Source organism: Microbacterium sp. NPDC089189 (assembly GCF_040685095.1).
Classification (GTDB): Bacteria; Actinomycetota; Actinomycetes; order Actinomycetales; family Microbacteriaceae; genus Microbacterium.
In genome coordinates this window covers 1-57,671 of the sequence record NZ_JBFBHG010000006.1, presented here as the reverse complement: position 1 = coordinate 57,671, position 57,671 = coordinate 1, and the positions used below count along the sequence as shown (strand labels likewise).

General features: G+C 71.2%; 46 protein-coding genes, 1 tRNA gene and 1 pseudogene (1 of these 48 running past the window's edge). 17 read left to right on the top strand and 31 right to left on the bottom strand.

Annotated features, from left to right (window positions below; all coding sequences use genetic code 11):
- Window positions 1-1,089: pseudogene (locus AB0N73_RS05020) on the top strand (APC family permease) (it extends 34 nt beyond the left edge of the window).
- Here the strand turns inward: AB0N73_RS05020 and hisS are convergent.
- The 3 genes from hisS to AB0N73_RS05005 are packed head-to-tail and all read right to left on the bottom strand — an operon-like array spanning window position 1,082 to window position 4,171.
- Window positions 1,082-2,332: a histidine--tRNA ligase gene (gene hisS / locus AB0N73_RS05015; RefSeq protein ID WP_363561181.1), complete on the bottom strand. Its 1,251-nt coding sequence runs from the start codon at window positions 2,330-2,332 to the stop codon at window positions 1,082-1,084. The pseudogene AB0N73_RS05020 and the gene hisS overlap by 8 nt on opposite strands.
- A 34-nt stretch (window positions 2,333-2,366) precedes the next feature.
- Window positions 2,367-3,020, bottom strand: a complete 654-nt coding sequence (locus AB0N73_RS05010; protein ID WP_363561001.1) for a MazG family protein — start codon at window positions 3,018-3,020, stop codon at window positions 2,367-2,369.
- Window positions 3,017-4,171, bottom strand: coding sequence for a Na+/H+ antiporter NhaA (locus AB0N73_RS05005; protein WP_363560999.1), 1,155 nt, complete (start codon window positions 4,169-4,171; stop codon window positions 3,017-3,019). Before AB0N73_RS05005 ends, AB0N73_RS05010 begins: the two co-directional genes overlap by 4 nt.
- A gap of 166 nt (window positions 4,172-4,337) precedes the next feature.
- Between AB0N73_RS05005 and AB0N73_RS05000 the strand changes: the two genes are divergently transcribed.
- Window positions 4,338-7,010 (top strand): phosphoenolpyruvate carboxylase, encoded by a 2,673-nt coding sequence (locus AB0N73_RS05000; RefSeq protein ID WP_363560997.1) that lies wholly within the window; start codon window positions 4,338-4,340, stop codon window positions 7,008-7,010.
- A 747-nt stretch (window positions 7,011-7,757) separates the two neighbouring features.
- Here AB0N73_RS05000 and mfd read toward each other — a convergent pair.
- The 3 genes from mfd to AB0N73_RS04985 form a co-directional block, all read right to left on the bottom strand.
- Window positions 7,758-11,354: a transcription-repair coupling factor gene (gene mfd, locus AB0N73_RS04995; protein WP_363560995.1), complete on the bottom strand. Its 3,597-nt coding sequence runs from the start codon at window positions 11,352-11,354 to the stop codon at window positions 7,758-7,760.
- A 64-nt stretch (window positions 11,355-11,418) separates the two neighbouring features.
- Window positions 11,419-12,003 carry an aminoacyl-tRNA hydrolase gene (gene pth, locus AB0N73_RS04990; protein WP_363560993.1) on the bottom strand — a complete coding sequence of 195 codons (585 nt, stop codon included), beginning with the start codon at window positions 12,001-12,003 and terminating at the stop codon, window positions 11,419-11,421.
- A gap of 126 nt (window positions 12,004-12,129) precedes the next feature.
- Entirely contained in the window at window positions 12,130-12,756 is a 627-nt protein-coding gene (locus AB0N73_RS04985) for a 50S ribosomal protein L25/general stress protein Ctc (protein ID WP_363560991.1), read from the bottom strand.
- A 207-nt stretch (window positions 12,757-12,963) separates the two neighbouring features.
- Between AB0N73_RS04985 and AB0N73_RS04980 the strand changes: the two genes are divergently transcribed.
- Entirely contained in the window at window positions 12,964-13,086 is a 123-nt protein-coding gene (locus AB0N73_RS04980) for a hypothetical protein (protein WP_363560989.1), read from the top strand.
- Window positions 13,087-13,169: 83 nt separating this feature from the next.
- Window positions 13,170-14,618, top strand: coding sequence for an NADP-dependent phosphogluconate dehydrogenase (gndA, locus tag AB0N73_RS04975; RefSeq protein WP_363560987.1), 1,449 nt, complete (start codon window positions 13,170-13,172; stop codon window positions 14,616-14,618).
- Window positions 14,619-14,693: 75 nt separating this feature from the next.
- Here gndA and AB0N73_RS04970 read toward each other — a convergent pair whose 3' ends face one another.
- Together AB0N73_RS04970 and AB0N73_RS04965 are read right to left on the bottom strand one after the other, a co-directional pair.
- Entirely contained in the window at window positions 14,694-15,416 is a 723-nt protein-coding gene (locus AB0N73_RS04970) for an ABC transporter ATP-binding protein (RefSeq protein WP_363560985.1), read from the bottom strand.
- Between the two features lie 31 nt (window positions 15,417-15,447).
- Complete coding sequence (locus AB0N73_RS04965) at window positions 15,448-16,899, bottom strand: ABC transporter permease (protein ID WP_363560983.1); 1,452 nt, start codon at window positions 16,897-16,899, stop codon at window positions 15,448-15,450.
- A gap of 190 nt (window positions 16,900-17,089) precedes the next feature.
- Between AB0N73_RS04965 and AB0N73_RS04960 the strand changes: the two genes are divergently transcribed.
- From AB0N73_RS04960 to pgi, 3 genes are read left to right on the top strand one after another with little or no spacing between them, the layout of a single operon-like run.
- Window positions 17,090-17,824 (top strand): response regulator transcription factor, encoded by a 735-nt coding sequence (locus AB0N73_RS04960; RefSeq protein WP_363560981.1) that lies wholly within the window; start codon window positions 17,090-17,092, stop codon window positions 17,822-17,824.
- On the top strand, window positions 17,824-19,293 hold the full coding sequence (locus AB0N73_RS04955) for an ATP-binding protein (protein WP_363560979.1): 1,470 nt from the start codon (window positions 17,824-17,826) through the stop codon (window positions 19,291-19,293). Before AB0N73_RS04960 ends, AB0N73_RS04955 begins: the two co-directional genes overlap by 1 nt.
- Before the next feature lie 9 nt (window positions 19,294-19,302).
- On the top strand, window positions 19,303-20,982 hold the full coding sequence (gene pgi / locus AB0N73_RS04950; RefSeq protein ID WP_363560977.1) for a glucose-6-phosphate isomerase: 1,680 nt from the start codon (window positions 19,303-19,305) through the stop codon (window positions 20,980-20,982).
- 19 nt (window positions 20,983-21,001) lie between these two features.
- On the opposite strand, the gene AB0N73_RS04945 is transcribed toward pgi, so the two are convergent.
- From AB0N73_RS04945 to AB0N73_RS04900, 10 genes are all read right to left on the bottom strand, one after another.
- Window positions 21,002-21,607, bottom strand: coding sequence for a response regulator transcription factor (locus AB0N73_RS04945; protein ID WP_363560975.1), 606 nt, complete (start codon window positions 21,605-21,607; stop codon window positions 21,002-21,004).
- The gene (locus tag AB0N73_RS04940; protein WP_363561179.1) at window positions 21,604-22,692 is read right to left on the bottom strand and encodes a sensor histidine kinase; all 1,089 of its coding nucleotides are present in this window, start codon (window positions 22,690-22,692) and stop codon (window positions 21,604-21,606) included. Before AB0N73_RS04940 ends, AB0N73_RS04945 begins: the two co-directional genes overlap by 4 nt.
- A 26-nt stretch (window positions 22,693-22,718) precedes the next feature.
- On the bottom strand, window positions 22,719-23,474 hold the full coding sequence (locus AB0N73_RS04935; RefSeq protein ID WP_363560973.1) for an ABC transporter permease: 756 nt from the start codon (window positions 23,472-23,474) through the stop codon (window positions 22,719-22,721).
- A gap of 8 nt (window positions 23,475-23,482) precedes the next feature.
- Window positions 23,483-24,388 carry an ABC transporter ATP-binding protein gene (locus AB0N73_RS04930; RefSeq protein ID WP_363561177.1) on the bottom strand — a complete coding sequence of 302 codons (906 nt, stop codon included), beginning with the start codon at window positions 24,386-24,388 and terminating at the stop codon, window positions 23,483-23,485.
- Window positions 24,389-24,474: 86 nt separating this feature from the next.
- Window positions 24,475-26,043 carry a flavodoxin reductase gene (locus tag AB0N73_RS04925; RefSeq protein WP_363560971.1) on the bottom strand — a complete coding sequence of 523 codons (1,569 nt, stop codon included), beginning with the start codon at window positions 26,041-26,043 and terminating at the stop codon, window positions 24,475-24,477.
- A complete protein-coding gene (locus AB0N73_RS04920; RefSeq protein WP_363560969.1) occupies window positions 26,040-26,897 on the bottom strand; it encodes an FAD:protein FMN transferase in 858 nt (285 codons plus the stop codon). Before AB0N73_RS04920 ends, AB0N73_RS04925 begins: the two co-directional genes overlap by 4 nt.
- Window positions 26,897-27,385: an FMN-binding protein gene (locus AB0N73_RS04915; RefSeq protein WP_363560967.1), complete on the bottom strand. Its 489-nt coding sequence runs from the start codon at window positions 27,383-27,385 to the stop codon at window positions 26,897-26,899. Before AB0N73_RS04915 ends, AB0N73_RS04920 begins: the two co-directional genes overlap by 1 nt.
- Before the next feature lie 227 nt (window positions 27,386-27,612).
- Window positions 27,613-28,647 (bottom strand): ribose-phosphate diphosphokinase, encoded by a 1,035-nt coding sequence (locus tag AB0N73_RS04910; protein WP_363560965.1) that lies wholly within the window; start codon window positions 28,645-28,647, stop codon window positions 27,613-27,615.
- Entirely contained in the window at window positions 28,622-30,091 is a 1,470-nt protein-coding gene (gene glmU, locus AB0N73_RS04905) for a bifunctional UDP-N-acetylglucosamine diphosphorylase/glucosamine-1-phosphate N-acetyltransferase GlmU (protein WP_363560963.1), read from the bottom strand. Before glmU ends, AB0N73_RS04910 begins: the two co-directional genes overlap by 26 nt.
- A 1-nt stretch (window position 30,092) precedes the next feature.
- Window positions 30,093-30,164: transfer RNA gene (locus tag AB0N73_RS04900), tRNA-Gln, on the bottom strand.
- 87 nt (window positions 30,165-30,251) lie between these two features.
- Between AB0N73_RS04900 and AB0N73_RS04895 the strand changes: the two genes are divergently transcribed.
- From AB0N73_RS04895 to AB0N73_RS04885, 3 genes are read left to right on the top strand one after another with little or no spacing between them, the layout of a single operon-like run.
- Window positions 30,252-30,749 carry a MarR family transcriptional regulator gene (locus tag AB0N73_RS04895; RefSeq protein ID WP_363560961.1) on the top strand — a complete coding sequence of 166 codons (498 nt, stop codon included), beginning with the start codon at window positions 30,252-30,254 and terminating at the stop codon, window positions 30,747-30,749.
- A complete protein-coding gene (locus AB0N73_RS04890) occupies window positions 30,746-31,288 on the top strand; it encodes a hypothetical protein (protein WP_363560959.1) in 543 nt (180 codons plus the stop codon). Before AB0N73_RS04895 ends, AB0N73_RS04890 begins: the two co-directional genes overlap by 4 nt.
- Window positions 31,289-31,331: 43 nt before the next feature.
- Window positions 31,332-33,131 carry an ABC-F family ATP-binding cassette domain-containing protein gene (locus AB0N73_RS04885; RefSeq protein WP_363560957.1) on the top strand — a complete coding sequence of 600 codons (1,800 nt, stop codon included), beginning with the start codon at window positions 31,332-31,334 and terminating at the stop codon, window positions 33,129-33,131.
- A gap of 105 nt (window positions 33,132-33,236) precedes the next feature.
- Here AB0N73_RS04885 and AB0N73_RS04880 read toward each other — a convergent pair whose 3' ends face one another.
- From AB0N73_RS04880 to AB0N73_RS04845, 8 genes are all read right to left on the bottom strand, one after another.
- Window positions 33,237-34,154, bottom strand: a complete 918-nt coding sequence (locus tag AB0N73_RS04880) for an ABC transporter substrate-binding protein (RefSeq protein WP_363560955.1) — start codon at window positions 34,152-34,154, stop codon at window positions 33,237-33,239.
- Window positions 34,155-34,187: 33 nt separating this feature from the next.
- Window positions 34,188-34,934: an ABC transporter permease gene (locus tag AB0N73_RS04875; RefSeq protein ID WP_363560953.1), complete on the bottom strand. Its 747-nt coding sequence runs from the start codon at window positions 34,932-34,934 to the stop codon at window positions 34,188-34,190.
- Entirely contained in the window at window positions 34,931-35,623 is a 693-nt protein-coding gene (locus AB0N73_RS04870) for an ABC transporter permease subunit (protein ID WP_363560951.1), read from the bottom strand. The genes AB0N73_RS04875 and AB0N73_RS04870 overlap by 4 nt, the downstream gene beginning before the upstream one ends.
- Window positions 35,620-36,444 (bottom strand): ATP-binding cassette domain-containing protein, encoded by an 825-nt coding sequence (locus tag AB0N73_RS04865; protein ID WP_363560949.1) that lies wholly within the window; start codon window positions 36,442-36,444, stop codon window positions 35,620-35,622. The genes AB0N73_RS04870 and AB0N73_RS04865 overlap by 4 nt, the downstream gene beginning before the upstream one ends.
- Window positions 36,445-36,463: 19 nt before the next feature.
- Complete coding sequence (locus AB0N73_RS04860) at window positions 36,464-36,766, bottom strand: DUF427 domain-containing protein (protein WP_363560947.1); 303 nt, start codon at window positions 36,764-36,766, stop codon at window positions 36,464-36,466.
- A 130-nt stretch (window positions 36,767-36,896) separates the two neighbouring features.
- Window positions 36,897-38,213, bottom strand: coding sequence for a GNAT family N-acetyltransferase (locus AB0N73_RS04855; RefSeq protein ID WP_363560945.1), 1,317 nt, complete (start codon window positions 38,211-38,213; stop codon window positions 36,897-36,899).
- A gap of 33 nt (window positions 38,214-38,246) precedes the next feature.
- A complete protein-coding gene (locus AB0N73_RS04850) occupies window positions 38,247-39,179 on the bottom strand; it encodes a 4-(cytidine 5'-diphospho)-2-C-methyl-D-erythritol kinase (RefSeq protein WP_363560943.1) in 933 nt (310 codons plus the stop codon).
- Entirely contained in the window at window positions 39,176-40,240 is a 1,065-nt protein-coding gene (locus AB0N73_RS04845; protein WP_363560941.1) for an aldo/keto reductase, read from the bottom strand. Before AB0N73_RS04845 ends, AB0N73_RS04850 begins: the two co-directional genes overlap by 4 nt.
- An 82-nt stretch (window positions 40,241-40,322) precedes the next feature.
- Between AB0N73_RS04845 and AB0N73_RS04840 the strand changes: the two genes are divergently transcribed.
- Complete coding sequence (locus AB0N73_RS04840) at window positions 40,323-41,900, top strand: stealth conserved region 3 domain-containing protein (protein WP_363560939.1); 1,578 nt, start codon at window positions 40,323-40,325, stop codon at window positions 41,898-41,900.
- Here the strand turns inward: AB0N73_RS04840 and AB0N73_RS04835 are convergent.
- Both AB0N73_RS04835 and rsmA read right to left on the bottom strand, forming a co-directional pair.
- On the bottom strand, window positions 41,851-42,768 hold the full coding sequence (locus AB0N73_RS04835) for a phosphodiesterase (RefSeq protein WP_363560937.1): 918 nt from the start codon (window positions 42,766-42,768) through the stop codon (window positions 41,851-41,853). The two genes, AB0N73_RS04840 and AB0N73_RS04835, sit on opposite strands and share 50 nt — an antisense overlap.
- Window positions 42,769-42,915: 147 nt before the next feature.
- Window positions 42,916-43,758: a 16S rRNA (adenine(1518)-N(6)/adenine(1519)-N(6))-dimethyltransferase RsmA gene (rsmA, locus tag AB0N73_RS04830; protein ID WP_363560935.1), complete on the bottom strand. Its 843-nt coding sequence runs from the start codon at window positions 43,756-43,758 to the stop codon at window positions 42,916-42,918.
- Window positions 43,759-43,828: 70 nt separating this feature from the next.
- Here rsmA and AB0N73_RS04825 point away from each other — a divergent pair, with 70 nt between their 5' ends.
- Window positions 43,829-45,283 carry a sugar porter family MFS transporter gene (locus tag AB0N73_RS04825; RefSeq protein ID WP_363560933.1) on the top strand — a complete coding sequence of 485 codons (1,455 nt, stop codon included), beginning with the start codon at window positions 43,829-43,831 and terminating at the stop codon, window positions 45,281-45,283.
- A 238-nt stretch (window positions 45,284-45,521) separates the two neighbouring features.
- On the opposite strand, the gene AB0N73_RS04820 is transcribed toward AB0N73_RS04825, so the two are convergent.
- The 3 genes from AB0N73_RS04820 to AB0N73_RS04810 all read right to left on the bottom strand — a co-directional run bounded on the left by AB0N73_RS04820 (window position 45,522) and on the right by AB0N73_RS04810 (window position 49,069).
- Window positions 45,522-46,400: a TatD family hydrolase gene (locus AB0N73_RS04820; RefSeq protein WP_363560931.1), complete on the bottom strand. Its 879-nt coding sequence runs from the start codon at window positions 46,398-46,400 to the stop codon at window positions 45,522-45,524.
- A gap of 14 nt (window positions 46,401-46,414) precedes the next feature.
- Complete coding sequence (gene metG, locus AB0N73_RS04815; RefSeq protein ID WP_363560929.1) at window positions 46,415-47,989, bottom strand: methionine--tRNA ligase; 1,575 nt, start codon at window positions 47,987-47,989, stop codon at window positions 46,415-46,417.
- Between the two features lie 63 nt (window positions 47,990-48,052).
- Window positions 48,053-49,069: a LacI family DNA-binding transcriptional regulator gene (locus AB0N73_RS04810; protein WP_363560927.1), complete on the bottom strand. Its 1,017-nt coding sequence runs from the start codon at window positions 49,067-49,069 to the stop codon at window positions 48,053-48,055.
- A 180-nt stretch (window positions 49,070-49,249) separates the two neighbouring features.
- Between AB0N73_RS04810 and AB0N73_RS04805 the strand changes: the two genes are divergently transcribed.
- From AB0N73_RS04805 to AB0N73_RS04785, 5 genes are all read left to right on the top strand, one after another.
- On the top strand, window positions 49,250-51,271 hold the full coding sequence (locus AB0N73_RS04805; protein ID WP_363560925.1) for a beta-galactosidase: 2,022 nt from the start codon (window positions 49,250-49,252) through the stop codon (window positions 51,269-51,271).
- 125 nt (window positions 51,272-51,396) lie between these two features.
- Window positions 51,397-52,614, top strand: a complete 1,218-nt coding sequence (locus AB0N73_RS04800; protein ID WP_363560923.1) for a maltose ABC transporter substrate-binding protein — start codon at window positions 51,397-51,399, stop codon at window positions 52,612-52,614.
- Between the two features lie 62 nt (window positions 52,615-52,676).
- Window positions 52,677-54,290 (top strand): ABC transporter permease subunit, encoded by a 1,614-nt coding sequence (locus tag AB0N73_RS04795; RefSeq protein WP_363560921.1) that lies wholly within the window; start codon window positions 52,677-52,679, stop codon window positions 54,288-54,290.
- The gene (locus AB0N73_RS04790) at window positions 54,290-55,159 is read left to right on the top strand and encodes a sugar ABC transporter permease (RefSeq protein WP_363560919.1); all 870 of its coding nucleotides are present in this window, start codon (window positions 54,290-54,292) and stop codon (window positions 55,157-55,159) included. Before AB0N73_RS04795 ends, AB0N73_RS04790 begins: the two co-directional genes overlap by 1 nt.
- Window positions 55,160-55,193: 34 nt before the next feature.
- On the top strand, window positions 55,194-57,572 hold the full coding sequence (locus AB0N73_RS04785) for a glycosyl hydrolase 53 family protein (RefSeq protein WP_363560917.1): 2,379 nt from the start codon (window positions 55,194-55,196) through the stop codon (window positions 57,570-57,572).
- The last annotated feature ends 99 nt before the right edge of the window (window positions 57,573-57,671 follow it).

The window sequence follows — 57,671 nt, the reverse complement described above, 5'->3', positions numbered from 1 at the left end:
TCGGGGATGCGGTGGCGATCGGTCTCGGATCGATGATCGGCGCCGGGGTGTTCTCGGCGTTCGCCCCCGCCGCCCAGGCAGCCGGCGCGGGGCTGCTCCTCGGTCTCGTGATCGCCGCCGCCGTCGCCTTCGCGAACGCGACCTCGACGGCGCAGCTGGCCGCCGCCCACCCGGTCGCCGGCGGTGTCTACGCCTACGGCTCGGCCGAGCTCGGACCGCGGTGGGGATTCGCCGCGGGGTGGGCGTTCGTGGTGGGCAAGATCGCCAGCTGCGCCGCGATGGCCCTCACGTTCGCGGCGTACGCCGCTCCTGCCGGATGGGAGCGGGTCGTGGCGATCGCCGCTGTCGTGCTGGTGGTCGCGGTGAATCTCGGGGGCGTCACCCGGACCGCGCGCGTGACGAAGGTCATCGTCGTCATCGTGCTGCTGTCTCTGGCCGTCGTCACAGCCGCCGGCGGGGTCGCGGGCGGTGCGCTCCCCGCGATCGGCGACCTCTGGGGCGAGCCGTACGGCATTCTGCAGTCCGCCGGCATCCTGTTCTTCGCGTTCGCCGGCTACGCCCGCATCGCGACGCTCGGCGAGGAGGTGCGCGATCCCGCCAGGACCATCCCCCGCGCGATCGTCGGCGCGTTCCTCGGTGCGCTCACGGTCTACGGCGTGATCGCGGTCGTGACGCTCACGACCCTGGGCGCCGATGCCCTCGCCGCATCCACGGCGCCGCTCGACGAGGTGGTGCGCGCGACCGGGTGGGACGCCGCGTCTCCCGTCGTGCGTATCGGCGCCGCGGCCGCATCCCTCGGCGCCCTGCTCGCTCTCATCGCGGGCATCGGGCGCACCGGGTTCGCCATGGCGCGCGGCGGCGATCGGCTTCTCGTCGTTCGGGGTGCTCGTGTACTACCTGATCGCCCACGTCGCGGCGCTCCGTCAGGGTGCGCAGGCGCGGCGGTATCCCCGCGCGCTGGCCGCGTTCGGCATGCTCGGCTGCGCCGTGCTGGCCGTCACCCTGCCGTGGCCGGGCGTCGTGGCGGGCGCGGTCGTGCTGGCAGCGGGCCTCGCCGTCCGCGGACTGCGCCCGCGCCGGATCAGCTGAGCGGCTTGGTCTCCAGCGATCCGACCGGTGCCCCCGCCGACACGGTCGCGAACGCGGTGTAGCCGTCGGTGGCCGCCCGCTCGAGCAGGAGCTTGAGGTTCTTGGTGCGCTGTTCGAGCCGCACCCGCGAGCCGGCCGCGACGAGCGCCGCCTTGTGCGCGATCAGCTCGGCCAGCGGCACGTCCCGGTCGTGCACGATGACGACGGCGGATGCGGCCGCATCCTCGCCGTCCGCGACGAGGTCGACGATCCGCTCGAAGCCGATCGAGAAGCCGACCGCCGGAACGTCCTGACCGAGGAAACGCCCGATCATGCCGTCGTACCGGCCGCCGCCGCCCAGCGAGTACGGCACCGAGGAGTGCGCCAGCTCGAAGATCGTGCCGGTGTAGTAGCCCATGCCGCGCACGAGGAACGGGTCGAACACGAGCGGGGCGGTGCCGCCGGTGGCGGCGCTCACGGCCTCGCCGACGCCGACGAGGTGCGCGACGATCTCGTCGTCGATGCCTTCCGGCAGCGCGGCACGGATCTGCGCCTCGCCGAACGCCGTCTCATCGCCGCCCGGGCGCGCGAGGAACGCGGCGAACGCGGTCACCGCGGCGTCGCTCGCGCCGCGGTCGCGGAGCTCCTTCTCGACGCCCTCGGGCCCGATCTTGTCGAGCTTGTCGATCGTGATGAGCACACCGGGGCGCTCGTCCGCGGCGAAGCCGAAGACCTCCAGCATCCCGTCGAGGGCGCGGCGATCGTTGATCCGCACCGTCGCGCCCTCGAGGCCGAGGGCTCCGAGGGTGTCGAGGGTGGCGGAGATCAGCTCCGCCTCGGCGCGCGCGCTCGCATCGCCGATGACGTCGATGTCGCACTGCACGAACTGGCGGTAGCGGCCCTTCTGCGGGCGTTCCGCGCGCCACACGGGCGCGATCTGCACCGAACGGAAGACGGAGGGCAGCTCACCGCGGTGCGACGCGTAGAAGCGCGCGAGCGGCACCGTGAGGTCGAAGCGGAGCCCCAGGTCGCTGAGGGCGGCGGGATCGTCGGCCGCCGCGCGCACCGCATCCGCGTCGAGTCCGCGCTTGAGCACCGTGAACGCGAGCTTCTCGTTGTCGCCGCCGACGCCGGAGTGGAGTCGGGCGTAGTCCTCCATGACGGGAGTCTCGATCTCGTCGAATCCGTGCGCCCGGTAGCGGTCGCGGATGACGGCGAGCACGCGCTCGCGGCGGGCCTTGTCGGCGGGGAGGAAGTCGCGCATGCCGCGCGGGGGGTTCACTGCTGGCACGAGACCATCATTCCAGGCCGGGCTCGGCGGCGCGGACCTCGTCCTCGAGCGCGCGCACCCGCGCGCGCAGCGCCCGCTCCGCATCCCATCCCTCGTCGCGCGCCCGCGCCACCAGGGCGAGGAGGGCGTCGCCCAGATCGTCCTCGGTCGTGATCTCGAGCGGCCGGGCCGGCACCGCGTCGCCGCGCACGGCGGCCGCGCGCCCCAGCACCTTCTGCGCGCGCGCGAGGGCGGGCATGCTCGTGGGGATGCCGTCGAGGACGCTGCGCCGTGCGCGCTTCTCGGCGGCCTTCGCCGCGTTCCAGTGCACGAGCACCTCGGCGGGCGTCGTGGCGACGGCGTCGCCGAACACATGCGGATGACGGCGCACCATCTTGTCGCCGAGGTCACGGGCCACATCGTCGATGTCGAAGGGTGTCTCGGGATCGCGCGAGGCGATCTCGGCGTGGAACAGCACCTGCCAGAGCAGATCGCCGAGTTCCTCGCGGAGCTCGGCACGATCGCCGGACTCGACGGCGTCGATGACCTCCGCGCTCTCCTCGACCAGGTAGGGCACGAGCGCACGGTGATCGATCTGCTGCGACCAGACGCAGCGCTCGCGCACCGCGTGCATCACGTCGGCTGCGCGTCGCAGCTGGTCGCCCCGGTCCTGCTCGCTCATGCGGTGCGCTCCTCGCTCAGGCGGCGGTAGTGCCGTGCCCGCCATGCTACGAGGGCACCGGCGAGCACGAGCGAGACGGCGGACCCCGCCAGCACGCCCAGGGTCGCCTCATCCCGCAGCAGCGGGACGTCCGCGAAGGCGAGTTCGGAGAGCAGCAGCGACACCGTGAAGCCGATGCCGCCCAGCGCGCCCGCCGCCAGCAGATCCGCGATCGGCAGGCGCGGGGCGCCGGGGACGGATGCCGCACGCTGCGCGATCCAGCCGAACACGGTGATGCCGACGATCTTGCCGACCGGCAACGCGACCAGCACACCCCAGAAGGCGGGCTGCAGCTCGGCGAGCCCGACCTGCGGGATCGTCACGAGCGCCGCGGACAGCGCGAACAGCGGCAGCACGAGCGCGTTGACCCACGGCTCGAGCGCGTGCCGGACGCGGAGCGCGGCCGACGGTGCCATGACCAGGCCCAGCGCGACACCGGCGATGGTCGCGTGCACGCCGGACTCGTACACGAGCACCCACACCGTGAGGGCGACGACGACCAGCACGACGCCGCGCAGCACGCGCAGGCGCACGCCCCCCATTCGGCTCACGACGGCGAACACGGCGAGCAGGATCACGGCCCCGCCGAGCATGACGACATCCACCCCCTCGGTGAACAGCACCGCGATGAAGACGATGCCGACGATGTCGTCGAGGATCGCCAGCGCCAGCAGGAAGATCCGAAGGCCGGGCGGGAGCCCCCGCCCGAACACCGCGAGCACACCGAGCGCGAACGCGATGTCGGTCGCCGTCGGGATCGGCCAGCCGGATGCCGACGGCGTACCGGCCGCGAAGAACGCGAAGACGACGATCGGCACGATCACGCCGCCCGCCGCGGCGATGGCCGGCTGCACCGCCGCCCGCAGGGTGTTGAGCTGACCGCGGGTGAGCTCGAACTGCAGTTCGACGGCCACGACGAAGAAGAACACCGCCAGCAGGCCGTCTTGGATCCAGTGCCCCACCGACATCTCGACGACGCCGGGGATGCCCAGGTACGTGTCCTTGAGGGCGGCGACGGTGCTCTGCAGCGGCGAGTTGGCCAGGAGGAGACCGAGGGCGGCCGCCGCGAGCAGGACGACGGCGGGGAAGCGGGCGGAGCGCAGCAGGGTCATGGACATTCCTCGAAGGGTCGGCGCGATGATTCCGCCGCAGGACGACGGGCCGACCAGACTTCCCGGCACTCCGTCATCCAGGGTACCGGGCGCAGACCCGCCGAGCGGGACGTCACCGGCGTCGGCCGTGACAAAGGCACCGCTCCGCGACCAGTAGCGTTGTCCCATGCGCGAACCCACCCCCACCGAAGCCATCGACCTCGTCGGCCGGTACGAGGCCGGCCAGGAGATTCCGGAGCAGATGCGCGCGGATGTGCGCCTGCTCGGCTCGCTGCTGGGGCGCGTGCTACGCGAGAGCGGCTCGGCCGGACTGTACGAGGACGTCGAGCGTCTGCGCGTCGCCACGATCGCGGCGTACACCGACGAGAGCGACGAGGCCTTCGCCCGCGCGGCGGAGATCGCCGATTCCTTCACGGTCGAGCGCGCGGATGAGGTTGCCCGCGCGTTCACCGTCTACTTCCACCTCGTGAACCTCTCCGAGGAGCACCAGCGGGTGCGTGCGCTCCGCGAGCGCGACGGGCTCTCCGAGGCCGGCACCCGAGGCGACTCGGTGAGCGCCGCGTTCCGCCTGCTCTCGGCCGAGGTCGGCGAGGAGACAGCCCTCGAGCGCCTCCAGGCCCTCCGCTTCCACCCCGTCTTCACGGCGCACCCCACCGAGGCGCGTCGCCGCGCGATCTCCACCGGCATCCGTCGGCTGTCGGAGCTGCTCGACGCGTTCGACGCCGCGACCCCCGACGGGTTCGACCAGCGTCGCGCGCACCGGCGCATGCTCGAGGAGATCGACACGCTGTGGCGCACCGCGCCGCTGCGCCCCGAGAAGCCGTCGCCCACCGACGAGGTGCGCGCCGTCATGGCCGTGTTCGACGACACGCTGTTCACGACTGTGCCCCGCGTGTACCGCCGCGTCGACTCGGTGCTGCAGGGCGAGGAGAACGGCAATCGCGCTCCGCTCGTGCGCCCCTTCATCCGCGTCGGCACGTGGGTCGGCGGCGACCGCGACGGAAACCCGTTCGTCACCGCCAAGGTGACCCGCAAGGCCGCAGCGATCGCCAGCGAGCACGTGCTGCACGGGCTCGAGCGCACCGCCACCCGCATCGGCCGGACGCTGACCCTGGATGCCGTCTCCACGCCGCCGAGCGAGGCCCTGCAGGCGCTCTGGAAGCGCCTGCGCACCGCGGACGAAGAGGCCGCGACCGACATCGCGCAGCGCTCGCCGAACGAACCGCATCGCCGCATCCTGCTGCTCATCTCGCGGCGCATCGCCGCGACGCGCGTGCGGGACGCGGACCTGTCGTACGACGACCCCGAAGACCTGCTCGCCGACCTCCGCGTCGTGCAGTCCTCGCTCGTCGAGGCGGGCGCCAGCCGCCAGGCGTACGGCTCGCTGCAGCGCCTGATCTGGCAGGTCGAGACGTTCGGCTTCCACCTGGCCGAGCTCGAGGTGCGCCAGCACTCCGCCGTGCACGCGAAGGTGCTCGCCGAGCTCGAGGCGGGCGGGGAGCGCAGCGAGCAGACCGAAGAGGTGCTCGAGGTCTTCCGCGCCGTCGCGTTCGTGCAGAAGCGGTTCGGACCCCGCGCCGCCGGCCGGTACATCGTCTCGTTCACGCAGTCCGCCGAGGACCTGGCGAACGTGCACCGCCTCGCCCGCTACGCCGTCGGCGAGGGCGAGCGCGCGCCGGTGCTCGACGTCATCCCGCTCTTCGAGACCTTCGCCGACCTGCAGGCGGCCCCCGGCATCCTCGCCGAGATCCAGCACCACCCCGAGTTCGCGGCGCGCCTGGATGCCACGGGCCGGCGCATGGAGGTCATGCTCGGCTACTCCGACTCCTCGAAGGACGTCGGCCCGGTCGCCGCCAATCTCGCGCTCTACGAGGCCCAGGCCGACATTTCGGCGTGGGCGCAGGAGAACCGGATCGAGCTGACCCTGTTCCACGGCCGAGGCGGTGCTCTCGGCCGCGGCGGCGGACCGGCCAACAGCGCCATCCTGGCGCAGCCGCCGCACTCGGTGGACGGTCGCTTCAAGCTCACCGAGCAGGGCGAGGTCATCTTCGCGCGCTACGGCGACCCCGCGATCGCGATGCGTCACATCGATCAGGTGGCCGGCGCCATCCTCATGGCATCCGCGCCGTCGAACGAGGAGACCAACCGGCGCGCCGCCGAGGCGTACGCCGACGTCGCGCAGGTCATGGAGGACGCCTCCCGCGAGCGCTTCTTCTCGCTCGTCAAGGCCCCCGGGTTCGCGCCGTGGTTCGCCACCGTCACCCCGATGGAGGAGGTCGGCATGCTGGCCCTCGGCTCCCGGCCGGCCCGCCGAGGCCTGTCGGTCGAGTCGCTCGAGGACCTCCGCGCCATCCCGTGGGTGTTCGCCTGGTCGCAGGCCCGTATCAACCTCGCCGGATGGTTCGGCCTCGGCACGGCCCTCGAGGCCGTCGGCGACGCCGAACGTCTCGTCGAGGCGTACGCGCAGTGGCCGCTGTTCCGGGCCATGATCGACAACGTCGCGATGAGCCTCGCGAAGGCCGACGACCGCATCGCCCGCGAGTATCTGGCGCTCGGCGACCGGGCAGACCTCGCGGAGCTCGTCATGGCCGAGATGACGCTCACCCGCGACTGGGTCGTGCGCATCGCCGGCGGCGACGGCCTGCTCGCCAACAAGGCGGTGCTGCAGCGCGCGGTCAAGCTGCGGAGCCCCTACGTCGACGCCCTCTCGCTGCTGCAGCTGCGCGCCCTCCGCGCGCTCCGCGCCACGGCGCCCGACGGCCCCGTCGACACCGGCCATCAGCGCCTTCTGCTCCTCTCCGTCTCCGGCGTCGCCGCCGGCCTCCAGAACACCGGCTGATCCCTCCGGCGTGGCGCTGGCGCGTGCTGGCGCCGGGGCCTGGCGCTCGCGCGGGTGCTGACGCTCCGCGTGCTGGCGTTCGGGGTGCTGGTGCTGGCGCTGACGTACACCCGCTCCGCAGGAGCTGTCGCATCCGCCAGCCCACCGTCACTCGTCGCGAATGCCGCGTCGCCGAAACGCGCACGCCGCATTCGCGACGAGCGAATACGGATGACGCACACGGATGGGGCGCGCACGGCTCGAGCAGAGCCTCCCCGCCCCAGCCACCCCAGCCACCCGGTTCATTCGTCGCGAAAGCGGGGTCGCCGACGCGCGAACCCTGCTTTCGCGACGAGTGAGCACGTGAAGGAGCGACGCCGCGCCCGCGCAGCACCGACGACACAGGGGTCGCGCCAGCGGCGACACAGCTCGCGCAGCACATCGCGGGACACCACGGCATTGGTGTTGAGGCGCGGGCACCATCCCAGCGCCACCGCTATGCCATCACGAGGATGTCGGGGCGCAGCGCTGTCGCGGCCCCATCCCCGAGTTCATTCGTCGCGAAAGCGGGGTCGCCGACGCGCGAACCCTGCTTTCGCGACGAGTGAGCAAGGGTGACGCGACGCAGCGCCCGCACCCGCGTCCGGCCCCACGGCAGCATCGCATCACCGCGGCCCCACCCCGCAGCAGCACCAGCGCCGCAGCACCGCGGCGCACCAGCACCCCGCATCACCCCTGCACCACAGCGCAGCGGCGCAGCGGCGGGGGTCAGCCCTGGAGGGGGGCGGGGGCGGCGGGCTCGGGGACGGGGAAGATCGCGTCGAGGAGCTGAGTCGTCCACGCGATCAGGTCGGTGTCGGACAGCGGCTCGCCGTCGGCGGTGGGCAGCGGCACGACGACCGCCTCCCCCGACGCTACGAGCTTGGACTTCGGGTACAGGCGCTGCAGGCGCACGCGCAGCGAGTCGGGCAGGTTCGCCGGGGCGACCCGCAGGTTCGGGCCCATCGCCACCACATCCGCGAGCCCGGAGCGGGCCGCGCGACGCCGCAACCGGGCCACGGCGACCAGGCCCTCGACCTCGGGAGGCGGCGTGCCGTAGCGGTCGGTGAGCTCGTCGACGACGAGGTCGATCATGTCGTCCTTCGCCGTCGCCGCGGCCGCCGCCGATAGCTTCTGGTAGGCCTCCAGGCGCAACCGCTCGCTGTCGATGTACGTCTCGGGCAGCCGCGCCTGCACCGGCAGCTCGAGCCGCAGCTCGGTGGGCCCCTCGGTCTCCTCCCCGCGGAAGGTGGCCACGGCCTCGCCGATCATGCGCAGGTACAGGTCGAAACCCACCCCCGCGATGTGCCCGGCCTGCTCGGCGCCCAGCATGTTGCCGGCACCGCGCAGCTCGAGGTCCTTCAGCGCCACCTGCATGCCCGAGCCCAGATCGTTGTTCACCGCGATGGTCTCGAGCCGATCGGCCGCCGTCTCGCTGAGCGGCTTCATCTCGTCGTACATGAAGTACGCGTAGGCGCGCTCACGCGCACGCCCCACGCGCCCGCGCAGCTGGTGCAGCTGGCTGAGTCCGTACTTGTCGGCGCGGTCGATGATGATCGTGTTGGCGTTCGAGATGTCGAGGCCGGTCTCGATGATGGTGGTCGACACGAGCACGTCGGCGCGGCGCTCCCAGAAGTCGTCGACGACCTGCTCGAGGGCGTGCTCCCCCATCTGCCCGTGCGCGACGGCGATCCGTGCCTCGGGCACGAGCTCGGCGAGATCGGCGGCCACGCGCTGGATCGACTGCACGCGGTTGTGCACGTAGAAGACCTGTCCTTCGCGCAGCAGCTCGCGCCGGATGGCGGCGGCGATCTGCTTGTCGTTGCGCGGCCCCACGTACGAGAGGATCGGATGCCGGTCCTCGGGCGGCGTCTGCAGCGTCGACATCTCGCGGATGCCGGTGACCGCCATCTCGAGCGTGCGCGGGATGGGGGTGGCGCTCATCGCCAGGATGTCGACGTTGGTCTTGAGCTTCTTGAGCGCGTCCTTGTGCTCGACGCCGAACCGCTGCTCCTCGTCGATGATCATCAACCCGAGGTCTTTGAACACGACCTTCTCGGTGAGGATGCGGTGGGTTCCGATGACCATGTCGACCGTGCCGTCGGTGAGGCCGGCGAGCACCTCGCGCGCCTCCTTGTCGGACTGGAAGCGCGACAGCGGGCGCACCTTCACCGGGAACCCGGCGAAGCGCTCGGCGAACGTGTCGAGGTGCTGCTTGACCAGCAGCGTCGTCGGCACGAGCATCGCGACCTGCTTGCCGTCCTGGATCGCCTTGAACGCCGCCCGCACCGCGACCTCGGTCTTGCCGAAGCCGACGTCGCCCGACAGCAGGCGATCCATCGGGATGGGGCGCTCCATGTCGGCCTTGATCTCGTCGATCGTCTGCAGCTGATCGGGCGTCTCGGCGAACGGGAACGCCTCTTCGAGCTCGCGCTGCCACGGGGTGTCGGGGCCGAACGCGTACCCCTTGGCCGACATCCGTGCGGAGTACAGCTTCACGAGCTCGACGGCGATGTCGCGCACCGCGCGGCGCGCCTTGCCCTTGGCCGCGGCCCAGTCGCTGCCGCCCATCTTCGAGAGGGTGGGCGCCTCTCCGCCGACGTACCGCGAGAGCAGGTCGAGCTGGTCGGTGGGGACGAACAGCTTGTCGCCCGGATGGCCGCGCTTGGAGGGCGCGTACTCCAGCACCAGGTACTCGCGGGTGCTCTTGACGGGCTTGCGCCCTCCGGAGGACACCTCGCGCTGCACGAGTTCGACGAACTTGCCGATGCCGTGCGTGGAGTGCACGACGAAGTCGCCCGGCTTCAGCTGCAACGGGTCGACGACGTTGCGACGACGCGAGGCGAGCTTCTTGACCGCCCGGTTGTCGCTCGAGATCGTGCGCCCGTAGAACTCGGACTCGGTGAGCACGGCCACCTTGGCGTCGGCCACCTGGAAGCCGCGTTCGAGCGTGCACGCGACGATCGTGACGATCCCCGCCTCGGGGGCCTCGCTGAGCGTGTCGACGCGGCGCGCGGCGACGCCGTGCTCGGCGAGCACGTCGCGCGCGCGGTCGGCGAGCCCGGCGCCCGCGGCGGTCACCACCACGGTCCAGCCGTCCTTCACGAGGCCGCCGACGTGCGCGATCGCACCGTCGACGTTGCCCGAGAACGAGGGGACGCCGCTCGCCGCCACGCGCGTGACGCCGCCCGCGGCCACCAGGCCCTCGGCGGCGGCATCCGCGTCGCCCGAGTCGAACGGCGAGAGCTCCCACCAGACGTCGCCGCGCTCGGCCGCGACCTCGCGCAGGCGCGGCAGGCTGACGAAGTCGCCCGCCCCGAGATCGACGGGGGTCTCGGCGCCCGCCACGGCGGCGCTCCACGCGGCATCGAGGAACTCGTGGTTCGTGTCCGAGAGCGTCACGGCGCGGGCGGTGGCCCGCTCGGGGTCGACGAGGGCAACCGCCGCGGCGCGCGGCAGGTAGTCGATGAGGGTGACGATGCCGTCGACGAGCGCGGGCGTCAGCGACTCCATGCCCTCGACGGGGATGCCCTCCGACATCTTCTCGAGCATGCCGTGGAGCGACGGGAACGACGGCGCGAGGTCGATCGCGCGCTCGCGCACCTCGTCGGTCAGCAGCAGCTCGCGGCTCGGCAGCAAGCCGATGCTCGGGATGTCGCCGGGGAGCGACCGCTGGTCGGCCACCGAGAAGGCGCGGATCTGGTCGACCTCGTCGCCGAAGAACTCGACCCGCAGCGGGTGGTCCGCCGTCGGCGGGAAGACGTCGAGGATGCCGCCGCGCACCGCGAACTCGCCGCGTCGCGACACCATGTCGACCCGGTGGTAGGCGTACTCGACCAGCCGCAGCACGATCTCGGCGAGGTCGTGGCCGCGCTCCCCCACCACGAGGCGGATGGGCGAGGCCAGATCCAGGCCGGGCGCGATGGGCTGGATGGCGCCGCGCACGGACGCGGTCACCACCAGCGGCGCCGCTCCGTCGTGCTGGGCGATCTCGTGCAGCACCTGCAGGCGGCGCCCGACGGTCTCGGCGCTGGGGCTCAGCCGCTCGTGCGGCAGGGTCTCCCAGGCCGGGAAATGGCGGACGGCGGCGCCGGGAAGCAGCGCCTCGATCGCGGGGCCGATGGCCTCGGCGCGGCGGCCGGTGGGCGCGACGATGAGCAGGATGCCGGGCTTGCCCGCCTCACGGCGACGCTCGAGCAGGGCGGCGAGCAGCGGCGCGTCGAGCCCGTCGATGACCGAGAAATCGGCATCGGCGGCGGAGGCGGCCACCGCGTTCCCGAACGATTCTGAGCGTGCGAGGGCGCGAACGATCCCGGGAACTGTCACCGGACGATTCTACGGCGGGTCGCCGACACCCGGCTCCCGCGGCCGCCCCGGGCGCGCGAGCGCGTCAGGCGCGCGGAGCGTGCCAGCGCTGCTGCGCGGCGAGCAGGCCGTCGGTGACCAGCAGCTCCGCCGCATCCGCCGCGTCCGCGATCAGGATGGGGAGCGTCGGTCGCTCGGCCGCGCCGAACGGGTCGAGCACCCAGTCGGCGGGATCCTGCCGGCCCGGCGGACGACCGATGCCGACGCGGACGCGCGGGAACTCGGGGGTGCCGAGCGCCTTGGCGATGTCGCGCACCCCGTTGTGGCCGCCGTGACCGCCGCCGGTCTTGAGCTTGAGGGTGTCGTAGGGGATGTCGAGCTCGTCGTGGATGACGATCACCCGCTCGGGCGGCAGCGAGTAGAACTTCGCCAGGTTCGCCACGGGTCCGCCCGACACGTTCATGAAGGTGTTCGGCTTGGCGAGGACGAGCTTGTCGGCGCCCGGACGCACCCAGGCCTCGGCGACGCGCGCGTTCGCCTTGTGCACACGGAAGCTCTCGCTCCGGCGGGCCGCGATCTCGTCCACGACCATCTGCCCGACGTTGTGCCGGGTCGCCTCGTAGCGCGGGCCCGGATTGCCGAGCCCCACGATGAGCCACGTCTGCGCCATGCGTCTCTCCTCACCTCCGCCGAAACGGGCCTCACCTCCCCGCCGAAACGGGAGAAATCCCGAGAGCGGACGATCGCCGGGGCGCGTCCTGTTCTCGGGATTTCTCCTGTGACGAAGCGGCAGGTCTTACTCTGCGGCCTCGGCGGACTCTTCGGACTGCTCGGCGGCGACCTCGGCGTCGGCCTCGGCGATCTCGTCCTCGGCGGCCAGCGTGGCGGCGGGCACCGAGATGGCGACGATCAGGACCTCGGGGTCGGTGACCAGCGTCGCGCCCTTGGGCAGCGTCAGGTCGGCCGCGGTGATGTGCGTGCCGTCCTCGAGGCCGTCGACGTCGACCTCGACGTTCTGCGGGATGTGGGTGGCCTCGACCTCGAGCGACACGGTGGTGGCGTCGAGGTTCGCGATCGTGCCCGGGAAGGGCTCGCCCACGACGACGATCGGGATGTCGACGTTGAGCTTCTCACCCTTCTTCACGACCAGGAGGTCGACGTGCTCGATGATCTGACGCACGGGGTCCTTCTGGACATCCTTGACGAGCGCCAGCTGGCCCTTGCCGTCGATCGAGAGCTCGAGCAGCGCGTTGGCGCGACGCAGGATGAGCAGCATCTGGTGGCCGGGCAGGGCCAGGTGCACCGGGTCGGTGCCGTGGCCGTAGAGCACGGCGGGGATCTGGCCGGCGGCGCGCATGCGGCGCGCGAAGCCCTTGCCGAACTGGGTGCGGGTTTCCGCGATGACCTTGTTGTCTTCCGACATGTTTCTTCTCCTTGCGGGCCCACGGGCCCCGATGGGGGTTCGACTCGAACGCGAGCGCGTGAGGAAAGCCGTCGGCCTGCACACCCTCGTCGATAACGGATGCGATGCCGCATCCCTCGCCGAAGTTCGCTCCGAGTGTATCAGCGTGCGCGCTAGCATGAGAAAGCGCGTGCCATCGGTGCGCGAGCACCCGACGAAAGGACCCCCGTGGACGCTCAGCTCGCTTCCGACATCCTCCTCGGAGTCATCGGACTGCTCGCGGCGCTGTCGGCGATCGGCATCGTGGGGGCCTTCTGGTCGCTCGGCCGCTCGAACCACCGACAGGGCTGACCTCCGCACGCTCTCGGGTGCGGGCCGTCGCCCCTGCGCCCGATCACCACGAAGGCGACGTTCCCTTTTCTAGAGGAGTATTCGTGACCGAGGCAGCAGCCAACATCGGAGTCGTCGGACTCGCCGTCATGGGGTCGAACCTGGCCCGCAACCTCGCTTCGCGCGAGGGCAACACGGTGGCGGTGTACAACCGCAGCCACGACAAGACCGAGCACCTGGTCACCGAGCACCCCGAGGCCGGCTTCGTGCCGACCGCCTCGTACGCGGAGTTCGCCGCGTCGCTGCAGAAGCCGCGCACCGCGATCATCATGGTCAAGGCCGGCGGCCCCACCGACGCCGTCATCAACGACCTCGTCGAGGTGTTCGAGCCGGGCGACATCATCGTGGACGGCGGCAACTCGCTGTTCACCGACACCATCCGCCGCGAGAAGGCCGTCCGCGCGACCGGCATCAACTTCGTCGGCATGGGCGTCTCCGGCGGCGAAGAGGGCGCGCTGCTCGGCCCCTCGCTCATGCCCGGCGGCTCGGACGAGTCGTGGACCACGCTCGGCCCCATCCTGCGCTCGATCGCGGCGATCGCCGAGGGCGAGCCCTGCGTGACGCACGTCGGCCACGACGGCGCCGGCCACTTCGTGAAGATGGTGCACAACGGCATCGAGTACGCCGACATGCAGCTCATCGCCGAGGCCTACGACCTCATCCGCCGCGGCACCGGCAAGTCGCCCGCCGAGATCGCGGACGTCTTCGCCGAGTGGAACCGCGGCGAGCTCGAGTCCTACCTGATCGAGATCACCGCCGAGGTGCTGCGCCAGGTCGACGCCGAGACCGGCAAGCCGCTCGTCGACATCATCCTCGACCAGGCCGGCGCCAAGGGCACCGGCGCCTGGACGGTGCAGACCGCACTCGACCTGGGCGTGCCCGTGTCGGGCATCGCCGAGGCGACCTTCGCCCGGTCGCTCTCGAGCCACCCCGAGCAGCGCGAGACCGCGGGCGCCCTGCCCGGACCCGCCGAGGGCTTCACCGCCGAGGACGCCGACGCGTTCATCGAGAAGGTGCGCCTGGCGCTGTACGCCTCGAAGATCGTCGCGTACTCGCAGGGCTTCGACGAGATCCGCGCCGGTGCCGCCCAGTACGGCTGGAACATCGACCTGGGCGCGATCGCCTCGATCTGGCGCGGCGGCTGCATCATCCGCGCACAGTTCCTCAACCGCATCACCGACGCGTACGTCGAGACGCCGGAGCTCCCCGTCCTCATGACGGCGCCGTACTTCGTGGACGTCTTCACGCGGGCGCAGGACGCCTGGCGCGAGATCGTCGCCACCGCGGCGGCCACCGGCATCCCCGCCCCCGCGTTCTCGTCGTCGCTGGCGTACTACGACGGGCTGCGCGCCGAGCGCCTGCCCGCCGCCCTCATCCAGGGCCAGCGCGACTTCTTTGGTGCGCACACCTACAAGCGCATCGACAAGCCGGGCACCTTCCACACCCTGTGGTCGGGCGACCGCACCGAGGTCGAAGCGGTCGACACCCACTGACGATCCCCGTCGACGCCACGAGGGCGGCACCCCATCCGGGTGCCGCCCTCGTGCGTGCGACGGGTGCCCGCCCGGTCAGCGGGTGATGTCGCGCACCGTCCCCCGCTCCAGACGCAGTCGCCGAGTGGCCCGCCGCGCGACGGCCGAGTCGTGGGTGACGACGACGAGGGTGAGCCCGTCGTCGTTCAGCCCCTGCAGGAGCGTCAGGATCTCATCGCGCATGCGCTCGTCCAGGTTCCCGGTCGGCTCGTCGGCCAGCAGCACGCGCGGACGCTTGGCGATCGCGCGGGCGATGGCCACCCGCTGCTGCTGACCGCCCGAGAGCTCACCCGGCCGATGGTCGCCCCGCTCGGCGAGCCCGACGTGCGCGAGGGCCTCGACGACCCGCGCGTCACGGTCCACCCGCGGGATGCCGAGCGGCTCGAGCCCCATGTCGACGTTCTCGGCGGCCGTCAGGGTGGGGATGAGGTTGAAGCCCTGGAACACGAACCCGATCTCGTGCGCCCGCAGGGCACCGAGCCGGGCGTTCGACGCCGTCGCGATGTCGGTGCCGCCCAGCATCACCCGACCGGCGGTCGGACGCTCGAGCGCGCCCAGCACCTGGAGGAACGTGGACTTGCCCCCGCCCGTCGACCCTTGGATCGTGACGAACTCGCCCTGGGCGATGTCGATGTCCACCCCGGTCAGCGCGGTCACCTCCCGCCCCTTCTGACGGTAGGTCTTGGTCACGCCGCTGAGGCGGTAGGCGAGGTCGGCGGTGCCGGCGGCATCCGCGGTCTGCGTGTCGGTGATGGTCATGGCGATGCTCCTGTCGTGGGGATGGATGGGGTCAGCCGATGGCACGGAGCGCCTCGGCGGGGCTGAGCCGGGCGGCACGCCACCCGCCGAACGCGCCGGAGACGAGCCCCGCCAGCACGGCGAGCGCGACGGCGGCGAGGACGATCGTGAGCGAGACGGGTGCGCTCAGCACCACATCGGTCGTCTCCGCCACCGCGGCGAACCCGCCGCCCATGCCGCCGGGGCCGCCCTGCTCGGGTCCCGTCGATTCCGCGGCGCTCGAGATCGTCGGCGACGCGATGTTGATGGCGAGCACGGCGACGAGTCCCAGGGCGACGCCGACGACCCCGCCGATCAGGCTCTGGACGAGCGACTCGCCCGCGACCTGGCCGATGACACGGCGGTTCGACCAGCCGATGGCCTTGAGCGTGCCGAACTCGCGCGTACGCCGCGACACCCCGGAGATCGTGAAGAGCACGGCGAGCGCCACCGCGACCAGGAGGACGAGCACCGACAGCCAGGTGCCGAGGCTCGTGATGAGCGACGACGCGCTGGAGAGCGAACCCGACACGGTCGAGGCGAGGTCGGACTGCGAGCTCACGGTGGCCTCGGGCAGCTCGGCCTGGAGCGCCGCCTGCACCGAGGTGATGGCGTCGGCGGACTCGGCCTGCACGTAGACGGTGGACACGACATCCCCCACGCCCGCGAGGGTCTGCGCGACGTCGAGCGGGATGTAGACGTTCGCCGCGGTGTCCGCGTCGCTCGATGCGGACGCGACGATGCCGACGATCTGCATCTCGGTGCCGCCGACGTCGATGACGCCGCCGACCGACAGCTCGCTCGAGGCCGCGTAGGTGGCGTCGATGACGGCGACGTTCTGCCCGGCATCGTCGGCGCTCAGCTGACGCCCCTCCGAGACCGTCACCGCGGAGAGCGGGCCGACGGTCGCGTCGGCGCTGCTGACGCCGAGCACGGTGAAGGAATCGAGATCGAACGATCCGCCGCCGAAACCGCCGCCACCGCCGCCACCGGACGGCGGCGCCTGCCCCTCGCCGGTCGCGCCGTCGGTCGTGCTGGGCGCCTCGGGCAGCGCGCCCGAGAAGGTGGAGTTGGTGAGCGAGAGCGCGCCGGATGCGGCGGCCACACCGTCGACGCCCGCGATCGTGTCGACCGTCGCCGCGTCGAGCGTGCCGCGCATGAAGTCCGTCATCAGCCGCGACTGGCTCAGCGATGTCGTGCCGTCGTCGGCGGTCTGGCCGGCGTCCTCGTCGAAGTCGAAGCTCGGCCCTCCGCCCTGTCCGGGTTCGGCGGCGGCGCCCGAGACCGTCAGGTCGGTGCCTACCCCGTAGACGGACTCCAGAGCCTGGGCCTGCGCGTCGCGGACACCCGCGGCGAGTGCGTTCACGACGATCACGAGGGCGATCGCGATCGCCAGCCCCGCGGCGACGATGATGGTCTGTTTCTTGCGGCCGGCCAGTTCCCGGCGCAGGTACGTGCTGTACATGGGTCTCCTCTCGGCCCGGAAGAGCCGTCATCCGGAACGTTAGAAATGACGCCGATGCGAACGGCATGGCACGGATATGAGGGCTCTATGGGAGCATGTGACGCATCCGGTGCCGCACCGGCGCGCACTCACAGGTGACGCATAGCCGACGCCATAGAAAGCGCATAGGAACCCGACGCAGAATCGAGGCATGACTTCGATGGCACCCTCACCCGCATTGCACCGCGCGGACGGCACCGCTCCCCGCGTGCTGGTCGTCGACGACGAGCAGATGCTCACCGACCTGCTCTCGATGGCGTTGCGGATGGAGGGCTGGGACGTGCAGACGGCCTCGTCCGGCTTCCAGGCGCTGCAGGCCGCGCGCGATTTCGCGCCCGACGCCATGGTGCTCGACATCATGATGCCGGACCTCGACGGCATGGCCGTGCTGCAGCGTCTGCGCCAGTCGGGCAACGACGTGCCGGTGCTGTTCCTCACCGCGAAGGACGCCGTGGCCGATCGCGTCGCGGGGCTGACCGCGGGGGGTGACGACTACGTGACGAAGCCGTTCAGCCTCGAAGAGGTCGTCGCACGACTGCGCGGGCTCATGCGCCGCGCCGGCACGGCTCAGGCCGGCGACTCCGAGCCGATCCTTCGGGTGGGCGACCTGAGCCTCAACGAGGATAGCCACGAGGTCGACCGGGCGGGCGAGAACATCGAACTGACCGCCACCGAGTTCGAGCTCCTCCGCTACCTCATGCGCAACCAGCGCCGGGTCGTGTCGAAGGCGCAGATCCTCGATCGCGTGTGGAACTACGACTTCGGCGGCCGCTCCAGCGTCGTCGAGCTGTACATCTCCTACCTCCGCAAGAAGATCGATCAGGGGCGCGAGCCGCTCATCCACACCGTGCGCGGCGTCGGATACATGATCAAAGCCCCGCAGTGATGCGCGTCGCCTCCCCCCGCCGGCTCACGCTCCAGGCGCGGCTGATGGTGGCCGTCATCGGCATGGTGGCGGTGATCCTCGGGATCGTGGGTCTGGCGACCGGCACGATCCTCACCTCGATCATGCGCGACAACCTGGACGCGAAGGTGTCGGAGGCCGTCTCGCAGCTGCGCGGGTATCCGACCGACACCGCCGAGGACATCCTCATCGGCGGACGTCAGGAGAGCGGCACCCTCGTGGTGCTGCGCTCGCAGTTCGGCACCGCCTCGGGCGCGTTCGTGGCCGCGGACGAGTCGATCCAGACCCTGACGGATGCGCAGATCACGAGCATCGTCGCCGAGGTCGACCACGTCACGGGCCGTGCGACCGTCACGATTGACGGGCTCGGCGAGTACCGCGCCATCATGAGCGGCAGCTCCAGCGGGCCGTTCGTGCTGGTGGGCCTGCCCACCTCCGAGGTCGCGACGACGCTCGGGCAGATCCTCACCACCGTCGGCTTCGTCACCGTGGGAGGGCTCCTCCTGCTCGGTGTCGTCCTCGCCGTCATCATCCGGCGGAGTCTGCAGCCGCTGCGCGCGGTCGCGGCGACCGCGGAACGCGTGGCGCGCCAGCCGCTGTCCGCCGGCGAGGTCACCATCAGCGAGCGGGTGCCCGCATCCGAGGCCGATGAACGCACCGAGATCGGCCGGGTGGGAGCGGCGCTCAACACCCTGCTCGACCACGTGGGCACCTCTCTCGAGGCACGCCAGCGCAACGAAGAGCGGATGCGGCGCTTCGTGGCCGACGCCAGCCACGAACTGCGCACCCCGCTGGCCTCGATCCGCGGATACTCCGAGCTGTCGCTGCGCGACGCCACCCTCAGCGACAACACGTCGTCGGCCCTCGAACGCATCCAGGCGCAGTCGCTGCGCATGACGACGCTCGTGGAGGATCTGCTGCTGCTGGCCCGTCTCGAAGAGGGTCAGGAGCTGGTCTACGGCGCGGTCGACCTCTCCCGACTCGTCATCGAGGCGGTCGGCGACGCTCAGGCGGCCGGACCCGACCACGTCTGGCAGATCGACCTCGATCCCGAACCCGTCGTCGTCGCCGGCGACGAGGGACGACTCACGCAGGTCATCGCCAACCTCCTCGCGAACGCCCGGACGCACACCCCCGCCGGGACGCATGTCACGGTCTCGATCACGCGCGACGGCACGGACGCCGTGCTGCGCGTGCACGACGACGGCCCCGGCATCGATCCGGCGGTGGCCGACGAACTGTTCGAGCGGTTCGCCCGCGCCGACCGATCGCGGGCGCGGAAGACCGGCGGCACCGGCCTCGGGCTGTCGATCGTGCGGGCGATCGTCGACGCCCACGGCGGCGAGATCTCGGCGCAGTCCACCCCCGGCGACACCACCTTCACCGTGCGGCTGGCGGGGCGTCCGAAAGATCCGGGTCATCGAGCGGACGGGTCCACGACGAAGGACTAGCGTGGTGGTGTGACCACTCCGATCGATGCCACCACCACCGCCGCCTGGACGGAACTGTCCTCGCATCGCGACGCCTTCTCCCCCGACCTCCGGGCCTGGTTCGCCGAAGACCCCGATCGCGTGGGCCGTCTCACGCACACGCTCGGCGACCTCCACGTGGACCTGTCGAAGAACCTCGTGACCGACGATGTCCTCGCGAGCCTCGTGCGCCTGGCCGAGCAGACCGGCGTCGCCGAGCGGTACGCCGAGATGCTCCGCGGCACGCACATCAACACGACCGAGGACCGCGCCGTGCTGCACACGGCGCTGCGCCGCCCGGCGGGCGCGGAGCCCGCCCTCGTCGTCGACGGCCAGCAGATCGACACCGACGTCCAGGAGGTCCTCACGGCGCTGTCGGCCTTCGCGGACCGCGTGCGCAGCGGCGCCTGGACGGGAGTGACGGGCAAGAAGGTCACCCACGTCGTGAACATCGGCATCGGCGGCTCCGACCTGGGGCCCGTCATGGTCTACGAGGCGCTGAAGCCCTATGCCGACGCCGGCATCCAGGCGCGTTTCGTGTCGAACATCGACCCGACGGACATCGCCGAGAAGACCGCGGATCTCGACCCCGCCACGACGCTGTTCATCGTCGCCTCCAAGACGTTCACGACGCTCGAGACCCTCACCAACGCCCGCCTGGCGCGCGACTGGCTCTGGCGGGGCCTGGCCGAGGCCGGCGCCATCGGGGACGACGAGGAGTCGCGGACGGATGCGGTCGCGCACCACTTCGTCGCCGTCTCGACCGCGCTCGACAAGGTCGCGGCCTTCGGCATCGACCCCGCGAACGCCTTCGGGTTCTGGGACTGGGTGGGCGGGCGCTACTCCGTCGACTCGGCCATCGGGCTGTCCCTCGCCATCACGCTGGGCCCGGATGCCTTCCGCGAGCTCCTCGCCGGCTTCCACACCGTCGACGAGCACGTGCGCACCACGCCCCTCGCGCAGAACGTCCCGGTCCTCATGGGGCTGCTGAACGTCTGGTACACCAACTTCCTCGGCGCTCAGTCGCACGCGGTCCTCCCCTACGCGCAGCAGCTGAGCCGTTTCCCGGCCTACCTGCAGCAGCTGACCATGGAGTCCAACGGAAAGTCCGTCCGGTGGGACGGCTCCCCCGTCACCACCGACACGGGAGAGGTCTTCTGGGGCGAGCCCGGGACCAACGGTCAGCACGCGTTCTACCAGCTGATCCACCAGGGCACCCGCCTGATCCCCGCGGACTTCATCGCCGTCGCCAACCCCGCGTACCCGCTGCGCGACGGCGACCGCGACGTGCACGGGCTGTTCCTGGCGAACTTCCTCGCGCAGACCAAGGCGCTCGCCTTCGGCAAGACCGCCGCCGAGGTCGAGGCGGAGGGCACAACGGGAGCCCTGGTCGCCGCGCGGACGTTCGCCGGCAACCGCCCGACGACGTCGATCTTCGCGCCGGCCCTCACGCCGGCCGTGCTCGGTCAGCTCATCGCGCTGTACGAGCACATCACGTTCACACAGGGCGCCGTCTGGGGCATCAACTCGTTCGACCAGTGGGGCGTGGAGCTCGGCAAGCAGCTCGCCCTGCAGATCGCCCCCGCGATCGAGGGCGACGAGGCGGCCTTCGCGGCGCAGGACGCCTCGACCCGCGCCCTGCTCGAGTACTACCGGGCGCACCGCGGCTGAGGCCGCGGTGCCGGGCGCGCTAGATCCAGCCCTTGTCGTGTGCGAGGCGCGCGGCCTCCGCCCTGTTCGCCGCTGAGGTCTTGCCGATCGCGGACGACAGGTGGTTGCGCACGGTGCCCGCCGAGAGGAACACCTCGGCGGCGATGCGCGCGATCGGCCGGCCGTCCGCCGACAGACGCAGCACCTGCTGCTCGCGCTCGGTGAGCGGGTTCGCGCCGTCGAACAGGGAGGCTTCGGCCAGCGCCGAGTCGACGACGCGGAGCCCCGCGTGCACGCGGCGCACCGCGTCGGCGAGTCGTTCGGGCGGTGCGTCCTTCACGATGAACCCGCTCGCGCCGGCATCCAGCGCACCGCGGAGGTAGCCGGGCCTCGCGAAGGTCGTCACGATCAGCACCCGGGTTGCCGGGCTGGCAGCGAGAACCGCGCGCGTCGCCTCGATGCCGTCGGTGCGCGGCATCTGGATGTCCATGAGGCAGACATCGGGGGTGAGCTCCGCCGCCCGGATGCCGGCGGCGTCGCCGTCTCCCGCCTCACCGACCACCACCAGGTCGTCCTCGAGTTCCAGCAGGGCGCCGAGCGCCCCGCGCACGAGCGCCTGATCATCGACCAGCAGCAGACGGATCACCACGTGACGCTCACCCTCGTGCCGCTGGTCGCGAGGTCCTCGACGCGCAGGGTCGCCCCCGCCGCGCTGGCGCGCTCCGCCATCCCCCGGATGCCGTTTCCGACGGCGCCCTTCGCCCCGCGTCCGTCGTCCTCGACGACGACGGTTCCCGGCGCGAGACGGATGTGCACACGGGATCCGTCCGCATGACGCAGGATGTTCGTCGTCGCCTCGCGCACGATCCATCCGGCCGGGAGCGCCTGCGCGGGCGTCAACGCCTCAGCGGCGCCGTCGACCTCGACGGTGAGCCCGGCCGACTCGAGGGTTCTGCGGCTCGCTTCGACCTGGTCGGCGAGCGTCGCACCGCGAAGCCCCGTCACCGTGGCACGGACCCCGGCGATCGCCTCACCGGCGAGCCGGGAGATCTCCTCGAGCTCGGCATGCGCGCGCGCCGGGTCGCGCTCGACGAGGCGCTGGGCGAGCTCGGATTTGAGCTTGATCACCGTGAGCGAATGACCGAGCAGATCGTGCACATCGCGAGCGAGGGTCTCGCGCTCCTCGCTGGTGGCGAGCTGCACGCGCAGCGCGTCGTCCGCGACCGACCGGCTGATCAGCCACGTATTGATGGTGTTGACGACGGCCATCATCACGATGATCGCCAGGATCGTGGCGTGGTACGCGAACCGGTCGGTCACGACGATCACGACGAGCGCGATGCCGATCGCCGCGCCCGTCACCGCCCAGTGCCACGCGCCGCGCAACCCGTAGGAGGCGAACGACATCAGGAACGGGAAGAAGCTCAGCACGCCCGTGTCGATCGCCGGGATCAACAGCGCGACGCACACGACCGACGCCCAGAAGATCGCGAGCACGCTGGGCGCCGGAGGCCCCCACCCCGCCTTCATCCCGAGCACGAAGCCGGTGACGTAGAGCACCGCGAACGCGACGAGCGCTGCCCACCCCAGCACGATCAGCGCGCCCGAGGCGTCCGATTCGAGAAGCGCCAGCACCGGGTAGATCAGGAAGACCATCCAGATGACGGCCATGAGCCATCCCCACCGCGCCCACGGTCCGCCGCTGGCGTGCGCCTTCTCCGCCGCTGCCATCACCCACCGAGCCTATCGAGCGCAGCTCATCGGCGGCGGCGCGAGCGCATCACACCGAGCCGCGCGAGCAGGGCGAACAGACCGGCCCACACGGCCACGTTCAGCAGCACCAGCCAGATCGAGTCCGCGCCGCCCGCCACGAGCGCGCCGTCGGTCGCGGGCCACCGCACGAGCGCGACGAACCCGTACATCGGCGTGAACTTCGCGATGTCGAGCATCACGCCCTCCAGCGGCACGAAGACGTTGCCGAAGAACCCGAAGAAGGTGATCGAGATGGAGGCGAGCGCCGCGGCCGAGTCCGAGTTGAAGGTCAGCCCCACCCCGAGTCCGTAGAGACCGAACATCAGCCCGATCGCGAGGGTGATCGCGGCGGCGGCGAACCAGCGCCACGCGTCGTCGGCTTCGGCACCCGTCAGCATCCCGGCGACGTACACGGCGGCGACGGATGCCGCGGAGAAGGTCACCGCGCTCACGAGCTTGGTCAGCGCGTAGCCGGCGGTCGTCAGCGGCGTCATCGCCAGCTGTCGACCCCAGCCCTGACCGACCTCGGACGCCGCGAGCGAGGTGAGCGAGCTCATGCCGGTCGCCGTGCCGAACGCCCCCATCGACACCATCACGTAGAACGAGACGTTCGCGGTGCCGACGCTCTGCGAGCCGTAGGCCATCCCCGCACCGAACAGCAGGTACATCGCCACCGGCATCGCCAGCGTGAAGGCGAGCGTGTAGGGGTTGCGCAGCTGCCGGATCCCCTCGATGCGGTACAGCGTGGGGGAAAAGGTCATCGACATGATCACGCCTCCGTGAGTGCGGCGAACGCGGATTCGAGGGTGGGCGCGGTGATCTCGAGATCGGTCGCGCCCATCGCGAGCAGGCGTGCAGCGAGGGCATCCGATTCGGCCGTGCGCACGATCAGCCGTCCGCCCTCGACGTCCACGTCGGACACGGCTGCCTCGGCGCGAAGCTCCTCGATGAGCGCCACGCGCCCGACGTCGGCCGGCAGGGTCGCCGATACCGCACGTCCGCCGAGCGAGCCGCGGAGTTCGGCGGTCGCCGCATCCGCGACGATGCTTCCGCGATTCATCACGATCGTGCGCGGCGCGAAGAGCTCCGCTTCTTCGAGGTAGTGGGTCGCGAACAGGATGGTGCGTCCGGCATCGGCGTCGGCGCGCATGACCTCCCAGAAGCGGCGGCGGGAGTTCACGTCCATGCCGGCGGTCGGCTCGTCGAGCACGAGCACATCGGGGTCGGGCACGAGGGCGAGCGCGAACTTCACCCGCTGCTGCTCCCCGCCGGAGCACTTGCCCACCCGACGACGTGCGAGCGCGGTGAGGTCGGCGCGTTCGAGCACCTCGTCGACGCGGTGCGACGCCCGATGGAGACCGGCGATCACCTCGACCGTCTCGCGCACGCTGAGATCGGCGAGCAGCCCGCCGGTCTGCAGCACCGCGCTGAGCCTGCCTGCACCGACTGCCGAGCGAGGGGCGGCGCCGAGCACCGAGATCGTGCCGGCGCTCGGCTCGGCGAGGCCGAGCAGCATGTCGAGGGTCGTCGTCTTGCCCGCGCCGTTGGGACCGAGAAGCGCCACGACCTCGCCCTGCTCGATGCGGAGGCTGACGTCGTCGACCGCGCGGATCCTGGTCTCACCGTGGCCGAACCAGCGCGCGACGCCCGTCACCTCCACGGCCGGAGTCTTCATCTGTGTCATGACTCCAGCGTGACGCCCCGCCGTCGGGCGCACCTCGCCTGAATGTCACCCGCCGCCCATGACGGATGTCACGCGGGTCAGTACCCGGCGAAGGCGTCCGTCGTGATCGAGCGGCTCTTCTCCAGCGCCGGGGCGAGGTCGGCGATGAGCGCCGGCGGCCCCGACACATAGGCGTGCCGCGCGTCCAGATCCGGGACGAAGCGCTCGAGAGCCGCGTGATCGATGCGGATGCCGCCCGCCCACGTCCAGCCGACGGGCAGGTTCTCGGGCTCGTCCTTGGTGAAGACGATCACGGGGACGCCCGACGCGGCGATGTCGTCGCGGAACACGAGCTGCGACGCATCCGAGGCGACGAAGACGAGGACGATGTCGCGGCGCTCGCCCGCGGCCGTCACGTGTCGCAGCTGCGACACGAACGGCGTGACGCCGATGCCCGCGGCCACCATGAGAATCGGGGTCGTGGTCTGCTTCGGCAGGATGAAGTCCCCCCACACGCCCGTCGCCGCGAGCGTCGAACCCGGCTCGACGGCGGCGAGCGCCCGCTTGTAGGAGCTCTGCGATCCGGTGCCGTCGCGGTAGGCGACGCGCACCTCGGGCAGATCCTCCGGCGCCGACACGATGCTGAACTCACGTCGGGTGCCGCGGGCGTCGGCCTTGCGGTGCGGCACATCGAGTTCGAGGTACTGGCCTGCGGTGAACGAGAGCGGTCGAGCCGCACGGAACGTGAGCTCGCGGACCGTCGGCGATGGGGCTCGCGTCGCGACCAGCTGCAACCGCACGGCGTGGCGCAGGCACAGGAGGAACGCCACGAGGTTGCCGATGAGCAGCGCCCGCTCCTGCCCCAGCGTCATGTAGCCGATCGGAATGGGCCAGCCGGCCAGGACGCCGACCACCGCGGCGACGGCGAGCTGTTGCCAGCGTCGCGGCGGGAGCGTGAGCGGCTCGGAGAGCATGAACGCGCCGAGGAAGAGGAACGGCGATGCGGTGATGACCTGGGCGAGCACGACGCCCGCATCCAGCGCCATGCCGGCCTGCTGGTACTGCACGACGACGCGCACCAGGTTGACGGCGATCGCCACGACCAGGAACAGCCCGACGATGCGCACCTTCTCGGTGCGCCACAGCACGGCGAGCCCCAGCAGCAGCACGGGGCCGAACAGGACGGGCGTGCCGACCCACCACGCCGCGCCGCCGATGCCGGCGTCGAGGGGTAGGAGCGCGGCGATCACCGTGACGACGGTCGCACCCACCGCGGCCGGGTTGAAGATGTGGCGGCCGCGCCAGACCAGGAGGTACTTCGACACGGACGCGGCCAGGGCCGCGATCGCGATGCCGACGAGGCCGATGGGCTCGATCGTCGGGCGCAGCACGAACAGCAGGATGCCGGCGGTGATGAACGACGACTCGGCGCGCACCGGCAGGCGCAGGAGGCGTTGCGCTGCCGCATCCGCGCCCACGCTCACGATCACGAGGACCGCCGCCGTCGCCAGCAGCTCCCACGGCGTCGGGACGACGAGCTCGAGGAACGACAGGACGAAGGCGATGAGCGCGAGAAGGCCCAGCGCGGAGAGCACGAGCCGGTACATGGAGACCCGGCCGAGCAGCGCGCCCACCCGATTCCAGGCGCTGATGAACGAGGCGATCATAGGAACAACTCCGCTTTCCGGTCCGGAGACCATTCGACGGTGCCGTCGGTGCGCATCCGCACCCACGACACCCCCCATTCGGCGGCCAGGGCCGGGCCGCCGTCGAAGAACAATGCGGTGGCCGCGGCATCGGCGCGCATGCCGTCGGCGGCCGACGCCCAGGTAGCGGCGATCCGCGTGACGGGCACGCCGGTGCGGGCATCGAGCACGTGGTGGAGTCCCTCGCCCCAGGCGCGCCGGTTGGTGGCCGAGGCGCAGAGCGCCCCGTCCGAGACCTCCATGACCCCGATCGCACGGCGGGGGTCGTAGGGGTGCTCGAGCCCCACGCGGAGGGTGCGCCCGCTCACGACGATGTCGCCTCCGGCATCCACGACGAGCGGACCCGTCGCGGACCCGGCGACGACGTCGGCGACGATATCGGCGAGGCGCCCCTTGCCGAGCGCGCCGACGTCGATCGTCGCCGGTTGCGCGAGCCCGAGGGTGTCGGCGTCCCACCGCACGATCTGCTGCCAGTCAGCGGGGGCGGCCGCAGCGCCCCGGTCGACGAACGAGTACCCCGCGTCGTAGCCGCGGCGCGCCAGGCTGTCGCCGACGAGCGGGTTGACCGCTCCCCCGGTGGCATCGGAGAGCGCGGCGTACAGCGCGAGCATGTCGGCCGTGTCAGCGGGGGCCGTCACCGTGCCGCCCTGCCGCGCCAGCAGGCCGACCGTCGAGTCCTCGCGGAAGCGCGACCACGACAGATCGAATCCGTCGATCGCCCGCGAGACCGCCGCGCGCGCCGATGCATCGAGCGGCGCGGCGGTCTCGATCTCCCAGCGGGTGCCGATCGCGTCGAACCGCCAGGTGTCGGTCATCAGACCGCTGCTTCGGACTTGATCTCCTCGATCGCCTGGTTGAAGCCGCCGCTCGTGAGCGACGAGCCCGCGACGCGATCGACCGAGATGTCGTCGATGCTCTGGCCCACGACCTCGCCGGAGATGCCGCCGATGAACTCGGACTGGTACTGCTGCGACTCGCGGGCCTGCGGGTCTCCGGTCACCTCGACGTCGGTGATGACGTCGCCCTCGAGGGTGACGGTGACCGAGATCGTCTCGACCGATTCGGGGGTCTGGTAGGTGCCCTCGGCCGTGTAGGTGCCGTCGGCGTAGGAGCCGGAACCGGTCGCGGCGTCGCTGGACGCGGCGGGCGTGGAGGCGGCGGTGGACTGCGGGGCGGACGTAGCGTCGGACTCGGTGGTGGCTGCCGTGTCGGTCGCGCAGCCGGCGAGCGCGAAGGCGCCGGCGACCCCGACGAGGGCAGCGGTGGTGCGGACGGGGCGGGGTACGGCGTTGGTGCGGATCATGACGGTCCTCCTGGATGCGGTGCCTCGCGGCGACGGCCGACGGTGTCGGTCACGTCCCTCGCGCTGTCGGTGCCGCCGCGATGTATGCGGCGACATGGACGATCCTGACCGAGCCACTTTTGCGTCACCTTTGAATCTGCTCTCGCCTTGCCGACTGTGACCGCTCGCGCCCGGAAACGACTGTTGCCCGCCGGCGAGGCCGACGGGCAACAGGGAGGAGCGTGCGATCAGGCGGCGCCGTCGAACATGCTCGTGACCGAGCCGTCCTCGAAGACCTCGCGGATCGCGCGCCCGAGGAGGGGGGCGATGGGCAGCACCGTCAGCCCGGGGAAGCGCTTCTCATCGGGCAGCGGCACCGTGTCGGTCACCACGACCTCGTCGATCGAGGCGTCCTGCAGCCGGTCGACGGCCGGGTGGCTGAAGATCGCGTGCGTCGCCGCGACGATGACGCGCTCGGCGCCGCTCGCCTTCAGCGCCTGCGCGGCCTTCACGATCGTGCCGCCCGTGTCGATCATGTCGTCGACGAGCAGGCACACGCGCCCCTCGACCGAACCGACGATCTCGTTGACCGTGACCTGGTTGGCGACGTTCGGGTCGCGACGCTTGTGGATGATGGCCAGCGGCGCACCCAGGCTGTCCGACCAGGTGTCGGCCACGCGCACGCGGCCGGTGTCGGGCGAGACGACCGTGAGCTTCTCGCGGTCTTCGGGGCTGAGCGTCTTCTCGAAGTGCTCGAGCAGCACGGGCTTGGCGAAGAGGTGGTCGACGGGACCGTCGAAGAAGCCCTGGATCTGCGCGGCGTGCAGGTCGACGCTCATGACGCGGTCGGCGCCGGCGGTCTTCATGAGGTCGGCGACGAGCCGGGCGCTGATGGGCTCGCGGCCACGGCCCTTCTTGTCCTGACGCGAGTACGGGAAGTACGGCGCGACGACGGTGATCCGCTTGGCGGATGCGCGCTTGGCGGCATCCAGCATGATCAGCATCTCCATGATCCACTCGTTGACCGGGGGGCCGAACGACTGGATGAGGAAGAAGTCGCAGCCGCGGATCGAGACCTCGAACCGGGTCAGGATCTCGCCGGAGGCGAAGGTGCGGTACTCGGTGGGCACGAGTTCCGTGCCCAACTGCTCCGCGACCGCCGCCGAGAGTTCGGGGTGCGAGCGTCCGCCCGCGACCACGAGCCGCTTCTTGGTCTTCGCCACGAGTCCGGGGGCGATTCCGCGCTCCCGGTCGAGGTCAACCTTCTTGTCTTTGCGTGCCATGGCCCGTTTCCTGTGCCGTCCGTGCGTTCTCCGCCGCTGTTGCGGCGGCCGTGCCCGGCCTGTTGTTCTCGACCCATCCCTCGATGTTGCGCTGAGGGGCGACGCTGAGGGCCAGGGCGCCGGCCGGAACATCCTTGCGGATCACGGCTCCGGCACCGGTTTTCGCGCCGTCTCCGATTCTAACCGGCGCGACGAACACGTTGTGCGAGCCGGTGTGCACTTCGTCGCCGATCTCGGTGCGGTGCTTGGTGACGTCGTCGTAGTTCGCGGTGATGGCGCCCGCGCCGAGGTTCACGCCACGACCGATCGTGGTGTCGCCCACGTACGACAGGTGGGGAACCTTGCTGTCCTCGCCGATCTGCGAGTTCTTGACCTCGACGAAGGTGCCCACCTTGGCGCCCGCGGCGAGGGTCGCCCCGGGGCGGAGGTACGAGAAAGGACCGACGCTCGCGCGCGGCCCGATGACGGCGAGGGTCGCGTCGGTACGACGGACGACCGCGTCCTCCCCCACCTCGCAGTCGGTGAGGCTCGTGTCGGGGCCGATGACCGCGCCCGCCGCGATCGAGGTGGCCCCCAGGATGTAGCTGCCGGGCAGCACGGTCACGTCGGGGGCGAGCGAGGCGTCCACGTCGATCCAGGTCGCGGCGGGGTCGAGGATCGATGCTCCCGCGAGCTGCCAGCGACGCACGGTCCGGGCGTTCAGGAGCCGCGCGGCCTCGGCCAGCTGCACGCGGTCGTTCACGCCGAGAGCGGCCGCCGGGTCGGGTGCCTGGCCGACGGCGATGCGCTCACCCGAGCGTCGGGCGAGCCCCACGACATCCGTCAGGTACTTCTCGCCCTGCGCGTTGGCCTGGCCGACGTCGGGAAGGTGGCGACGCAGCGCGTCCGCGCGGAAGACGTAGACACCCGCGTTGATCTCGGCGACCTCTGCCTCGTGATCGGTGGCGTCCTTCTGCTCGACGATGCGCTCGACGTCGCCCGAGGCATCGCGGAGCACCCGCCCGTAGCCGGTCGGATCGGCCAGCACCGCGCTCAGCAGCGTCACCGCCGCGTCGCGGCCGCGGTGGGTCGCGACGAGGCCTTCCAGGGTCGCCACCTCGAGGAGCGGAACGTCGCCGCTGAGCACCAGGACGTCGCCGGCGAAGTCGCCGAGTCCCGCCAGCCCCAGCTCGACCGCGCGTCCGGTGCCCGGGATCTCGTCCTGGTCGACGACGACGGCCTCGGGGGTCGAGCGTCCCACGGCCTCGGCGACCCGGTCGCGCTCGTGCCGGACGACGACCGCGATCCGCACGGGTGCGAGCGCCTGCGCCGTGGCCAGCACGTGGCCGACGAGCGGGCGTCCGCCGATCGGATGCAGCACCTTGGGCAGCCGGGAGCGCATGCGCGTTCCCTGGCCTGCGGCCAGCACGATCACGGCAAGGGGGGTCGTTCCGGTTTCCGACATGCTCCGCCGCCAGGATTCGAACCTGGACCTAACAGCTCCAAAGGCTGTCGTGCTGCCGTTACACCACGGCGGACCGCCGCCACGACCCGCGAGGCGACCGCTCCAGTCTGCCATCTCGCGCCTGCTCGCACCGGCGCGCCGAGACCTCGATAATGGGCTCATGGCGCACGAGTCCGACGAGGTCGACCGCATCGTCGGATCGTGGACCGCGCAGCGGCCCGACCTCGACTTCTCCCCCCTCGAGGTCCTGTCGCGCGTCGACCGCCTCTCGCGCCACCTCGACCGCGCCCGCCGTGACGCGTTCCGCCGCAGCGACCTCGAGTCATGGGAGTGGGATGTGCTGTCGGCGCTCCGCCGCTCGGGCGAGCCGTTCCAGCTGAGCCCCAAGCAGCTGCTGCTGCAGACCCTGGTCTCCAGCGGCACCATGACCAACCGCATCGACCGGCTCGTCGCGCGACGCCTCGTGCACCGCGAGGCCGACCCGGCCGACGGGCGCAGCGTGCTGGTGACGCTGACCGAGGACGGCCGCATCCGCGTCGATGCGGCCATCACCCGCCTGGTCGACGCCGAGGCCCTGCTGCTGCAGCGTCTCTCGCGCGGCGACCGCGACCGTCTTGCGGGACTGCTCCGCAAACTCTCCCTGGGATTCGATCGATGACCGCAGACACCCCGGCCGCCCGTCCGACCCGCACCCGGCGCGAGGCGGTGTCGCACTGGGTGGATGTGCGCTTCCGCTCGGCCACCGCGATCTACGGCCTCATCGTCTTCACCGCCTTCATCACGATCGCCTCGGACGAGACCGACGACGACGGCAACCTCATCGACGCGGCCGACATCCTGTGGGACGCGGTGCCGGCGCTGCTCATCTTCTACGCGGCGCACGTGTTCGCCCACACCCTGACCGATCACGGGGAGCACGGCTTCGGCCGCTCCCTGCTGCACGCGCTCCGGCACTCCTCGGGCATGCTGTGGGCGGCGCTGCCCTCGATCATCATCCTGGTCATCGGCTCGTTCACCCACATGAGCGGCGACGACGCGTACCGCTTCTCGTCGTGGGCGGCGGTGGCCATGCTCACCGTGCTCGGATACGCGGCCTACAGCCGTCGCGGTTCACCCGTCGTCATCCGCGTGCTGGGCGGGCTCGGCACGGGCGTGCTCGGCTTCGCGATCATCATCCTCGAGTACGCGCTGCACTGACCTCGCCGCCGACCGCCCGCATCTGGCCTAGCCTGGACGGGATATGGCGCATCTTCTCGGGGCTGAGGCCCTGCACCTGGAATTCCCGACCAAAGTCGTCTTCGACTCCGTCTCGCTCGGCGTGAACGAAGGCGATCGCATCGGCATCGTCGGCCGCAACGGCGACGGCAAGTCGAGCCTGCTCGCGATGCTCGCGGGGCGACTCGAACCCGACGCCGGCCGCGTGACCGTGCGCGGCGGCGTGACGATCGGCGTTCTCGACCAGGCCGACACCCTCGTCGACGGGCGCACCGTCGGCTTCTCGGTCGTCGCCGACCGCCCCGAGCACGAGTGGGCGGGCGACCCGAAGGTACGTGACGTCATCGCGGGCCTGCTCGGCGACCTCGACTGGGACGCCGACGTCGCCACCCTCTCGGGCGGCCAGCGTCGCCGCGTCTCGCTCGCCGCGCTCCTCGCCGGCGACTGGGACGTCATCGCGCTCGACGAGCCGACCAACCATCTGGATGTCGAGGCGATCGCCTGGCTCGCCGCGCACCTCAAGCGCCGGTGGGCGCCCAGCGCCGGCGGGATGCTCGTCGTCACGCACGACCGATGGTTCCTCGACGAGGTCTGCACCGTCACGTGGGAGGTCCACGACCGCATCGTCGAGCCGTTCGACGGCGGTTACGCGGCCTACATCCTGCAGCGGGTCGAGCGCGACCGCCAGGCCGCAACGATCGAGGCGAAGCGCCAGAACCTGGCGCGCAAGGAGCTCGCGTGGCTGCGCCGCGGCGCCCCCGCCCGCACCGCCAAGCCGAAGTTCCGCATCGACGCGGCGAACGAGCTGATCGCCGACGTCCCCGAGATCCGGGACGCGGTGAGCCTCCGCTCGCTCGCCGTGTCACGACTCGGCAAGGACGTCGTCGACATCCTCGACGTGTCGGTCTCGTACGACGAGCGCGAGGTGCTGCGCGACATCGAGTGGCGCATCGCCCCCGGCGAGCGCACGGCGGTGCTCGGCGTCAACGGCGCCGGCAAGTCGACGCTGCTGGGGCTCATCTCCGGCATCCTCGAGCCCACGACCGGTCGGGTCAAGCGCGGCAAGACCGTGCAGGTCGCGACTCTCTCGCAGCGGATGGACGAGCTCGACCAGCATCTGGCCTCGCCCGTGCGCATCGTGCTGGACGGCTTGCGCACGACCTACACGTTCGGCGCCGGCTCGAAGGCGCAGGAGCTCACCCCCGGACAGCTGCTCGAGCGCCTCGGCTTCGCCAGCGCGCAGCTCTCCACCCCGGTGAAGGACCTCTCGGGTGGCCAGAAACGCCGCCTGCAGCTGTTGCTCGTGCTGCTGTCGCAGCCCAACGTCCTGATCCTCGACGAGCCGACCAACGATCTCGACACCGACATGCTCGCCGCCCTCGAGGACCTCCTGGACTCGTGGCCGGGCACCCTGATCGTCGTCTCGCACGACCGGTACTTCCTCGAACGCGTGACCGACCAGCAGTACGCGATCCTCGACGGACGCCTGCGGCACCTTCCGGGCGGCGTCGAGGAGTACCTCACGCTGCGCGCCGACCAGCCCCGGGGCACCGGCGCCGAGCGGCAGCGTCCGAGCGGCGGCGCCGCCGCATCCCCCGGCCTCTCGGGCGCCGACCGCCGCACCGCCGAGAAGGAGGTGGCGGCCATCGACCGGCGCCTCACGAAGGTGCAGAGCGAGATCGTGACGCTCGATGCGAAGTTCGCCACCGCGCACGACGACTACGACGCCCTGCAGGCCCTGCAGCGCCGCCGCGACGAGCTGGTGGCCGAGACCGCGACCCTCGAGGAGCGCTGGCTCGAACTCGGCGAGATCCTCGACGCCTGACCGCGCACCCGGGGACCCGCACGGCCGCCCCGGCGCGCCGTGCGGACAACGCAGACGGGCCCCCGGAGCGGTGCGCTCCGGGGGCCCGTCGTCGTGCGGGGTGGGTCAGCTCAGACCGTTCTCCTCGAGCCACTGCGTGGCGATCTCGGCGGGCGAGAGCTGGTCTTCCGTGCTCTGCACGTTCAGGGCGACGAGGCCCTCGGGCGTGAGCTTGGCGCTGACGGCGTTGATGACGTCGGCGACCTCGGCGGCGACCGAGGAGTTAACGACGGGCACGACGTTCGAGGCGAGGAACAGGCCCTCGGGGTCCTCGAGGACGACGAGGTCCTGCGTCTGGATGCGGGGGTCGGCCGTGTACACGTTGGCGATGTTCACGGTGCCGGCGACGAGGTCCTCGACCGTGGTGTCACCGGTCGGCGAGAAGCCGACCTCGACGCCGTAGGTCGCCGCCAGGCCGTCGGGGCCGTAGGGGCGCTCGGCGAGCTCGGCCGGGCCGCCCAGGGTGAGCGGCACGTCGACGTTCGCGAGGTCCGCGATGGTCGTGAGGTTGTACTGCTCGGCGAACGCCGCGGTGACCGTGTAGGAGTCCTGGTCGCTCGCGGTGGACTGGTCGAGCACCTCGAGGCCCTCGGGGAGCGCGCCCGGCAGCGCGGCGTAGACGTCGTCGGCGGTGCGGGCCGTCGTGTCTTCGTCGAAGAACTGCAGGAGGTTGCCGGAGTACTCGGGGAACAGGCTCACCTCGCCGCTCTCGAGGAGCGGGATGTAGGCGTCGCGCTGGCCGATGTTGAACTGGCGCTCGACCTCGACGCCGGCGCCCTCGAGCGCCTGGGCGTAGATCTCGGCGATGATCTCGTTCGAGTAGTAGGCCTGCGAACCGACGACGACGGCGCCGTCCGATCCGCCGGATGCGGCCGTCTCCTCGTTGTCCAACGGGTTGCTCGACGAGCAGCCCGCGATCGCGAGAGCGGCGATCGCCAGGCCGGCGAAGCCGACCAGGCCCTTCCTGGTGCGTGCTGTGAACATGGGTTCCTCTTTCTCGGTGGGTGCAGGGACGGGTCAGCCCGAGACGGGCGACGGTGATGCCGCGGCGCGCGGACGCGCGCGGCGGGACGAGGTCGAACCGGGCTTCACGGCGACGGCCTTCACCCCGCGCGGCACGACGGCGTGCTGCAGCGCGGCGAAGAGGCCGTCGAGCAGCAGCGCCAGCACGGCGACGAGGATGGCGCCGCCGATGATGACCTCGAGGCGCTGCAGGGCGAGCCCGGTGATGATGTACTGCCCGAGCCCGCCGAGGCCGATGTACGCGGCGATCGTGACGGTGGCGACGACCTGCAGGGTGGCCGCCCGGATGCCGCCCACCAGCAGCGGCAGCCCCAGCGGCACCTCGATGCGCCATAGGATCTGCCACTCCGTCATGCCCATCGCGCGCCCCGCGTCGATGACGCGGCGGTCGATGGCCTCGAACCCGGTGTAGGCGCCCGCCAGCAGCGACGGGATGGCCAGGACGACGAAGGTGATGACCGCGGCCTCGGGCTTGTGCAGCACGCCCAAGATGAGGGTCAGCAGGATCAGGAGGCCGAAGGACGGGATGGCGCGGGCCGCGCCCGACACGGCGACGGCGAACTCGCGGCCCTTGCCGGTGTGCCCGATGTACCACCCGAGCGGGATGGCGATGAGCCCCGCGACGACGACCGATACCGCCGTGTAGATCAGGTGCTGCAGGGTGGCGATGGGGATCGACGCCAGACCCCGGCCCGGCTCGCCGGAGAAGATCCAGGCGATGGCGTCCGCGAAGAGGTTCATGCGGCCGCTCCCACCGGGCGGGACGTCGTGCGGCGGGGCCGCCGCGCGGTCGGGATGCGGCGGGTCCAGGGCAGGATCGCCCGGCCGGCGAGCAGCAGCACGAGGTCGACGAGCACCGCGAGCAGCACGACGGCCACCACGCCCGCGAGGACCTCGGGGATGATGCGGCGCTGCAGGCCGTTCGTGAAGAGGTAGCCCAGGTTCGTGATCCCGACGAGGATCCCCACGGTCGCGAGCGAGATCGTGGATGCGGCGGTGACCCGGAGCCCGGCGAGGATCACGGGCCCCGCCAGCGGAAGATCGACGGCCCAGAACCGGCGGAAGCTGCCGTAGCCGATCGCGGTCGACGCCTGCCGGACGGCCGGGTCGACGGAGTCCAGCCCGTCGGCGACCGAGCGGACGAGGATCGCGATGGCGTAGATGGTGAGCGCGACGATCAGGTTCGTCTCGCTGATGAACGAGTACCACCCGGTGACGCTGGGCAGGAGGATGAGGAGCGCGAGCGAGGGCACCGTGTAGAGCAGCCCCGTGATCGTGATGACGCCGCTGCGCACGAGCCGGTAGCGCCACGCCACCCAGCCGAGCGGGATGGAGATCACGAACCCGATCACCAGCGCGATCACGCTCTGCCGCAGATGGGTGAGCGTGAGCTGCCCGATCAGCTCCAGATTGTTGACGACCCAGTTCACGGCGCGGGCTCGTCCACGAGCGCGCCCTGGGTGCGCCCCTCGGCGTCGACGACGACCGTCCGTCCGCCGGCGCGGCGCAGGTGCAGCGCGCGCTTGCCCTTGTCGGCGCCAATGAAGGCCGACACGAAATCGCCCGCCGGCGACTCGACGATCTCGCTCGGGGTGCCGACCTGGAGCTTCTGAGCCCCCTTGGCCAGGATCACGACCTGGTCGCCCAGGAGGAACGCCTCGTCGATGTCGTGCGTGACGAACACGACGGTCTTGTCGAGTTCGCGCTGCAGCCGGATGAGCTCCTGCTGCAGTTCGGCGCGGACGATCGGGTCGACGGCGCCGAACGGCTCGTCCATGAGCAGGATGTTGGGATCGGCCGCGAGCCCGCGTGCCACGCCGACGCGCTGCTGCTGACCGCCCGACAGCTGCGCCGGGTAGCGGTCGGCCATCTGCGGGTCGAGTCCCACGGTCTCCATGAGCTCGAGCGCGCGCGTGCGCGCCTGGCGCCGCGGGACGCCCTGCAGCACGGGGACGGTGGCGATGTTCTCGGCCACCGTGAAGTGCGGGAGCAGTCCGGAGTTCTGCATGACGTAGCCGATGCGGCGGCGAAGCTCCACCGGCGACCCCGACGACACGTCCTCGCCGTCGATCTCGATCGTGCCCGCGCTGGGGTCGACCATGCGGTTGATCATGCGCAGGAGGGTGGTCTTGCCGCATCCCGACGACCCGACGAACACCGTCGTCTTGTGCGACGGGATCACCAGATCGAAGTCGTCGACCGCCTTCGTGCCGTCCGGGAACTGTTTGGTGACGCCGCGGAACTCGATCACGCGTTCTGCCCCTCGCCGCTCAGTCCGAGATCTCGACGTCCTTGGCGAACGCGACGTATCCGGCGAAGTCGGTGCCGACCTTCTCGACGGCGCCGTCCTTGAGGTCGGGGTACGACCAGGCCAGGTCCGCGATCTCACGACCGTCGACGACGACGTTGAAGTACTGCGCCGCACCCTTCCAGGCGCACGTGTACGGCGTCGGGCTCTCGACCAGCACGCCGGGCGTGATGCTCGCCGGCGGGAAGTACCAGTTGCCCTCGATGCGCACGAGCTCGTCTTCGCCTGCTTCGGCGATCAGTGTGTCACCCAGTCGTGCTTTCATGGCGGCCTCCCGGGCGCGATCATCGCCCGCGGTCGCGGGTGATGTCACACGTTACCGGCGCCCGCGGACACCGGGGCCGGTGTTGCACTGGATGACGCGATGTGCAAACACCGCTCCGCCCGGGGTCCGATCAGTACCAGTAGCTCAGCCGCGCCGGCTCGTCCCAGCGGAACGTCCGGGTGAGCGCGCGGGCGTCGTCCGTCTGCAGCCGCCCGGCCGCCGACAGCGTCAGCGCCGACACCTGGCCGAGGACGAGCGCGGAGAGCTCCGCGATGCCGAGCGTCACGGCGACCGCGTCCGCGTCCGGATCCTCATCCGCGACGACGGTCGCCGTCCCGTCGGGGCCCACCGTCAGCGTGTAGGTGCCGCCCGCGATGCCCAGGGGATCCTCGACGTGCAGCACGAACCGCCCCGGTGCGGCGTAGCGGCGCGAGGAGAGCACCCGGACCACGTCCAGCACGCGCACGTAGTGGTGGTCGACGACGGTGACCGTCGCGGCGCGGCGGTCGGCGATCATCCACAGCAGCGGCTCGTCGACCGAGACCTCGCTCGCCCGCAGGGTGCCGATGAGGTCCATCTCGACGAAGAAACGCCAGAGCGCGGCGTAGGCCTCGTCGTCCGCGACGATGAGCGAGGAGACGTCCACGCTCGACTTCGTGTAGTCGTCGTTGTTCTCGGTCACGCTGTAGAGCGCGAGGCCGGTGACCCGGCCCTCCGGGTCGGCGTACTGCACCGCCCGCAGGCGCCCGGGCTTGTCGGCGTCGGGGCGTGTGCCGGCGAAGCGGTCCCAGTGTCCGCCGGGCATCGTGAACTCGCCGGGGGTCGCCCGCCGCACGCGGTCGAACAGATCGGGCGCCTGCTCGCGCCACCGCTCGCGCGAGATGAAGTCGAGCCGGCCCGGAGCGGTCGGCCCGGTCCACGCGGCCCGCTTGACGTCGAGCACGAGCGACGAGACGTCCGCGGCGGGTGCGAACCCGTAGCGGCCGTACAGCGGCGACTCGCTCACGGTGAGCGACGCGATCGGGAGGCCGAGGGCGGCGGCGGTGCGCAGCTCCCCCTCCAGCAGGGCGCGGGCGATCCCGCGGCGCCGATGGGTCGGCGACACGGTCACCGAGCTGATGCCGCACGAGTCGAGCACGCCGTCCGGAACGGTCAGCTCCCCCACCCACGATCCGAGGGTGGCGACGGGCACCGCGGGCTCGACGCCCGCGTCGTCGAGCACGGCGACCAGGCGGCGGTACCCCATCCGCTCGAACCCGGCGGTGCGCTGCTCCTCGGACGGCTCGTGCTCGAGGAAGCCGCGCATGACCGCCGACTGCCAGGCCTCGTACTCCGCGCGGTCCTCGTTGCGCAGCCGCGTCAGGCGCAGGCCGCGCTCCTCGAGCCGTGCCGCGGATGCCGCATCCACGGGTCCGTCGTGCTGGCGTGAGACCAGGGTCTCGTCCATGTTCTTCTGCGTCCTCCCCGCCCCGAGGGGCTGTCAGTCGACGATGCGTGCGCCGGGGACGGGCCCGTGCACATGGTGCGCGACGTGGCCGCTCGCGCTCAGCACGACCTGCAGCTCGATGGCCGCCTCCGCGTCGGCGGCGAGGAACGCCACGGTCGGACCCGACCCCGACACGATACCGGCGAGCGCGCCCGCACGCTCACCGGCCTCCAGCGTGCGAGAGAGCGAGGGACGCAGCTTCAACGCCGCCACCTGCAGATCGTTGCGCGTGCACTCGGCCAGCATCGCGGCGTCGCCGGCACGGAGGGCGTGCAGCACCGCCGCGTCGACCATGGGGCTGCGCACCGCCGGCCCGATGTCGACGGCGTGACGGGTGCGGTGCTCGTCGAGCGCCTGGTAGACCTCGGGCGTCGACAAGCCGTCGCTGCTGGTCACCGTCACCCAGTCGAAGCGGCCGCGGGCCAGCGCCGGACTCAGCTCGTCGCCGCGTCCGACACCGATCGCCGTGCCGCCCATCAGCGCGAACGGCACGTCCGCGCCCAGTCGTGCGCCCAGGGCCTGCAGCTGCGACGAGCTCAGTCCCGTGCCCCAGAGGGCGTCGCAGGCGACGAGCGCGGCCGCGGCATCCGCGGATCCGCCTCCCATGCCGCCGGCGACGGGCACCCCCTTGCGCACCTCGAGGTGCACCCCGCCGCGCCATCCCGTCTCGACCGCGAGCAGCCGTGCGGCCCGGACGGCCAGATTTCGGTCGTCGAGCGGCACACCCGCCACATCCACGGTGCCGGTGACGGAGATCGTGATGTCGTCGGCCGGCGAGGCCCAGACGTCCTCGAACGCCGACACCGCCTGGTAGGCCGAGGCGACGTCGTGGTAGCCGTCCTGCTGCACCGCGCCGACCTCGAAGAAGACGTTGATCTTCCCCGGGGCGCGAACATGCACGCGTGCGGACCGCTGGGACGTGTTCACAGCTTCGACGACACCGCCCAGAGGTCGACGTCGATGCCCTCGGCGAGCGCGTCGATGCGTTCCAGCTCCTCGGTGTCGAACGCCGGCCCCTGCAGCGCGGCGATGTTCTCGTCGAGCTGTGCAACGCTCGAGGCGCCGATGAGCGCCGAGCAGACGACGGGCGAACGCAGCACCCACTGGATGGCCATCTGCGCGAGCGTCTGACCGCGCTCCTTCGCCACGGTGTTCAGCCCCCGCAGGGCCGCGATCGTGGCGTGCGAGAGCGGCTTGTCCGACAGCGAGGACCGGTTCTGCGAGCGCTGGCCCCGGCCGTCGCCGAGGTACTTGCCGGTGAGCAGCCCCTGGGCGAGCGGGGTGAAGGCGATCGCCGACATCTCCTCCTGCCGCAGCACCGAGGTGAGGCCGTCCTCGACCCACCGGTTGAGGATCGAGTACGCGGGCTGGTGGATGACGAGCGGCGTGCCCAGGCTCCGCGCCACGGCCGATGCCACCGCGGTGCGCTCGGCGCTGTAGGACGAGATGCCCACGTACAGCGCCTTGCCCTGTCGCACCAGGGTGTCGAGCGCCGCGATCGTCTCCTCGATCGGTGTCACCGGGTCGACCCGGTGCGAGTAGAAGATGTCGACATAGTCGAGGTTCATGCGCTGGAGCGACTTCTCCGCGCCGGCGATGATGTGCTTGCGCGAGGCGAAGTCGCCGTAAGGCCCCGGCCACATGTCCCAACCGGCCTTGGACGAGATGATGAGCTCGTCGCGGTAGCGCCCGAAGTCCTCGCGCATCATGCGACCGAAGTTCGTCTCGGCGGCGCCGTAGGGCGGCCCGTAGTTGTCGGCCAGATCGAAGTGCGTGATGCCCACGTCGAAGGCGTGACGGAGAATCTCGCGCTGGCGGTCGAAGGCGACGTTGTCACCGAAGTTCCACCACAGCCCGAGCGACACGGGCGGCAGATACAGGCCGGAGGTGCCGACCTGGCGGTAGCCGAGTGCGCGGTACCGCTCCTCGGATGCCGTGTACGGCCGGTGGATCTCGGGGACGTCGGGGCGGATTCGGGGCGCGGTCACACGAGCAGCCTATCCACGCGCCCGACCCGCGGTGGGCCCGTCGCGAAATCCTCCCGTAACCTGCGACGGCTACGCTGCCGAGATGGTCTCTTTGTCCGCACTCCCCGCAGGTACCCACCCCTGGGCCGCCCTCCTCACTCGCGAGGACCTCGTGCTCGAACACGGGATGCTGCACGTGCGACATGACGATCTGTCGCCCGAGCAGGCCCGGGTCGCCGACCTGCTCGCCCTCGCCGATGCCCTCGAGGCCGCCGGCGTCACGCCCGCCCTCGTGCGCCACGGTCGACGCCAGGAGGCGCTCGTCATCGACCTCGCCGACCGCGACGTCGCGTGGGAGGCGCTGTCGGACCTCTGCCGCACCGAGCCGTTCTACGCGAAGCCGAAGGGCCTCAGCGCCATCCCGCTGCCCGATCACCGCCCGCGCAGCACGACGCCCTCGTCCCTCCGGGTGTTCCGCCCGCGTCTGGCCGGTGCGCTCCGTTACGGCCCCTCGCACGGCGTGCGGGTGGAGTTCTGGCGCTTCGGAGCCGAGAGCGTCGAGGCGCCGCACGCCAACGCGCTCACCCGCCGGGTCATGGCCGCCGAGGACGTCGTCCCCGCCGAGGTGTCGCGGCACGGTCGCACCTGGCGGACGATCGCCGGGATGTTCGACCCGCATCCGCACGACATCACCCATCCGGTGGACATGGTCTTCTCGTGGGTCGACGGATCCTCGAGCGAGTTCCAGCGTCAGCGCGCCGCGCAGATGGCGGGCTACGTGGTGGGCGAGGGCGACGACGGCCCCGCGCGCTACCGTCACGTCGACGAGCTGCGGTACGCGCTGCGCAGCGTCCACATGTACGCGCCGTGGGTGCGCCGGATCTTCATCGCGACCGACTCGCCGCGGCCGGTCTGGCTCGCCGACGACCCGCGGGTCACGATCGTGCGCAGCGAGGAGTTCTTCGCCGACCCCTCGACGCTCCCCACGCACAACTCGCACGCGGTCGAGTCGCAGCTGCACCGCATCGACGGTCTCGCCGAGCACTTCCTGTACTCGAACGACGACATGTTCTTCGGTCGTCCCGTCGAGCCCGAGCTCTTCTTCTCGCCCGGCGGGATCTCTCAGTTCGTCGAGTGCGACGTGCGCATCGGCACCGGTGCCCCCGCGACGCACCGCAGCGGCCACGACAACGGGCTCCGCGTGAACCGCGAGCTGCTGCGGGAGCGCTTCGGGCGCACCATCACGCATGACCTCGAGCACTGCGCGACGCCCCTGCGCCGGAGCGTCATGCAGGAGCTAGAGCTCACCTTCCCCGAGGACTTCGCCCGCACGGCCGGCTCGCGCTTCCGCGCCGCGACCGACATCTCGGTCACCAACAGCCTGTACCACTACTTCGCCGCGTTCACCGGGCGGGCGCTGGCCACCACCGCGCCGCGCACCCGGTACTACCAGACGACGATGGCCGATTCGCTGCGCCGCATGGAGCGGCTGTCGGAGCGCCGCGACGTCGACATGTTCTGCCTGAACGACGGCGGCACCTCCGAGGTGCCCGAAGAGGTCCGCGTGCGGGTCGTGACGGGAATGCTCGAGCGCATGTTCCCGGTGCGCGCGCCGTGGGAGCTGCCCGCGGTCAGTGCAGGATCGGAATGGGAGCGGTCGGCGGCATCCGTCGTGAGCTGACGGCCTGATCGATGCCGGCGCCGCGGAGGCGCCGCTGGGCCTCGTCCGGGTCGATGTACTCGAGCGGATGCGGGGCGTCGACCGCCACGACCGAGTGCACGATGGTCTCGTCGAACACGTGCACCAGGTTGTACGACTGCGAGCCGTCCTGCGGACGCGTGCCGCCCACCGGCACCGTCAGGTCCTGCGCGTAGCAGGTGGACGAGGCGACCGAGACGGGCACCCCGGCGAAGGTCGCGAACGTGGAGTAGTGCAGGTGCCCGGCGATGATCGTGCGCACGTCGCTGCCCCGCAGGATCCGTGCGAGCGCCCCCTGATCGCGCAGCTCGACGCTGGCCGCGAGCGGCAGCACGCTGGGCACGGGCGGGTGGTGCATCGCGAGGATGGTGCCCAGCGGCGCCGGCGATGCCAGGACCTCGGCCAGCCATTCCAGCTGCGCCGGGCGGAGTTCGCCGTGGTGTGCGCCCGGGACCGACGTGTCGAGGGTGATGAGCCGGAGTCCGTCGAGCTCGTCGACGCGGTCGACCGGAGCGGTGTCGGGCGCCGCATCCCACAGCTCGGTGCGGAACGCGGAGCGGTCGTCGTGGTTGCCCATGACCCAGAAGACGGGCGCGTCGAGCTCCCGCGCGAAGGGCTCGACGATGCCCCGCAGCGCCGCGTACGCGTCCGGCTCGCCGAGGTCGACGAGGTCGCCCGTGAAGACGATGCCGTCCGGGCGGACGCCGCTCGCCTCGATCCGCACGAGCGCCCGCTGCAGGCGGCGAGCCCCGTCGATGCGGTCGAAGATCAGCGGCCCGGGGGCGCGCAGGTGGGTGTCGCTCAGGTGCAGTAGGACGCGTTCGGCATCCGGGTATTCTCCGGCACGCATGATCCGTTCCCCTCGTCGGGCCCGTTCGGTCGGGCCCATCGTGGGCCAGATGTTACTCCCGCTCCCCCTACCGATGGCTGAACGCCAGCGGAACGTCGCGTATCGCGTGCGGCGACGCGCCGCCCGCGCCCGCGGGAGCGCCGGGGATCAGCGCGCGGCGGCGATGCGGCGGAAGTCGTCGACCGTCAGCTGCTCGCCGCGCTCGGTGGGGTCGACACCGGCTGCCTCGAGCACGGCGGATGCGGCCGCCGTCGACCCGCCGAGGACGGGTGAGAGCGCCTGGCGGAGCATCTTGCGCCGCTGCTGGAACGCGGCGTCGACGATCTGGAACGTGGCGATGCGCTCCGCCTCGTCGCCGCGGGGCTCCGCATCCCGCTCGAAGCCGACGAGCACGCTGTCGACGTTGGGCACCGGCCAGAACACCTGACGCGAGACGGTGCCCGCGAGGCGCCACCGCCCGTACCAGGCGGCCTTGACGCTCGGGGCGCCGTAGATCTTGGACCCGGGCGCGGCGGCGAGGCGCTCCCCCACCTCGGACTGCACCATGACGACCCCGCGCTGGAGGTAGGGGAAGTGCTCGAGGAAGTGCAGGAGGACGGGGACGGAGACGTTGTAGGGCAGGTTGGCCACCAGGACGGCGGGCTCGCCGGGCAGCTCCTGGATGCGGAGGGCATCGGCATCCACGACGCGCAGCATGCCGTCGCGCACGCCGTGCGCACGGGCCGTGGCGGGCAGCCGCTCGGCCAGGCGGTGATCGATCTCGACCGCCACGACGCTCGCGCCGGTCTCGAGGATCGCGAGCGTGAGGGAACCGAGGCCCGGTCCCACCTCGACGACGTGCTCGCCGGCGGTGACGCGGGCGACCTGCACGATCTTGCGGACGGTGTTGGCGTCGACGACGAAGTTCTGTCCGAGCTTCTTCGTGGGGGTCACGTCGAGGTCGGCGGCGAGCGCGCGGATCTCGGCCGCGCCGAGCAACTGCACGGTCATGGTTTCACCCTAGACGGCGCGCGCGTCAATGCCTGCCCACAGCGCTCTCCCAGGGTTTAAGGTGACCAACGTGACCAGCTCCGACGCCCTCGCCACGGGCACCTTCTCGATGAAAAGCCCCTACGGCCGCCGGGCGGTGACGCTGTCGGTGGCCGCCGCCGTGGGCGGGTTCCTGTTCGGTTTCGACTCGTCCGTCATCAACGGCGCGGTGAAGTCCATCGAGGCGGACTACACGAAGGAGCCGATCCTCACGGGCTTCGTCGTGGCGGTCGCCCTGCTCGGCTGCGCGGTCGGCGCGATCCTGGCCGGTGCCCTGTCCGACCGGTACGGACGTCTGCGGGTCATGTTCCTCGGCGCGATCATGTTCCTCGTGAGCTCGATCGGCTCTGCGCTCACCTTCAGCGTCCCCGACCTCATCGTCTGGCGCGTGATCGGCGGTATCGGCATCGGCATCGCCTCGGTCATCGCCCCGGCCTACATCGCCGAGGTCGCCCCGCGGCAGATCCGCGGCAGCCTCGCCTCGCTCCAGCAGCTGGCGATCACGCTCGGCATCTTCACGGCGCTGCTGAGCAACGCCGTCCTCGCGGGCATCGCCGGCAGCGCCGACAACGTGCTGTGGTGGGGCCTGGACGCCTGGCGCTGGATGTTCCTCATCGGCGTCGTGCCGGCGGCGGTCTACGGGTTCCTGTCGTTCACGATGCCGGAGTCCCCCCGCTATCTGCTCGCCCGCGGGCGCAACGACGAGGCCCGCGCGATCTTCCAGCGCCTGGTGCCCGCCGCCGATCTCGACAAGACGATGAACGAGCTGATCGCCGGCATCGAGAACGACCGCAAGAACAAGAGCGCGTCGCTGCGCGGCAAGGCGCTGGGCCTTCAGCCGATCGTCTGGATCGGCATCATCCTGTCGGTGTTCCAGCAGTTCGTGGGCATCAACGTGATCTTCTACTACTCGACGACGCTCTGGCAGGCCGTCGGCTTCGACGAGAGCAACGCTCTGCTGGTGAGCGTCATCACCTCGGTGACGAACGTGGTCGTGACCCTGGTCGCGATCTTCCTGGTGGACCGGGTCGGGCGCAAACCCATCCTGCTGACCGGTTCGGTGCTGATGGCGCTGTCGCTGGGCACCATGGCGCTCGCGTTCTCGTTCGCCGAGGGCAGCGGCCAGGACGTCTCGCTCCCGGGCGCCTGGGGTCCCGTGGCGCTCGTGGCGGCCAACCTGTTCGTCGTCGGATTCGGCGCCTCGTGGGGCCCGCTCGTCTGGGTGCTGCTCGGCGAGATCTTCCCCACCCGCATCCGCGGCAAGGCGCTCGGTGTCGCCGCCGGTGCGCAGTGGATCGCGAACTTCCTCGTCTCGTGGACGTTCCCGGAGCTCTCGGCGTGGTCGCTGCCGCTCACCTACGGCATGTACGCGCTGTTCGCCGCGCTCTCGTTCGTCTTCGTGCTCTGGAAGATCCCCGAGACCAAGGGCATGGAGCTCGAACAGACCGAAACGCTCTTCGTCCGCAAGCCCACGCAGAAAGCCTGAGAGGATCACCGCATGACCAACAACTCGAAGTCCCACGAAGAGATCCGGGAAGAGCGCGAAGCCGCTCAGAAGGAGAAGGACCGCCTCGAGCAGCAGGAGCAGAAACGCCTCGACGACGAGAACCGCTGACCCCCACCCCCATCCGTACGCAGGAGAAATCCGTTCTGCAGGTCGATCCTTCGGGAAACGTCCTGCAGAACGGATTCTTTTTGCAGGCGGGACGGCGGCGGGATGCGGCTCAGTCGAACGAACCGTAAGCGCGGAGGGTGTTCTCGGCCACCTGCGCAGACAGCTCGTCGACGTCGACGCCCAGCTCGGCGGCCAGGAAGCGGATGGTCACCGGCACGAGGTACGGGGCGTTCGGGCGCCCGCGGTACGGCGTCGGGGTGAGGAAGGGCGCGTCGGTCTCGACGAGGATGCGCTCGCGCGGCGTGACGGCGAGGGCGTCGCGCAGGTTCTGCGCGTTCTTGAAGGTCACGTTGCCGGCGAAGGACAGGTAGTACCCGCGGTCCGCCGCGATCCGCGCCATGTCGGCATCGCCCGAGAAGCAGTGGAACACGGTGCGCTCGGGGGCTCCGACCCGCTGCAGCGTGTCGAGCACGGCCTGATGCGCGTCGCGGTCGTGGATCTGCATCGCGATGCCGTGCGTCTTCGCCAGCGCGATGTGCGCCTCGAAGCTCTCGTACTGCGCGGGGAGCCCGTCCTCCTCCGTGCGGAAGAAGTCGAGCCCGGTCTCGCCGATCGCGCGCACGCGCGGCTGGGCGGCGAGCTCGTCGATCACGCCGATCGCCTCGGCCAGCCGTCCGGCGGCGGCGTAGGCGGGCGCCTCGTTGGGGTGGATCGCCACGGCCGCCAGCACGCGCGGGTGCGACGCCGCCGCCCAGGCCGACCACCGGCTGGAGTCGATGTCGCCGCCGGCCTGCACGACGCCGATCACGCCCACCGCCGCCGCGCGCTCCAGCTGCGCGTCGAGGCTCAGCGCGTCGTCGCCGTCCTGGATCTCGAGGTGGCAGTGGTTGTCGTACACCGGCACCGCGAGGGGCTCGGGCGACGGCGGATAGCTGACATCGCGCGCACCCTTCTCGCGGTGGCGCACGTACTGGCTCGGGTCGGTCACGGCGTGCGGACGGGTCAGGCGTTCTCGACGCGCGGGAACAGCGGTGCCAGCCCGTTGACCGAGCTGCCGGGGCGGAGGACGCCCCATCCGCCGGCGTCGCGCAGCAGCTGATCGTGCAGGCGTCCGATCGATTCGGCCGCGCCCAGCGCGATCCACAGCTTCTCGGTCGAGACCGGCATGACGGGCGAGAGCAGCACGGCGAGCGCGCGGAGTCCCTCGGCCGCCGTGTACAGCACCGTGCCCAGCCGCTCGCGCTGCGCGTCGTCCTTGGCCAGCGCCCACGGCTCGTTCTCGGTGATGTAGCCGTTCAAGGCGTCGACGATCGTCCACACCGAGGCGATGGCCTCGTCGATGCGGAATCGCTCCATGGCCGCGTCCGCACCGGCGGCCGCGTCGGCGACGATGCGCTGGATGGCCAGATCCGCGTCGGTGTAGGTGGATGCGGGGGGCACGATGCCCTCGAAGTAGCGCTCGATCATCGCGACCGTGCGCGAGGCGAGGTTGCCGAACCCGTTGGCGAGCTCGGCCTGGTAGCGGGCCGCGAGGTCCTCCCACGAGAAGGATCCGTCCTGGCCGAAGGCGATCGCCGACAGGAAGTAGAAGCGGTAGGCATCGGAACCGAAGACGTCGGTGATCTCGGTGGGCGCGATGCCGGTGAGCTTCGACTTGGACATCTTCTCGCCGCCCACGAGCAGCCAGCCGTGCGCGAAGACGCCGCGCGGCACGTCGAGTCCCGCCGCCATGAGCATGGCCGGCCAGATGACGGCGTGGAAGCGCAGGATGTCCTTGCCGACCACGTGATACCCGGGCCAGCGGCGGTCGAACGTCTCCTGATCGGTGCCGTAGCCGACGCCCGTCGCGTAGTTGAGCAGCGCGTCGACCCAGACGTAGATGACGTGCGACGAGTCCCAGGGCAGCGGGATGCCCCAGTCGAACGTCGACCGCGAGATCGAGAGGTCCTTCAACCCCTGGCTGACGAACGAGACGACCTCGTTGCGGGCCGAGTCGGGGCGCACGAAGTCGGGCTCGGTCTTGTAGAGCTCCAGCAGCCGCCCCTGGAACTCGCTCAGCTTGAAGAAGTAGTTCTTCTCCTGCAGCAGCTCGAGCGGCTTGGAGTGGATCGCGCAGACCTTGAGGCCCTCGAACGGCCCCGTGCCGTCGACGATCTCGGACTCGGGCTTGAACTCCTCGCATCCGACGCAGTACAGCGCCTCGTACTCGCCGGCATAGATGTACCCGGCGTCGTAGAGCCGCTGGAAGAACACCTGCACGTTGGTCTCGTGGCGCTCCTGCGTCGTGCGGATGAAGTCGTCGTTGGCGACGTCGAGCGTGCGCAGCAACGGGAACCAGGCCTCGCCCACGAGCTTGTCGACCCACTCCTGCGGCGTGACGCCGTTGGCCGCGGCAGCGCGGAGCATCTTCTGGCCGTGCTCGTCGGTGCCGGTCAGCATCCAGGTGTCGTCGCCCGCCTGACGATGCCAGCGCGCGAGCGTGTCGACGGCCACCGAGGTGTACCCGTGCCCGATGTGGGGAACATCGCTGGGGTAGTAGATCGGCGTCGTGATGTAGAAGGAACGGCCCGTGGTCACCCGACGAGTCTAGGCGGCACGCGTGCGCCCGCCCACCGACGTGTCGGGGCCGGGAACCGACGCTCAGGCGCTGTCGCGGACGATCAGCTCGGTCGGCAGGGTGACGCTGCGCCGCGGCGCGCCGTCGATGACCTCGAGCAGCAGCGTCACCATCTCGCCGCTCAGGCGATCCCAGGGCTGCCGCATGGTCGTCAGCGGCGGCTCGTGGGATGCGGCGAGGCCCGAATCGTCGAAGCCGGCGACGGCGACGTCCTCGGGCACGCGCAGCCCGGCTCGCGCCAGCGCCTGCACGGCGCCCGCGGCCATGCCGTCGGAGGCCGCGAACACGGCGTCGATGTCGCGCGTGCGCTCGAGCAGCCGGGTCATCGCCGCCAGGCCCGACTCCGCGCTGTAGTCACCGCGCTCCACCAGCTCGGGGTCGAAGGCGTCCCCCATCTCCTCGCGGAACCCCACGAGGCGGTAACGGCCGCCGGGGGTGTCGTCGGGTCCGGCGATGGTGGCGATCCGGCGGTGGCCCTGCTCGCGCAGGTAGCGGGTCATGGCCCGCGCCGAGCCCTCCTCATCCACCGAGACGGCGGCGAGGTCGCCCTGGTGACCGAGCGGAAGCCCACACGAGACGGTGGGAACGCCGGCCTCCAGCAGCGCCTCGAGCAGCGGATCGGATTCGTGCGACGAGATCAGCAGCACGCCGTCGACGTGGCCCGCGCTGACGAAGTGCGCGACGTTGGCGCGCTCGGCGGGCGTGCCCGCCACCAGCAGCACCAGGGTCATCGAGCGCTGCGCGAGCGCCTCGGCCGCACCGCGCAGCAGCAGCGAGAAGGTGGGGTCAGCGAAGAGCAGGTGCTGCGGCTCGGTCAGCAGGAACGCGAGCGACCCGGCGCGCCCGGTGGCCAGGCTCCGCGCCGCGTGGTTGGCCGTGTAGCCGGTGCGGCGGATGGCGTCCTCGACGGCATCGCGCGCATCGGGTGACACCCAGTGCCCCCCGTTGATCACGCGGGACACTGTCCCCCGTGACACTCCCGCAGCCGCCGCGACGTCTCTGATCGTCGGGCGGCGACGCGCCGTCGTCGTCTCTCCCACGCGAGGACTCTATCGGTCGGATGCCGTTGCACGGCACCCGACGCGGCAGAAACCTGGGACCGGTCACAGTTCGGTAACGAACGGGTTACGGCCTTGCCCGGATGTCGCGTCTCCGTTCAGACTGTGACCGGTCCCAGTCACACCACGACGAGGACTTCCACCCCGACCCGACGGAGCGTCATGACCGCGTCATCCCCCTGGCCACAGCTCGATGGAATCGCCTACGGCGGCGATTACAACCCGGAGCAGTGGCCGCGTGAGACGTGGCACGAGGATGTCGCGCTCATGCGGCAGGCCGGGGTGAACCTCGTGAGCATCGGCATCTTCTCGTGGGGCCTCATCGAGACCTCCGAGGGCGTGTTCGACTTCTCGTGGCTCGACGAGATCATCGAGCTGCTGCACGCCAACGGCGTGCGCGTCGATCTCGGCACCCCCACCGCTTCTCCCCCGGCGTGGTTCTTCGCGACCTATCCGGACGCCCGCGTCATCTCCCGCGACGGCACCGTCATGGGCTTCGGCTCGCGCGGCATGGCCTCGCACTCGGCCCCCGAGTACCAGCGGGCGTCGGTGCGCATCGCCACGGCGCTCGCGGAGCGCTACGCCGCCCACCCCGCGGTGGTCATGTGGCACGTGCACAACGAGTACGGCGTCCCGGTGGGCGAGGACTACTCGCCCAACGCCGTCCGCGCCTGGCGCGAGTGGCTGCGTGCCCGCTACGGCACGCTCGACGCGCTCAACGCCGCGTGGGGCACGGCGTTCTGGGGCCAGCACTACGGCGAGTGGGAGCACGTCGGCGCACCGGCCGCCGCCCCCTCCGTCGTGAACCCCGCTCAGCGCCTCGACTTCGCCCGCTTCACCGACGCGCAGCTGCGCGCCTGCTTCATCGCCGAGCGCGACGCCATCCGCGCGCACGCCACGCAGCCGATCACGACCAACTTCATGGCCAACCAGAGCCACACGACCGACCTGTGGGCCTGGGCGCGCGAGGTCGACATCGTCTCGGACGACCACTACCTCTGGGCTCCCGACCCCGAGGGCGAGATCGGCCTGGCGATCGCCGCCGACCTCTCGCGTTCGGTGGGCGGCGGCAAGCCGTGGATCCTGATGGAGCACTCGACCTCGGCCGTCAACTGGCAGCCGCAGAACATCGCCAAGCGGCCCGGCGAGATGGCCCGCAACTCCCTCACCCACCTCGGCCGCGGTGCGGACGCCATCCTCTTCTTCCAGTGGCGCGCGTCGCGCTCGGGAGCCGAGAAGTTCCACTCCACGATGCTTCCGCACGCGGGCACCGACTCCCGGGTCTTCCGCGAGGTCGTGGCGCTCGGCGCCGACCTCGCCTCGCTCGCCGAGGTGCGCGGCTCGCGCGTCCACGCGGATGTGGCGATCCTGTGGGACTTCGAGTCGTTCTGGGCGCAGGACCTCGAGTGGCGCCCCTCGGACACCCTCGACCACGACGAGCGGATCCGCGCGTACTACGAGCGGCTCTGGCGCGACGGCATCACCGTCGACTTCGCCCTGCCCGGCCAGGACCTCTCCGGCTACCGCCTGGTCGTCGCGCCCGCGCAGTACCTCCTGACCGCGGCCGACGCCGAGAACCTCACGCGCTACGTCGAGAACGGCGGCACGCTGCTCGTGTCCTACTTCTCGGCGGTCGTCGACGAGAACGACGCCGTGCACCCGGGCGGCTACCTCGCGCCGCTGCAGACGGCCCTCGGCGTGCGCGTCGAGGAGTTCCTGCCGTTGCGCGAGGGCGACACCGCGGGCGTCGACTGGTCGGGCGAGCGTCTCGAGATCGACGCGTGGGCGGAGCACCTCGTGCTCGCCGGAGCGGAGGTGCGCGCCACCTATCTCGACGGTCCCGCCGAAGGACGCCCGGCCGTCACCCGCCACCGTCACGGCGCCGGCACGGGCTGGTACGTCAGCACGCGACCGGATGCGGCGGGCCTGGCAGCCATCGTGGGCGCGGTCTACGCCGATGCGGGGCTCGCCCCGATCGGCGCCCCCGCGGGGCTCGAGGTCGTCCGCCGTCACGGCGACGGCACCGACTACGTCGTCCTCGTGAACCACGCGGACACCCCCGCGTCGTTCGCCCTCACCGGCACGGAGCTGCTCAGCGGTTCCGAGGTCGACGGCGAGGTCACCGTCGCCGGCGGCGGCGTGGCGGTCGTTCGCACACCTGCTCTGTCCGGGGGTGGTCGCTGACCCCGGCGGCACCCCTCCACCTCGGCGTCCGCCAACCGGACGGACGCCTTCCACCCCGGTCGTAACGGCGCGACGTCGATGAAGGCGCGCACCCGAAGACCACCGTTCTGAAAGGAACACGTCCCATGCGCAAGATCATCGGAATCGGCGTCGCAGCCGCCGCATCCGCCCTGCTGCTGGCCGGCTGCTCGGGCGGATCCTCGTCCGAGGAGACCGCCGGAGCAACGGCCGAGCTCGTCATCTGGACCGACGCCGAGCGCGAGCAGGCCATCTCGGACGCCGCCGCGGCGTTCGAGGAGGAGACGGGCGCGAAGGTCACCCTCGTCCAGAAGAACTTCGAGGACCTCCGCAACGACTTCATCTCGCAGGTGCCGACGGGCGAAGGCCCCGACATCACCGTCGGCTCGCACGACTGGCTCGGCGCTCTCGTCGCGGCCGGCGTCGTCGACACGATCGACCTGGGCGAGAAGACGAGCGAGTTCGAGTCCGTCGCCCTCGAGGCGATGACGTACGACGGGCAGCTCTACGCCCTGCCGTACTCGCTCGAGACCGTCGCCCTCGTGCAGAACACCGACCTGGTCGGCGCGGAGGCCCCCGCCACCTGGGACGAGATGATCCAGAAGGGCCTGGCGGCGGGCACCGAGCGCCCCTTCGTCATCAACACCGCGGGTGAGACCGGCGACGGCTACACCATGTACGGATTCCAGACGTCGTTCGGCGCCCCGGTCTTCGTGCAGGACGACACCGGCTCGTACACGAGCGAGGTAGGGATGAGCGGGGCCGGCGGCGAGGCCTTCGCCCAGTGGCTGCACGCCAACGGCTCGGCCGGCACCGGCTACCTCTCGACCACGATCGACTACGACATCAACAACGAGCTCTTCGCGTCCGGCCAGGCGCCGTACACGATCCAGGGCCCGTGGGCGATCAGCGCCTTCCCTGACGTCAACGTCGCGGTCAACCCCATCCCCTCGGCCGGCGGCGAGCCCGCCGCTCCGTTCGTGGGCGTGCAGGGCTTCTACCTGAGCTCGCAGAGCAAGAACGCCCTGCTGGCGCAGGAGTTCCTCGTGAACTACCTCGGCACCGAGGACGCGCAGCGCGCGCTCTACGACGCCGACCCGCGCATCCCCGCGTGGAGCTCGCTGGCGGAAGAGGTCTCGTCCGACCCGATCATCGCCGGATTCCTCGCGTCGTCGCAGAACGGCGTGCCCATGCCCTCCATCCCCGAGATGGGATCGGTCTGGGACTTCTGGAACGCCGCTGAGGCGCAGATCATCAACGGCGCCGACCCGGTCGGCACCTGGACCCAGATGATCACCGACCTCGAAGGAACCCTCGCGGGTTGACCCGGCCGGTGGGGCGGGTCCTCGGATCCGCCCCACCCCCGCTTCCTCAGACAGGAGCAGTCATGACGGTGCAACAGGCCGCCGAGCAGAACACCCCTCCCGCCTCGCCCCGGCGAGAGTCGCACGCGCGCGCCTGGCGCGGCGTCGGCTGGGGCTTCATCGTCAAGCTGATCCTGATGGGTCTGGTCAACGCGCTCGGCGTGATGGCCATCGTCTCCGCCTTCAGCGTCCAGTCGTGGCTCATCTTCACGGTCGCGATCGTGCTGCTGGTCGCGGCCGACATCGTCTACTTCACCCGGCGCGCCCTGCCGCTCAAGTACCTGATGCCGGGCCTCGTGTTCCTCCTGGTCTTCCAGGTGTTCGTCTTCGGGTACACGGCGTACATCGCGTTCACCAACTACGGCACCGGTCACGCCGGGTCCGTCGAGCAGGCCGTGGACGCCGCCCTCATCCAGGGCGAGCGCCGCGTCGAAGGCTCCGAGACCTATCCGCTGACCGTCGTCGAGCGCTTCGGCGAGTACGGCCTGGCCATCAACGACGACGGCGACGTCCGCGTCGGAACCGCCACGCAGCCGCTCGAAGAGGTGGGATCGACGTCCTCGTCCGCCGCGCCCGAGGAGGTCTCGGGCTGGACGATCATCCCGCGCGCGCAGCTGCTGACCGACCAGGAGCTGCAGTCCGCCATCGAGGCGCTGCGCGTGCCCGTCTCCGACGACCCGAACGACGGCTCCATCCGCACCCGCGACGGCTCGTCCGGACTCGTCTACACGCCGACCATGGTGTGGGACGACGAGGCGCGCACCATCACCGACACCGTCAACGGCACCGTCTACACCGCCGACGACGCGACGGGCAGCTTCGTCTCGGCGGACGGCGTCCGCCTGCCGGCCGGCTGGTACGTCGGCGTCGGCCTCGACAACTTCCTCCGGGTCTTCACCGACGGGGCTCTGGCCGCACCGCTGCTCTCGGTCACCGCGTGGACGTTCGCGTTCGCGATCGGATCGGTCGTGATCAGCTTCGGGATCGGATTGGTCTTCGCGATCGTCTTCAACGATCCCCGCGTCCGCGCCCGCAAGTACCTGCGAACGCTCATCATCCTCCCCTACGCCTTCCCCGCGTTCATGTCGGCGCTGTTGTTCCGCGGCATGTTCAACGCGGAGTTCGGCGTCATCAACGACCTGTTCTTCTTCGGCAGCCAGATCAACTGGCTGGGTGATCCCTGGCTCGCGAAAGCGGCCGTGCTGTGGATCAACGTCTGGCTGAGCTTCCCGTACTGGTTCCTCGTGTGCACCGGGGCCCTGCAGGCGCTGCCGAAGGACACCCTGGAAGCCGCATCCATCGACGGCGCCGGCAAGTGGCGGCAGTTCCGCTCGATCGTGCTCCCGCTGCTGCTGGTGTCGACCGCGCCGCTGGCGATCTCGTCCTTCGCCTTCAGCTTCAACAACTTCACCGTCATCTACATGTTCAACGCGGGCGGTCCCGCCATACCGGGGGCGCCGTACAGCCTCGGTTCCACCGACATCCTGATCTCCGCGATCTACCGGGTGTCGGGTGTCGCCGGCGGTGCGGCCGACTACGGCCTGGCCAGCGCCCTGTCGATCATCGTGTTCATCGTCGTCGGAATCATCTCCGCGATCGCCTTCCGTCAGACCCGCAAGCTCGAGGAGTACCAGTGATGTCCACGACACGCACTCCCGCCCGTCGCCGCCGCTGGTGGCTCGAGGTCGGCTGGAAGTACTTCTTCGCCGCCATCGTCATCTTCTACGCCGTGTTCCCGTTGCTCTACGTGATCTCGGCAGCGCTCAACCCGCGCGGAACCCTCTCGGGCTCGACCGCCCTGTTCAGCGCCTTCGACTTCTCGAACTTCGCCGCGCTGAGCGAGACGAGCTACTGGACGTGGGTGGGCAACACGCTGCTGATCGGCGGCATCTCGTCGGTCGGCGCGGTGCTCATGGGCGCCTGCGCGGCGTACGCGTTCTCGCGCTTCCGCTTCAGCGGTCGCCGCGCGAGCCTCACGTCGCTGCTGATTGTGCAGATGTTCCCGCAGGCCCTCGCCTTCGTCGCCATCTTCCTCATGCTGCTCGCGATCGGCGAGGTGGTGCCGGCCCTCGGCATCAACTCCAAGCTCACGCTGATCTGCGTGTACCTGGGCGGCGCTCTCGGCGCGAACACCTTCCTCATGTACGGGTTCTTCAACACGATCCCGATGGAGATCGACGAGTCGGCCAAGATCGACGGCGCCACCCACGCGCAGATCTTCTGGCGCCTGATCATGCCGCTCGTGATGCCGATCCTCGCCGTCGTGGCGCTGCTGGCGTTCATCTCGGCGTTCGGCGACTACATCCTCGCGAAGATCGTGCTGACCTCGGAGGACAACTGGACGCTCGCCGTGGGCATGTTCCAGTGGGTCTCGAACCAGCTCGCCTCCCGCTGGGGTCTCTTCGCGGCGGGTGCCGTCATCGCGGCGATCCCCGTGCTCGCGCTGTTCCTGTCGCTGCAGCGCTTCATCGTCGGCGGTCTCACCCAGGGCTCCGTCAAGGGCTGATCCGCCGCACCCCCACCCCACCCGAAAGGAACCCATGCACCGCCGCATCCTCCGCTCCCCCCGTGCCGCCGTCGCGGCGCTGACCGCCGCCGCGGTGGGCCTCGCCGCGTTCGCCGCGGCCGCGCCCGCCGCCGCCGCACCCGCCGACGAGCCCGTCCCCGCCGGTATCACCGTCCCCCGCGTCGAGAACCTCTCGGACGACTTCATCACCGGCGTCGACGTCTCGTCCGTGCTGTCGCTCGAGGCGTCGGGCGTGGTGTTCCGCGACGAGTCGGGCACCCCGGGCGACCTCTTCGAGCTGCTCGCCGACGCCGGGGTCAGCGACATCCGCATCCGGGTCTGGAACGACCCGTTCGACGCCGCCGGCAACGGCTACGGCGGCGGGGACGTGGATGTGGCGCGCGCCGTCGAGATCGGCGAGCGCGCCACGGCCGCGGGTCTCGGGGTGCTGGTGGACTTCCACTACTCGGACTTCTGGGCGGACCCCGCCAAGCAGCAGTCGCCGAAGGCGTGGACGACGTTCACGACCGCCGAGAAGGCGGATGCCGTGGGCGATTTCACCACCGACGCGCTCACCGCGTTCGCCACGGCCGGCGTCGACGTGCGTATGGTGCAGGTCGGCAACGAGACCAACAACGGCGTCGCGGGCGTGACCGGCTGGGACGGCATGGCGCAGATCTTCTCGGCGGGCGCCGCGGCCGTCCGCGCCACCGCGCCGGACGCGCTCGTGGCGCTGCACTTCACCAACCCCGAGCGGGCGGGCAGCTACGCCAACATCGCGGCCCAGCTCGACACCCGCGGCGTCGACTACGACGTCTTCGCGTCGTCGTACTACCCGTTCTGGCACGGTTCCACCGCGAACCTCACCTCGGTGCTCCGCCAGATCGCCGACACGTACGACAAGAAGGTCATGGTGGCCGAGACGTCGTGGGCGTACACGCTCGAGGACGGCGACGGTCACGGCAACGTGATCGACCTGCCCTCGGAGGCCACGCAGTACCCCGTCAGCGTGCAGGGTCAGGCCAGCGCCGTGCGCGACGTGGTGCAGGCCGTCTCTGATGTGGGCGACGCGGGCATCGGCGTGTACTACTGGGAGCCCGCGTGGCTGCCGGTCGGGCCCCCCGACCAGCTCGAGCAGAACAAGCTGCTCTGGGAGCGCGACGGATCCGGATGGGCATCGAGCTTCGCCGGCGAGTACGACGCGCACGACGCGGGCCAGTGGTTCGGCGGGTCGGCATGGGACAACCAGGCGTTCTTCGGTCACGACGGCACCGCGCTCGAGTCGCTGCGGGTGTTCTCCTACGTCCGCACCGGCGCGCTCGCGCCCCGCGAGGTCACGGATGTGGCCACGGTCGCCCTCACGGTCGACGACGGCGCTCCGCTCGCCCTTCCGGCCACGGTCACGGTCTCGTACAACGACGGCACGACCGAGGACCAGGCGGTCACGTGGACGCCCGGCACCGAGTGGCTCGCGGGCCCCGGCACCTACACCTTCGCGGGCACGACGGCGGCGGGCCTGGCCACGACCGCCACGGTGACCGTGCAGGTCGCCAACCACCTGCGCAACCCCGGCTTCGAGGACGCCGACGTGTCGGCGTGGTCGACGACCGGCACCGGACTGACGCTGCGCGCGACGGACGACCCGCGCTCGGGTTCGCGCTCCGCGCACTTCTACTCCGGCTCGGCCTACACGTTCGACCTGTCGCAGACCGTCACGGGGCTGCCCGCCGGCACCTACCGGGCCAGCGGCGCGGCGCAGGGCGACGGCGAGGACGCCGCGAGCGTCGTGCGCCTGTCGATCGCCTCCAGCGGCGGCGAGAGCGCCGAAGCGCCCTTCGCCCTCACCGGCTGGCGGGTCTGGTCGACGCCGTCGACCGACACGATCGAGATCGCGGAGGGCGAGAGCGTCACGGTCCGGGTCGCGGCGTCGCTGTCGGCCGGGTCGTGGGGAACCCTCGACGATCTGTCGCTCACCCGTGTCGCCCCCGCTGCATCCGACACCGCAGCGCTGACGGCTCTCATCGCCCGCGCCGACGCCCTGGTGCGCGACGGGTACACCCCGTCGTCGCTGGCCGCCGTCGACGATGCCGTGCAGATCGCGCGCTTCGTCTTGGGCGCCACGGTGCCCGCGCAGGAGCGTCTGGATGCCGCAGCGGCCCTGCTCGCCGATGCGCTCGACGCGCTCGAGGCGGTCGTCGTGCCCGTCGACCCGGGTCAGCCGGGAACACCGGGCGACCCGGGCGTTCCCGCTCCGGGCGTCGACGCACCGGTGACCGCGCCCGATCCGGCCGCCGTGCGCCTCGCGGCCACCGGCGGCGCGGACCCCGCCCCGATCGGCCTCGCGGCCGCCGTGCTGCTCCTCCTGGGCGCGACGGCACTGATCACGGCCCGACTGCGGTCGCGCCGAGCCTGACCCGTCCCGCCCCGCCGGGCCCGACGCGCGGGCGGGAAGCTGCACCCCAAGGGTGCCCCGCCCCCGGGTAACGGGGAATTGGGCCGATAAGGGAGGGAA

Bases quoted from the DNA above. Each gene is read 5' to 3' on its own strand.
- hisS (WP_363561181.1), bottom strand. From the start codon at position 2,332: ATGCGCGACTTCCTCCCCGCCGACAAGGCCCGCCGCGAGCGCGTGCTC.
- AB0N73_RS05010 (WP_363561001.1), bottom strand. From the start codon at position 3,020: ATGAGCGAGCAGGACCGGGGCGACCAGCTGCGACGCGCAGCCGACGTG.
- AB0N73_RS05005 (WP_363560999.1), bottom strand. From the start codon at position 4,171: ATGACCCTGCTGCGCTCCGCCCGCTTCCCCGCCGTCGTCCTGCTCGCG.
- AB0N73_RS05000 (WP_363560997.1), top strand. From the start codon at position 4,338: ATGCGCGAACCCACCCCCACCGAAGCCATCGACCTCGTCGGCCGGTAC.
- pth (WP_363560993.1), bottom strand. From the start codon at position 12,003: ATGGCGCAGACGTGGCTCATCGTGGGGCTCGGCAATCCGGGCCCGCGC.
- AB0N73_RS04985 (WP_363560991.1), bottom strand. From the start codon at position 12,756: ATGTCGGAAGACAACAAGGTCATCGCGGAAACCCGCACCCAGTTCGGC.
- AB0N73_RS04970 (WP_363560985.1), bottom strand. From the start codon at position 15,416: ATGACCATCACCGACACGCAGACCGCGGATGCCGCCGGCACCGCCGAC.
- AB0N73_RS04965 (WP_363560983.1), bottom strand. From the start codon at position 16,899: ATGTACAGCACGTACCTGCGCCGGGAACTGGCCGGCCGCAAGAAACAG.
- AB0N73_RS04960 (WP_363560981.1), top strand. From the start codon at position 17,090: ATGACTTCGATGGCACCCTCACCCGCATTGCACCGCGCGGACGGCACC.
- AB0N73_RS04955 (WP_363560979.1), top strand. From the start codon at position 17,824: ATGCGCGTCGCCTCCCCCCGCCGGCTCACGCTCCAGGCGCGGCTGATG.
- AB0N73_RS04940 (WP_363561179.1), bottom strand. From the start codon at position 22,692: ATGGCAGCGGCGGAGAAGGCGCACGCCAGCGGCGGACCGTGGGCGCGG.
- AB0N73_RS04935 (WP_363560973.1), bottom strand. From the start codon at position 23,474: ATGACCTTTTCCCCCACGCTGTACCGCATCGAGGGGATCCGGCAGCTG.
- AB0N73_RS04930 (WP_363561177.1), bottom strand. From the start codon at position 24,388: ATGAAGACTCCGGCCGTGGAGGTGACGGGCGTCGCGCGCTGGTTCGGC.
- AB0N73_RS04925 (WP_363560971.1), bottom strand. From the start codon at position 26,043: ATGATCGCCTCGTTCATCAGCGCCTGGAATCGGGTGGGCGCGCTGCTC.
- AB0N73_RS04920 (WP_363560969.1), bottom strand. From the start codon at position 26,897: ATGACCGACACCTGGCGGTTCGACGCGATCGGCACCCGCTGGGAGATC.
- AB0N73_RS04915 (WP_363560967.1), bottom strand. From the start codon at position 27,385: ATGATCCGCACCAACGCCGTACCCCGCCCCGTCCGCACCACCGCTGCC.
- AB0N73_RS04910 (WP_363560965.1), bottom strand. From the start codon at position 28,647: ATGGCACGCAAAGACAAGAAGGTTGACCTCGACCGGGAGCGCGGAATC.
- glmU (WP_363560963.1), bottom strand. From the start codon at position 30,091: ATGTCGGAAACCGGAACGACCCCCCTTGCCGTGATCGTGCTGGCCGCA.
- AB0N73_RS04895 (WP_363560961.1), top strand. From the start codon at position 30,252: ATGGCGCACGAGTCCGACGAGGTCGACCGCATCGTCGGATCGTGGACC.
- AB0N73_RS04890 (WP_363560959.1), top strand. From the start codon at position 30,746: ATGACCGCAGACACCCCGGCCGCCCGTCCGACCCGCACCCGGCGCGAG.
- AB0N73_RS04885 (WP_363560957.1), top strand. From the start codon at position 31,332: ATGGCGCATCTTCTCGGGGCTGAGGCCCTGCACCTGGAATTCCCGACC.
- AB0N73_RS04880 (WP_363560955.1), bottom strand. From the start codon at position 34,154: ATGTTCACAGCACGCACCAGGAAGGGCCTGGTCGGCTTCGCCGGCCTG.
- AB0N73_RS04875 (WP_363560953.1), bottom strand. From the start codon at position 34,934: ATGAACCTCTTCGCGGACGCCATCGCCTGGATCTTCTCCGGCGAGCCG.
- AB0N73_RS04860 (WP_363560947.1), bottom strand. From the start codon at position 36,766: ATGAAAGCACGACTGGGTGACACACTGATCGCCGAAGCAGGCGAAGAC.
- AB0N73_RS04855 (WP_363560945.1), bottom strand. From the start codon at position 38,213: ATGGACGAGACCCTGGTCTCACGCCAGCACGACGGACCCGTGGATGCG.
- AB0N73_RS04840 (WP_363560939.1), top strand. From the start codon at position 40,323: ATGGTCTCTTTGTCCGCACTCCCCGCAGGTACCCACCCCTGGGCCGCC.
- AB0N73_RS04835 (WP_363560937.1), bottom strand. From the start codon at position 42,768: ATGCGTGCCGGAGAATACCCGGATGCCGAACGCGTCCTACTGCACCTG.
- rsmA (WP_363560935.1), bottom strand. From the start codon at position 43,758: ATGACCGTGCAGTTGCTCGGCGCGGCCGAGATCCGCGCGCTCGCCGCC.
- AB0N73_RS04805 (WP_363560925.1), top strand. From the start codon at position 49,250: ATGACCGCGTCATCCCCCTGGCCACAGCTCGATGGAATCGCCTACGGC.
- AB0N73_RS04800 (WP_363560923.1), top strand. From the start codon at position 51,397: ATGCGCAAGATCATCGGAATCGGCGTCGCAGCCGCCGCATCCGCCCTG.
- AB0N73_RS04795 (WP_363560921.1), top strand. From the start codon at position 52,677: ATGACGGTGCAACAGGCCGCCGAGCAGAACACCCCTCCCGCCTCGCCC.
- AB0N73_RS04790 (WP_363560919.1), top strand. From the start codon at position 54,290: ATGTCCACGACACGCACTCCCGCCCGTCGCCGCCGCTGGTGGCTCGAG.
- AB0N73_RS04785 (WP_363560917.1), top strand. From the start codon at position 55,194: ATGCACCGCCGCATCCTCCGCTCCCCCCGTGCCGCCGTCGCGGCGCTG.